Here is a 55,493-nt window from a genome sequence, read left to right as displayed (position 1 = left end):
TACATGCCGCCCAGTTCCGCCATCCGCAGCGGGAGTTCGCGGTAACTGCGGGCCCGGGAGCGGAAGATCACCGCATGGTGCGGGCAGAGGCTGGGCCGTAGCACCACCTCGTCGCCGCCCAGTTCCATGGGCGGGAACATGTCCTCGCGGTAGTGCGCCCAGTGGCCCGAGATCTCGTACAGCTCACGCTTGCCGAGCACCGGCGAGTAGACGTGCCGGTAGCCCGCCCGGCGCTCGAGCTCGCGCACGTACTCCTCCAGCGCGTGCCGCACGGCGGCCCCCGCGGGCAGCCAGTAGGGCAGGCCGGCGCCGATCAGCGGGTCGGTGTCGAACAGTTCCAGCTCGCGGCCGAGCTTGCGGTGGTCGGGGCGGTCGCGGTCACAGACGTCTTGGCGCTGCTGGTCGTTCATGGTGGGCACTCCTCGCGATGGTGGAGCGAGTGCCGGTACGACGAAGCCCCGGGGCACTCGCCCCGGGGCTGGTCGGACAGAAGCAGCTGTCAGCGCGCCGGGACTTGGTCCGGCGTCGTCGTCTCTGCGGCATGCTTCAGGAAGCTCATGTTCACCAGCGTAGCAGCGCGCCCCGACACTCGGCGGCCCATTCGCAGCTGAGCTGTCAGTGCCGAACGGTAGCCTCACCCGCACTACGAGAGCACGAGAACGAGACCACGACAGCGCGACGGCAGACCAGCGAAAGGCGGTGCGGAGCCGATGAGCGGCTGGCTCGCCCACGGGCTGCGCTGGGACGGCGCCCGAGCAGCCCTGACGGCCACCTGCGGCACCCGCGAGCACGTCCGCGAACTCACCGCCGGGACTCGGGTCAGCTGGCGCCTGCTCGGTCCGCGGCGGTGTGTCGGCGCCTGGCTCGGCAGCGAGGTCGGGCAGCGGCCCTGCCCGCACGGCGCCACCGTCGAGCCCGCAGCAGCCAGTGCCCAGTGCCCGGCCTGCCAGAGCGCGGACCACGGCCTGCGGCTGGCCCGCGATCAGGTGCTGGACGACGGGCGGGACTACCGCCTCTACCTGGCGTGGTTCGGCACCGGCCTGCTCAAGGTCGGCCTCACCGGCGCCCATCGCGGCACCAGCCGGCTCGCCGAACAGGCGGCGATCGCGTTCACCATCCTCGCCGGCGGCCCGCTGCCGGCCGTCCGCCGCGCCGAACTGACCGTCTCCGGCGCCCGGATCGCCCGTGAGCGCTTCCCGGTGCGCACGAAGGTCGAGCACTGGTGGCGCCTTCCGGAGCAGCGCAGCGCGCACCAGGAGCTGACTGCCGGCCGCGCCCGGGCCCTGGAGCTGCTGGCCGGCCATGCCCTGGACCGCTACCCCGAGCACCCGGTGGTCGATCAGCGCCCGCTCTTCGGCCTGACGGCGGGCGCCCCGGCCGCCTACCGCGCCATCACCGCCCTCAGCGACGGCGCGACGCTCAGCGGCGAGCTGCGCGCCCCGATCGGCCGGCACCTCTTCCTCGACACCCCCGCCGACCCGCAGCCACTCCTGCTGGACACCCGCCGGCTGGCCGGTTGGACCCTCACTGCCGGCCAGGACGCCCCGTGCGCCGGCCTGCTGTTGGCCGACCGCCGCCGCCCGGCGCCGACGGGCGCGCAGCAGGCACTCTTCTGAGACACCCAACGGGCGGCGGTGCCGGTCAGCCGCCGGACGCCAGCTGCCCCGCCACGCCCACCACCAGCGCCGCCCGGGTCAGCAGTGCCCGCACCGCCGGGCTCCCCGCGTGCGGCCGCAGCCGGGCGTGCATGGTGGTGACGGCGGTGCGCAGCCGGGCGGAGGCGAGCAGGGGGTAGTCGTCCAGCACGGCGTGCCAGGTGGCGCAGGCGCGGTCGAGCAGGCCGCGGTCGAGCAGGAGTTGGGCGAGGCGCGCGTTGGTGGTGGCACGGGCCCGGCGTTCGCCGGGTGGGCGTTCGCGCAGCGAACGGATCAGCGACCGGACCGCGCCCGCGGTGTCGCCCAGGGCGGCGAGCACCTCGGCCTCCTGGTGTGCGTAGGCGGCCCAGTGGTAGCCGGCCAGATCCAGCGACGCGGGTTCCGCGCGCTCCAAGGAGCGCTGAGCCCGCGCGAGTTGGGCGAAGGCAGTGGCCCGGTCACCGCAGCCGGCCGCGCCCAGCGCCTGCTGACCCAGCACGAAAGCCTTCTGACGGTGCGTCAGCAGTGCCAGATGGGCGCCGGCAGCGTCCGCCAGCTCGCGGGCCCGGCGGCGACGGCCGAGGTAGTGGGCCTGCACGCTGAGGCCGCGCAGCGCGATGGCGTGCAGCCGGGGGTCGGCCGCCTCGGCGGCCAGCTGCCCGGCCAGCCGGTAGTACGCCTGGGCCGCGCCCTGGCGCTGGCCGTCGAAGCAGCCGAACCCGGCCAGGTAGGACAGCCGGCTGGTGACGAGCAGCAGTTCACGCCGCACGGCGGGCGCGGCCGGGGCCCGCAGCCAGTCGGACAGCACCGTGGCGAGCAGGCCGGTCAGCACCGGGCGGCAGCGGTCGGCGCCCAGCGCCTCGTCGGCGACCAGCAGGAGCGCCGTCAGGTCGCGGGCCAGGCGCAGGTGGGCGCCGCCGACCCGGGTGGCCGCCGAGGACGCGGGCGCGGCCGGCGGCAGCAGGCGGACCCCGGCAGGGGCCGGGTAGGCGGGAACCAGGCGACGGGCCAGCGAGTAGACCGGACCGGCGACGCCGGGCGGGTCGGCGGCGGCCTCGGCCAGGCGGGCCAGCAACGCGCCGATCGGTTCGGCGGTCCCCTGCTCCGGCGTCCCGGCCGCCGCCGCGGTGCGGCCGGACGGGCGGGCCAGCCGGGTGTCGGCCACCTCGACCGTGCGGCCGAGCGTCCGGGAGAGCACCTCGGCGACCAGCGCCGGGACGGGGGCGGCGGGGCGCGAGCCGCTGAGCCAGTGCGCGACGGCGGTGCGGTCGTAGCGGAACCGGTAGCCGTCGGCCGCCCCGGCCCGGTTGACGGCTCTGGCCAACTCCTCGCCGCTCCAGCCGGCTTCGGCCAGCAGGGCGCGCAGGTGCTGGTTGGGGACACGGGTAGCGGTCATCGCTGCTGTCCTTGTGGGAGGCGACCGAGCGCCCTGCGCTCTCACACCCCAGGGTGGTACCGCGCACGATCACGGCGCGAGTGGCGCGTGGAGAGACCGGCAGGCGTGCGGCGCCGCCGGGCCGACACCGGCGATCCGCCCGTGCGCCGGAGCGAACCCATCTGACGCACCATCAGCCGGGTCGGTCGCGCAACGTCCGTCCGCGCTCAACACCTTGGCCCCGCCGGCCGGCCCCGGCGGCCGACGGCGGTGCTGTTGGCTGGGCAGCACCGGCCGACACCATCGCCCGGCGCCACCGAGCCGGCCTCACCACCTGCCCTCACCCACCGGCCAGACCCAGCACCCGAAGGAGCGACCGCCATGCCCCGTCCCGGTGACCGCGCGGTCCGGCGGCCGATCGTCCACGCCTTCCCCGGCCAGGGCGACTTCCCGCTCTCCCCGCTGGCTCGCGCGCTGGCGGCTCTCCCGCAGCTGCGAACGGCGGTGGCCGAGGTCTTCGGCGTCGCTGACCCGGTCGGCGCGGAGTTCGACGTCCGGCCGCTCGGGCCCCGGCTGCTCGACTCCACCCCGCCGAGCGGTGCCACACTGGCCGCCGAGGCGCCGGGCACGGCCCAACTCGCCCTGTTCGGCGTCTGCCTGGCCGTCCACCGGCTCCTGAGCGGGCGCGGGCTGCCGGCCGACCGGCTGTTCGCGGTCAGCTTCGGCGAGATCCCGGCGCTGACCGCCGCCGGTGCGCTGCGGGTCGCGGACGGTGCCCGACTCTCCTGCCGGCTGGGCCAGTTGCTGCACAGCGCGGACGGCGGACTGACCGTGCTGCACGCCTCGGCCCCTCGCGTGCGCGCGCTGCTGGCCCGGTGCGGAGCCCGCGAGGTGGTCGTCGCCTGCGTCAACGACCCTGGCGAGACGGTGGTTTCAGGACCGCCGGCGGCCCTGCTGGACGCCGAGCGGGCGGCTCGGACCGCGGGGATCGAGACGACCCGGCTGCGGCTGCCGTTTCGCGCGCACCACCCGGGACTGCACCGGCAGGCCGCCGAGTTCGAGGCCTACGCCCGCTCGCTGCCGTTCGCACCGGTGCGGCTGCCGGTCCACTCCGCGGTGGCCGGCCGGGCCTACGCCCCGACCAGCGACCTGCCGCGCGCGCTGGCCAATTGCCTGGTCCGCCCCGCCGAGCTGCCACCGGTCCTGCGCCGGGCGGTCGGCCCGGGGACGCTCGTGCTGGAGACCGGCACCGGGCAGGCGCTGAGCGGGAGCATCCGGCGCGTCGTGCCGGCCGCCGAGGCCCGCGCACCGCTGGCCGAGCTGAACTTCCCCACCAGCCGCAACCGGATCAGCCCCAGCACCGCGATCGGCGGCGATGCCGCCGCCACGCAGACCGACCCCGCCCGAAGGGCAGCGCCATGAAACCGATGACACCGATCAGCGGCCGGCCGAACCCGATCGACGACCCCGAGCCCACCGAACAACTCACCGAACAACTCGCCGACCGGCTCGCCGGCCTGCTGAAGAGCCGCCGGCTCGCCACCGAGCCGGACCCGCTGGCCGACGACCTCAACTCCCATCTGATGCTCCGCCAACTCGCCGCGACGCTACCGCCGGCCGCCGAGGTGCTCGCCGACCCCGCCCTGCTGGCCGCGCTCAGCGCGGCCACCGCGCTGGCCGACCCGCCGCTCTACCAGACCTTCCTCTCCCACTACATCCTGTGCGCCGGATCGGTGGCGCTGCTCGGCTCGCCCGACGCCGACCCCGGCGGGGACCTCGCGCACGCCCGCGCCAAGGGGTCGTTCCTGGTGACCGAGCTGGGCGACGCGAGCAGCCACCTGGGCATCCGGACCACGGCCCGATTCGACCCGGCGGCACGCGAGTTCACGCTGCACACGCCCGACCCGCGAGCCGCGAAGTTCTCCAGCGTCGCCGCCCGGGGCCTGCCGCAGAAGGCCGCGGTCTGCGCCCGGCTGATCTGCGCCGGCCAGGACGCGGGGGTGTTCTCCTTCCTGGTGGACCTCACCGACGAGCGGGGCCGGCCGGTCCCCGGGGTGTCGATCTCCAGCCCCATCACGCTCGACGCGCTGCCGCTGCCCTACGCCGCCGTCCGCTTCCAGCAGCTCCGGCTGCCGTACCGGAGTTGGCTGCGGGACGGCGCCGTCCTGACCCCCGACGGGACGCTCCACGACGCGGTCGGCGGGGCCCAGGCGCGGCTGCGGCGGACGTTGAGCGTCGGCCAGGCGCTCTGGGCCACCCTGCCGTCCGCGATGGCCGCGCTGGCCGCACGCAGCGCCGTCCTCGCCTGGCGCTTCAGCGTGAGCCGGCGCTCGCACGGCGGCCTGGCACCCGGCGCGCCTGTGCTCGCCTACCGGACCCAACAGCACGCCGTGCTCGGTGCGTTGGCCGAGGCCCTGGCGCTGCGCCGGGCGGCGGCGCAGGCGCTGGCCGGCTGGTCGGCGGGAGCGCCGAGCACCGGCGCCTCGCATGCCATGACCTTCTCGCCCTGGGCGGCGGTCGACCCGTCGCTGGCCCTGCACAAGGCGCTGGCCACCCGCAGCACCGCGCGGCTGGTCGGCGAGTGCCAGCACCGCTGCGGGGTGTCCGGCTTCTTCGCGATCAACCGGCTGTCCGGCTACCTGGGTCTGGCCCGGGCGTTCGAGAACGCGGGCGGCGACAACACGCTGATCCTGCTGGACGCGGGCCGCGCACTGGCGGAGCGACCGCCGGACCAGGCGCCGCCACCACCCCCGACCGACCTCACCGACCCCGCCTGGTGGCCGCGCGCGGCGGCGGTGCTGCGGCACCGGCTGGCCGCCGAGCTCCACGCCGACCTGCGACGCCACGAGGCGCAGGGCGCCCGCGACCTGACGCTGTGGAACCCGCTGCTGGACCAGGCGCTGCGGCTCGGCGAGGTCGCCGCGCAGGGCCTGGCCGCCGACGCGGTCGCCGCGGCGCCGGCCTCGGCCACCGAGCCCGCCACCGCCGGCCCCCGGGACCCGCTGACCACCCTGGCCGCCCTGTACGGCCTGGTCCAGGCCCGCCGCCTGTCCGGCCCGCTGCTCGCCGCCGAGTTGCTCACGCCCGGCGCGGCCCGACGGCTGCCGGCCGCCATGGACGAGCTCTGCGACGAGCTGACCCCACAACTGCCCGCGATCGCCGAAGCCCTGGACCCCGGCGCCGCCGGAGCCGACGTCCCGCTCGGCGCGCCCGACTACGCCGCCGCACTCGGTGCGGCGCTCGACTGGCCACGAGGTGCCCGGTGAACCGCACGCCCATCGGCATCCTCGGCATGGGCAGCTACCTGCCCGCCGAGGTGCGCGGCAACGAGGCGGTGGCCGCCGCGGCCGGGGTCAGCGCGGCCTGGATCACCGAGCGGACCGGGGTGCGCCGACGCCACGTCGCCGCACCCGGCGAGGCCGCCTCCGACCTGGCCGCCCAGGCCGTGCGGGCCGCCTGTCTGGCCGCCGGGATCGGCCCGGCGGACCTCGGGCTGCTGATCGTCGCCACCTCCACACCGGACGAGCTGGGCCCGGCCACCGCCTGCCGGGTGCAGGCCCTGACGGGGGCCGAGCGCGCGACCGCACTGGACGTGAGCGCCGCCTGCTCCGGCTGGCTCTTCGCCACCAAGGTCGCCCACGACTGGCTGGGCGCCGACCCCGGGACCCGGTACGCCGCCGTGGTCGGCGTCGAGGCCTACTCCAAGTTCATCGACCCGGCCGACCGGGGCACCGCCGTGCTCTTCGCCGACGGCGCGGCGGCAGCCGTGCTCGGCCAAGTGCCGCCGGGCACCGGCTTCCACGGCTTCCGGCTCGGCTCGGACGGCCGGGGCGCCCACCACGTGCTGATCCCGGCGGGCGGCAGCCGCCGACCCGCCGGGCCGGCCAGCCTGGCCGACGGCGGCCACCGGATCCACATGGACGGCCGGGCCGTGCGCGACTTCATCACCGTGGTCTTCCCCCGGCTGGTCGCCGAGTGCCTTCAGGAGCACGGGCTGAAGCTCGACGCGATCGACGCGGTCATCGCCCATCAGCCCAACCCGGTGCTGCTGCGCCGGCTCGGTGCCGAGATCGGCGTCCCGGCCGAACGGTTGATCGTCACCGGGGACCGGACCGGCAACATCGGCGCCGCCTCGGCCCCGTTCGCGCTCGCCTCGGCCGCCGCCACACGGGCGCTGCCCGCCGGGGCCAAGGTCCTGATCTGCGTCTTCGGCGCCGGCCTGACCTGGGGCCGCACCCTGCTGACCTGGACCGGCGCCCCGGCCATCGCCCTGCCGGAACCACCAGCGCCAGCAGCCCCACCAGCACCACGGTCACCACTCTCACCACTCTCACCACCGAGGAGCCCCGCATGAGCACGCTCGACAGCTTCCGCCTCGACAACACCCGTGCGCTGATCACCGGCGCCTCGCGCGGGATCGGCCGCGCGGTGGCCGTCGCCTTCGCCCAGGCCGGCGCCCGGCTGGCGCTGAGCGCCCGCAGCGCGCAGGCGCTGAAGGCGACCGCCGAGCAGGTCGCGGCGCTCGGCACCCCGGCGGTCCTGGTGCCCGGGGACCTGGCGATACCCGAGGAGCCCGGCTGGGTGGTCGACGAGGCGGCCCGGCTGCTCGGCGGTCTGGACCTGGTGGTGCACAACGCCGGGATCCTGCCCTCGCAACCGGACGGCGCACCGCTGCTGACGCCGCTTCAGCAGCTGCCGCAACAGGCCTGGGACGAGGTGGTGGCGATCAACCTGAACGCCACCGCCGCGCTCTGCCGCCACGCGCACCCGCACCTGGCGGCGAGCGACGCGGGCAACCTGGTGCTGATGTCCTCGGTGGCCGGGGTGATCGGCACGCCCATGATGGAGGCGTACGCGGTCTCCAAGGCGGCCCAGGTCTCGCTGGCCCGCAGCCTGGCGGTCGGCTGGGCCCGCCAGGGCATCCGGGTGAACGCCCTGTGCCCGGGCTGGACCCGCACCGACATGACGGCCTTCGCGCACACCAACGGCCCGCTCAGCGACTGGCTGCTGGCCCACGTCCCGCTCGGCCGCTGGGCCGAGCCGGCCGAGGTGGCCGCCGCCGCCCTCTTCCTCGCCTCCCCCGCCGCGGGCTACCTGACCGGCCACGCCCTGCTGCTGGACGGCGGCGTCTCGGTCCCCGACGGCGGCCTGGCCGGCATCCCCAAGCCGCCCAGCCCGTTCACCCCGGCCTGACCGCCACGTCCCGCTGCTCGGCCGTCAACCGGCTGAGCAGCGCGCGCGGTCCGGCTTCCGCGAACTCGGCGACGCCGGCCGCCCGCAGCAGAGCCACGCAACGACGGAACGGGACCGGGTGCACCAGATGGTGGGTCACCCCGTCACGGAACTCCGCGGCCGACCGGTACGGCCGGCCGGACAGCGGGTCGTGCACCGGCACCCGGGGCGCCCGGAACGCCACCGTCTCGGCCAGCGCCCGGACCCGGCGCGCGACCGGTGCCAGCTCAGGGCTGTGGAAGAGCGTGCGGGTGGGCAGCAGGGTGCAGGTGACGGCGTCGGCCCTGGCCAGCGCCGCGAGCGCCTCGACGGCCGGCCGCGGTCCGCCGACCACGCTCTGCTCGGGGCCGTTGTCGCAGGCCAGCACCAGCCCCGGCAGCTCGGCCCGGGCCAGCAGCAGCCCGGCCGAGGCGGCCGGCAGCCGCAGCACCAGCAACCCGCCTGCCGGCGCCCCCAGCTCTGCCCGCAGGCGCAGGCAGGCCAGCAGCAGCCGCGCACCGTCCTCGAACGTCAGCACACCGGCGGCCGCGAAGGCGGCGAGCTCGCCCAGGCTGTGCCCGAGCAGCACCGTCCGGACCGCCCGCTCCGGCCGCACTGCCCGCACCGGCCACGTCCCGGCCATCGCGCAGAACGCGACCGCCTGCGCGTAGCCGGCCAGTTGGGCGCACACCTCGTCCGGCGGCGGCGCGGCCCGGTCGACCGCGCCCGTGAGCAGCGCGACAGCCGCCGCCCCCGGCGGCATTGCCGCCAGCCGGGCCAGCAGCTCGCGCACCGGCGGCCGATCAGCGTGTGGCGCGAGGCTGCCGGGCACCAGCGATCCGATCCCCGGCACCAGCAGCACCTTCGGCCGGGTACTCATCAGCGTCCTCATCCGTGTGTTCATCCGTGGGGTCATCCGTGGGGTCGTCCGTGCGTTCGTCCGTGGGGTCGTCCGGGCGCTCAGGCCGCCGCGAAGGCCAGGACCGCGTTCTGCCCGCCGAAGCCGGCCGAGTCGCTCAGCGCGAGCTCGATCCGAGCCGGCCGCGGCGCGTCGCGCACCACGTCCAGCTCGATCTCGGGGTCCTGCTTCACCAGGTTGGCGGTCGGCGGGATCAGCCCCTCGGCCACCGTCAGCACGGTCAGCACGGCCTCGATCGCGCCGGCCGCGCCCAGGGTGTGGCCGAGCGCGCCCTTGGTGGCGGTGACCGGCGTGGCGCCGAACAGCCGGTGCAGGGTCCGCGCCTCGGCCAGGTCACCGAGCGGCGTCCCGGTCGCGTGCGCGTTGACATGGTCGACCTCGTCCGGTCGGGCGCCCGCGTCCGCCAGCGCGCGGCGCAGCGCGAGTTCCAGACCGAGCCCGGCCGGGTGCGGGGTCGTCGGGTGGTAGGCGTCGGCGGCGGCACCGTAGCCGACCAGCCGGGCGAGCACCCGCGCCCCGCGCGCCCGAGCGTCGGCGAGCCGCTCCAGGACCAGCATCGCCGCGCCCTCGGCCAGCACGAAGCCGCGCCGCTCGGCGTCGAACGGGCGGGACGCGCCCGCCGGGTCCTGGTGCCCCGGCGCGAGCGCGTCCAGGCGGGCGAAGGCGGCGGCCGTCAGCCGGTCGACGGCCGCCTCGGTGCCGCCGGCCAGCGCCACGTCGCAGGCTCCGGCCCGCAGCAGATCGCGGGCCACCCCGAGCGCCGTGGCACCGGAGGCGCAGGCGGTCGCGACGGCCAGACTGGGCCCGCGCGCGCCGAACGCGGCGGACAGCTGCCCGGCGCTCATGTTGGCCATCACCAGCGGCACGGTGAGCGGCGAGACCCGCCCGGCGCCACGCTCGGCCAGCACCCCGGCCTGCCGGACCAGCGTGCCCACCCCGCCGAAGGCGGAGCCGGTCACCACGGCGACCCTCGTGCCGTCCCAGCCCGCCGGATCCCAGCCCGCCGGGTCGTGGCCGGCCTGCGTGACGGCCTCCCGGGCGGCGAGCAGCGCGAACTGGGTGAACCGGTCGGTCCGCCTGGCCAGGCCGGCGCCGAGCCGCGCGGCGGCGTCGAACTCGGGCACCCGGCAGGAGAAGTCCGGTCGCAGTCCCCGCAGTTCGGGGTCGACGGCAGCATTGGGCGCGCCCAGGCAGACCTGCCGCCAGCACGCCTGGGCCCCGATCCCGGCGGGGCTGACCGCGCCGACCCCGGTGACGGCGATCTCCGCGCTCACGGCAGCTGCGCCGTGGCATCACGGTCGGCACCGGACAGCTCACCGAGCAGCTCGCCGATCCGGCCCAGCGACGCCGCCGCGGCCAGCTCGCCGTCGACGATCGCGACGCCGAGCTCCTCGGCGAGGATGTCGCTGAGCTCGACGACGGCCAGCGAGTCGAGGCCCAGCTCCTCCAGCGTCGCGGTCGGCAGCAGCGCGTCGTCGGACAGTTGGAAGGCGGAGACGAGGACCCGCGCGAGCACGGGGTTCACCAGGCTGGACATGACGTTCCTTCAGGAGACTGGACCCTGGGGGGCCGGAGAGCGGAGAGTCACGACCGACCACCGGAGTGTGCCGAGGTCGTACCGCCATTAGCCCCCGCCACGGCCCCCTGCCGGAACGACCTCCGGTGTCGGGTGTGTTGCACGGCGCCGACCGTTGCGCGCTCACAGCGCCCGCGCGCTTCGGCGCGCCACCCGGGCGCGGGCGCGTGACGATGGAACGGCCGGCCCGATCGGTCCGCTCGGTCCCGGCCGCACGCGATGAGGAGGGTCACACGGTGTTCGAGCCAGAGGACATCAGGGAGTGGCGAGGCCACGACGTGGTCGACCCTGAAGGCCGCAAGATCGGCCCGCTGGAGGCGATCTACGTCGACACCCGCACCGATCTGCCGGCCTTCGCCACCGTCACCGTCGGCCTGCTGACCCGGCACCGCCTGGCGTTCGTCCCGCTCGCCGGTGCCACCGTCGGGCCCGGCTACCTGAAGGTCCAGTACCCCCGCAACCAGGTCAAGAACGCCCCGTCGATCGGCACCGACGCCGTGCTGCCGGCCGAGGACGAGCCGGCCGTCTTCGCCCACTACGAGCTGCCCTACGAGATCGGCGCCGCCGGCGAACGCCGCCTGGCCCGGCCCTGACCGGGACACCGGCCGGATCGGCGAAGGGCGGGTGCGGGCCTGTGCGCCCGCACCCGCCCGGACATCAGGCCACGGAGGTGTCGCCGCCACCGCCCTTGCCACGCCGGCCGAGCAGCACCCCGGCCACCGCGCCGAGCACGCCGAGCACGATGCCGGCGATGCCGAGCGCCCGGGCGGTGGAGTCGCTGCCGCTCTTCGGCGCCGCCACGGTGGTGGCAGCGGCGGTGGCATCGGTCAGCTTCAGCACCGGCGCCGGGTGCGCGGGCTCCGGCTGGCCGGGCTTCTGCAGGTCGATCCAGCGCACGATGTTGCCGTCGCTGTACGTCTGCAGCGCCTTGAAGACCACCTGGTCGGTGCCGTCCGGCAGGGCGCCGAAGTCGACCGTGAAGTCCTGGTAGTGGTTCGGCGTGATCTGGCCGCCGGTCCAGACGATCTGCGAGACGACGTCGGTGATGTCGCCGTCGTCGGTGTGGATCGGGGTGGCGAGCTTGGTGGTCTGGATCTGGTCGGTCCAGCCGGGCACGGGCGCGACCAGCGCCGAGGGAATCGGGTGGTCGGTCGGGAAGTCGACCTCGACCTTCACCGTGTTGGCGCTGTCCTCCTCGTTGGGGACGCGGAACGCGAACGTCTGGTCGGTGGCGCCCTTCGCGACGCTCGGCGGCTGGACGGTGACGTGCGCCGAGGCGGGTCCGGCGACCAGCAACACGGCGGCGCCGGCGAGCGCGGCGACGGCGGCGGCGCGACGGGCGCGGGAACGGGAACGGGACTTTGGAGACCTGCGCATGAGGATGTGTTCTCCGTACTGGGGCATGGCACGCTCACGCCCACCCGAGTGGGCGGCGGTGCGTGCGGCGGTGATCAGGACTGGCGGAGGGGTCGCAAGCCGACCGGTCCGCCAGGCGGTCCCCGTCTGATCACACAGTGCCGCAGCAGCGCCGCGGACGGCAGTCGCCGCGCCTCGGCGCGAGACGGGACCGGCCGGGCGGCACGCCGCCACCGCGCCCCGAGTCCCTCGCGCAGCGCGGCGTGGAGCGCGAGTACCCAGCGCGGCGCCACCGCCCAGACCTCAGCGGTGGCAACGGCGAGCCGGACCAACCGCCAGAGCGCCGCCTCGCCCTGCCGCAGCCACCAGCCCGCCAGCACGGTGGCCGCCAGGTGGCCGGCCAGCATGGCAGGAGTGAGGCCGAGCAGCAGCGCGTGGCCCCAACCGACAGCATGCGGCGCCACGGGAGCGCCGGCTGCCGGCAGGTCAGGCACCTTGGTCATGCCACTCATGCCACTCATGCCACTCATGCCGGGCATGCCAGCCATGCCACTCATCCCGGTCATCCCCGGCCCGCCCGCCCCGCGCGCCGTCTGGGCGAGGTGGAAGAGCAGGTGCAGCCCCAGCTGAGCCGCCCCCAGCGCGCCGGTGATCGCGGGCAACGAGCGCTCGCGCCGCCCCCCGCAGACCGCCACCGCGCCCGTCAGCCCCCACCCGAGCAGCACCGTGCCCAGCGGCACCCCCGCACCGGAGGCCAGCGCGTGCCCGGCCACGGCCAGCACGACGCTGACCGTCGCGAAGGGCAGGGCCCGCAGGACGCGAAGGTCGAGCGCGGCGGCCCGGCCCGGTGCGGGCCCGGCCGCGATCACGGGGGTGGCAGTCATGGCCGGGACATCATGCCATCGTCACACCGCACGGCGAGCGGACTCCCGGAGATCGGGTCCGCCCCGCAACCGACCGGTCCGCAGCCGCGCGGTGCGACGATCCGCCGCCCGTCGGTCCACTGCGGCAGGTCAGCCGCCGTAGCGGCGCTGACGGGCGGCGAAGCTGCGCACCGCGCGCAGGAAGTCGACCTCACGGAAAGCCGGCCAGTAGGCCTCACAGAAGTACAACTCGGCGTAGGCACTCTGCCAGAGCAGGAAGTTGGACAGCCGCTGCTCCCCGCTGGTGCGGATCACCAGGTCGGGATCGGGACGCCCGGCCGTGTAGAGGTGCCCCGAAAGGTCCTCGGCGGTCAGACTCGCCGCCAGGTCGGTCAGCGACTCCCCGGCCTCGGCCCGCTCCGTCATCAGCTCGCGCATGGCGTCGATCACCTCCTGGCGGCCGCCGTAGCCGATGGCAAGGGTGACGTGCGCGCCGGTGGCGCAGTCGCGCGTCGCGTCCACGGCGTGCTTGAGGACGTGTGCCGTGGAGTCGGGCAGCACGTCCAGCGTGCCGGCGATGTGCACCCGCCAGCGGGCGTCGGGCCCGGCCAGCTTGTTCGCCACCACCTGCTCGATCAGCCGCATCAGAAAGGCGACCTCGGCATCGCCGCGACGCCGCAGGTTCTCGGTGGAGCAGACGAAGACGGTGACGTGCCTGATCTCCAACGCCTCGCACCAGGAGAGCACCTCTTCGACGTGCTCGGCGCCGTACTTGTGGCCGAGGCTGGGGCTGGCCATGCCCATCTGCTTGGCCCAGCGGCGGTTGCCGTCCATGATCAGACCGATGTGCTCGGGCAGCCGGCCGCCACGCTGCCGGTCCCTGAGCTGCCGGCGCAGTCGGCGCGCGTAGAGCGCGTAGAGCGGGTCGGTCATCCGCATGGTTCAAGTCCTTTCGGCAGGGCCGGCTGAGATGTCGTCACGGCACCTGGTGCCAAAGGCGGTTCGACGGTCTCGTCATCGGCCATGGCCCGAATAGTACACACCGCGTACTACGCGGCAAGTACTACCCAGCGCGTAGTATCGTGAGCGCGCAGGCCGAGAGGGGAAGGGAGCGCCGCGCGATGCAGGCGAACGACGCCCAGACGCTGGTGCTGTGCGTGCTGGCGGACGGGCCGCTGCATGGCTACGCCATCAACAGCGCGATCGAGGAGCTGGTCGGCGAACGGCTCGGGCCCGGCAGCCTCTACGGAGCGCTCACCCGACTGGAGGCCAAGGAGCTGATCACGCCCGCCGAGGGGCAGGGGCGCCAGCGGCCGGTGCGGCTGACCCCCAAAGGCCGGCAGGTGCTGGAGCAGGAGCTGCGCGCCATGGCCAAGGTTGCCAGGGCCGGCCTGAAAAGCCTTGGGGTGAGCACGAATTGAGGCCTCATCAGCTCCTGGTCAGGCTCTACCCGGGCGCGTTTCGCGAACGCTGGGGCGAGGCGCTGGAGGCCGAGACCAGGGCGGCCGGCTGGCGGTCCTGGCCGGGGCTGATCCTCACCATGGCGGACCTGTGGCTGCATCCGCTGCTCTGGCCGGCCGACTCCCGCCTGCAGCGCGGGCAGCGGGCGGCGACCCTGGGCGTGGCCGCCGTGCTGGCCAGTGCCGGGCTCGGCCGGCTGGCCGCCGAGCAGGGCGTGCCGCTGACCGTGCGGCCCAGCGGCCACTGGCCGGCCACCGCCTGCCTGACCCTGCTGATGCTCGGCCTCGCGCTGGTGGCCCCGCTGCCCAGGCTGACCGGCAGCACGGCCCTGCTGCTGGCCGAGGTGGTGGTCCGCCGCCTCGGCGGCCCGGCGCTGCTCGGCGCCGGCGCGCTGGCCGCGGCCCACCTGGCGCCGGGTTCACTCGCCGCCACCCCCTGGCGCTACGCCGTGCCGACCGCCTGGTGGGGCGCGATCGCGATCGGCGCCGTCCAGTGCTGCCGGGTCCTCGCCTCACTCACCGCGCCGGTCCTGCTCGCACCGGGCTCCGGCCGGCTGCGCCTGGGCCTGGGCACGCTCGCCGCCGCGACCACCCTGGCCGGCGCCCTGGTGCTCGGCAGCGCGACGACGCACCCGCACCCCGGGGCGCTCGCCATCGCGGCGGGGGCGGCGCTGCTGATCCCGGCCTGGACGCTCGCCCGCACGGTGCGCGACCTGCGCTCCGTGCCGATCGACTGACAGCCGTTGCCAATCGCCCGCGCCGACCGCCGATGCGGGCCGTCCGCGCGACGGCGGTCCCCCGGACGGGCCAAGCAGGCGGGTCAGCTGTTGCCGCCGGGGTGCCGGGCTGCGTTCACTGATCGATGATCAGGTCCCGCGCGAAGGTGGTCCAGGTGCTCTCAGCCCGCAGTCTGTTCCAGGAGATCCACGACAACGACCAGGCCTTCCAGCTGTTCTGCTCCATCGCCGCCAAGGGCGAGGACCAGGGCGGCTGGGAGAACGGGCGGATCGCCCAGTTGGTCGAGGACCAAGAGCTCGCCCCGAAGATCGCCCGGCACGGCGCCGACGAGGAGAAGCACGGCCGGATCTTCAACGCCCTGCTGCACAAGCGCGGCCTACCGCCGGTCCCGGTACCCGACGACACCGACTACACGATGATCCTGGAGCACCAGGGCATCGGCCTGGCCCACACCAGGCTGCGCCGCGACGAGCCGCTGACCGAGCGGGACGTGATCGTCTACCTGGCGCACAGCCGGGTCACCGAGCAGCGGGCGGCCGAGCAGATGCAGCTGCTGCGCAAGGTCTTCGACGGTCACCCGGAGGTGGGGCGCGCGGTTCGGATGATCTCCGCCGACGAGGACAACCACCTCGCCTACTGTCACGAGGAGTTGCTGCGGCTGGCGGCGACCGGGCACGGGCGGTTGATCCTGACCATCCTTCAGGAGACCTCGCAGGCCGAGATCCGCACCTATCGGGACGTCAGCCTCGCGGTGCTGGCGCACCTGGGAGACATCCTGCGCTGGCCGCGCGCGAAGGCCGCGGTGCTCGCCGCCGGTGTGCACGGGGTCTACGCCTACGAGCGGTTCGGCGGCGGGCGCCGGCGGATGATGACCTTGACGATGCCGCACAAGCGCAACGCCCTCGGCGGACCGCCCACGAGCGAGTCCGTCGCCTGAGGCCGGCTGGGTGCCGCCCGCGCCGGGAAGGATCCCGAACGGGCGGCGCTCGCGTGTCAAGGCTCGCTCCGCCGCCGCGGACCGGTTCTGATGGACGCACCGGACCTGGGACACGCCCTGGCGCACCGAGCGCCACCCGATCGCGAGCAAGGAGCGAGCATGGACGACGCCGCCACGGCCCACGTCATCGTCGGAGCGGGCCTGGCCGGAGCCCAGGCGGCCCGGACCCTGCGGGAGGAGGGGTACCAGGGCCCGCTGGTGCTGATCGGCGAGGAGGAGGAACTCCCCTACGAGCGGCCGCCGCTGTCGAAGGGCTACCTGCTCGGCAAGGACCCCCGCGAGAAGATCTTCGTGCACCCCGCCGAGTGGTACCAGGAGCAGCGGATCGACCTGCGCCTGGGCACCGCCGTGACCGACCTGGACCCGGCCGCCCACCGGCTCACGCTGGCCGACGGCAGCACCCTCGACTACGCCAGGCTGCTGCTCACCACCGGGGCCGCACCGCGCCACCTGCCGGTACCGGGGGCCCGGCTTGCGGGCGTGCACCACCTGCGCCGAGTGGCGGAGAGCGACGAGCTGCGGGCGCTGTTCCGGTCCGCCAGCCGGATCGCGGTGATCGGCGCGGGCTGGATCGGCCTGGAGGTGACCGCCGCCGCCCGGGCCGCCGGGGTCGAGGTCACCGTGCTGGAGTGGCTCGAACTGCCGCTGCTGCGGGTGCTCGGCCGCGAGGTCGCCGAGGTCTTCGCCGAGCTGCACCGGGAGCACGGCGTGGAGTTCCGGTTCAACGTCCAGGTGACCGAGATCCTGGGCGCGGACGGCGCGGTGACGGGGGTCCAACTGGCCGACGGCACGGTGGTGCCGGCCGAGGCGGTGCTGGTCGGCGTCGGCATCCGCCCGAGCACGGCGCTGGCCGAGCAGGCGGGCCTGGCGGTGTCGGACGGCATCAGCACCGACGCGAGCCTGCGCACCTCGGACCCGGACATCTTCGCCGCGGGCGACGTGGCCAGGGCCCAGCACCCGCTGTACGACCGCCCGATCCGCGTGGAGCACTGGGCCAACGCCGTCCACCAGCCCCGCACCGCCGCCCGCGCGATGCTCGACCAGCAGGTCGCCTACGACCGGGTGCCGTACTTCTACACCGACCAGTACGACCTGGGCATGGAGTACACCGGCTACGTCGAACCCGGCGGCTACGACCAGGTGGTCTTCCGCGGCGACGTCCCTGGGCGCGAGTTCATCGCGTTCTGGCTCAAGGACGGCCGGGTCCTCGCGGGCATGAACGTCAACATCTGGGACGTCACCGACCCGATCCGCGAGCTGGTCCGCTCCGGGCGCACCGTCGACCCGCAGCAACTGGCCGACCCGGAAGTCCCGCTCACCGACCTGTGACGTGGTCGGCGCAATCAGCGGCGCCCACCTGTCTCCGGTCTCAACTGCCCACCGTCACCGGCTCGGTGAGCCGCCGCGCGGCCTCCTCCAGGCCCGCGGTGTGCGACCCCTTCAGCAGCACCAGGTCTCCGCGGCGCAGCTCGCCGAGCAGTAGCTCGAGGGCCGCCTCCCGGTCCGCCACCAGCGTGCTCGCCACCCCGCCGGCCACGGCCTCACCGTGCGTCAGGGCAGCCTCGCCGCCGCCCACCGCGATCAGCCGGGCGACGCCCGAGGCCGCCACCCGCCGCCCCAGCTCGGCGTGTTCGCTCATCGAGGCCGCGCCCAGCTCGCGCATCTCCCCCAGCACCGCGACCACCCGCCGGCGCCCGCCGGCCATCGCCGCCACCGCGCGCAGCGCCACCGCCATCGAGTCGGGGTTGGCGTTGAAGGCGTCGTTGACCACGGTGACGCCGTCCGGGCGCTCGCTGACCTCCATCCGACCTGACGTCAGTTGCCGTGCCGCGCAGAGCAGTTCGGCGACCTGGGCGAGCTGGGCGCCCAGTCCCAGGGCGACCGCCGCGGCCGCCGTGGCGTTGGCCACGTGGTGCTCGCCGTACATCCCGAGCCGGACCCGGGCCCGCGCGCCCCGGTAGGTCAGGGTGAACGACGGGCGCCCGGCCTGGTCCAGCTCGATCCGCTCCGCCCGGACCTCCCCGGCCGCCCAGCCGAAGGTCAGCACCGGGGCGGTCGTCCGAGCCGCCATCGACATCACGTACGGGTCATCGGCGTTCAGCACCGCGAGCCCGTCGCTCGGCAGCGCCGCCACCAACTCGCTCTTGGCGGCGGCGATCGCCTCCTTGCTGCCGCCGAACTCCCCGAGGTGGGCGGTGCCGACGTTGGTCACCAGACCCACCCTGGGCGGCACGATCCCGGTCAGGTGGGCGATGTGCCCGGCCCGGCTGGCCCCCATCTCCAGCACCAGGTAGCGGGTGCCGGCCTCGGCGCTGAGCACGGTGAGCGGCAGGCCGATCTCGTTGTTGAAGGAGCGGGCGGTGGCCACCGTGCTGTCCAGCGCGCCGAGCAGTTGGGCGAGCAGGTCCTTGGTGCTGGTCTTCCCCGCCGACCCGGTGAGCGCCACCACCTGGACGCCGGTCGCCCCGGGACCGGTCAGCCGGGCGGCGACCGTGCGGGCCAGCTCGGTGAGAGCGGTCAGCACGTCGGGCACCACCACGGCCGGCACGCCCACCGGCCGGGCCGCCAGCACCGCGATCGCCCCGGCGGCCACGGCCGGGCCGGCGAAGAGGTGGCCGTCGGTGTGCTCTCCGGGCAGCGCGACGAAGAGCGAGCCGGGCTCGGCGAGCCGGGAGTCGATCACCGCCGGACGGTCGACCGTCGCCTCGGGATCGGGTGCGTCGTACAGCACGCCGCCCACGGCGTCGGCGATCTGTTGCAGCGTCATGGGGACCACGGCCGGCTCCGCTCCGTCGACAGGCGCACCCCGGGCGGGGCGGCAAGGCTCCCGACGCTAACCGTCATGGGGGCGCGAGCGGCGCCGACGCGCGCCGGGCGCGTGCTCGCGTCCGCCGGATGGCTTGCGCCGCGCGCGCCACGCCTGGTGCCTCCCCGGCTCGGGCCACCGGCCGTCCGAGCATGGCCGGGAGACCTCAGGAGGTGCGGAATGCCGGAACAGCCGGCCCCCGTCAGCGTGGTGATCGCCGCGTACAACGCCGAGCACAGCCTGGGCCCCGCGCTCGCCTCGGCGCTGCGTCAAGCCCCGGCGCCCGCCCAGGTGATCGTCGTCGACGACGGCTCAAAAGACGCGACGGCGGCGGTCGCCGCCTCGTTCCCCGACGTGCTGGTGATCCGGCAGGAGAACCAGGGCCCCTCGGCGGCCCGGAACACCGGTATCCAGGCGGCGAATCAGCCCTGGGTGGCGTTCCTGGACGCCGACGACCTCTGGCTGCCGGGCAAGCTGGCCCGCCAACTGGCCGCCGCCCACCGGCACCCGGGGGCGGTGCTGCTGGCCGGCGACTGGGTGCGGAGCGAAGCGGAGTACCAGGTTCCGCAGGGTCCGGAGCTGGAGAGCCTGCTGAGCTACCGCGATGTGCTGGTGCTCAACCGCTTCCAGACCTCCACCGTGCTGGTCCGCACCGAGGTGCTGGCCGACTGCGGCGGCTTCGACCCCTCGCTGGACGGCGCCGAGGACTGGGACCTCTGGCTGCGCTGCGCCAAGCGGGGGATGTCGGTCAAGCTCGACCTGCCGCTGGTGGTCTACCGCGACGAGCCGGCCGGCTACAGCAAGGACCTGCCGCGGCTGTACGGGCGGATGCTCCGGATGCTGGACCGGGAGCGCTCCGGCACCGCGCTGACCGCCGCCGCCTTCGCCCGGGTGCTGACCTGGCATCACCTGCGCTTCGCGCTGGCCTTCCTGCTGGCCGGCAAGCCCGCGCTCTGCCGCGGGGTGCTGCGCGAGGTCCGGCTCACCGGGCTGGTCCGGCACGTGCCCGGCGCGGCGGTCGGCTACCTGTTGCCCTTCCTCGGCGGCCGGGTGGCGCGCCGCCTGCGCCGCGGCTGAGTCGACCGCACCCGGCCGGCCGACGTGCCCGGCCCGGTCGCGGGCAGCGACCCTGGCCCGGGCAACGGCTCGGGCGCGGCCGTCAGCTCGGGCGAGCCCGCCGGGGCGGCGGCCCGCCGCCCCCAGCCCAGGAGCCGGGTCGGCCCCGCGCTCGCCAGGCTCAGGCAGAGCGGCAGCGCGGCGGCCGCAACCGTCAGGCCCGCGAGCAGCGGCAGCATCGCGCCCACGCCGAGCCCGGGCTCCATCGAGCGCACCTTGAGCCAGGCCAGCGCCCCGGCCGGCAGGCTGGTCGCCACCGCCCGGGTCAGCGCCCCCAGCACCGCCGGCTCCGCCGGCACCGCTCCGATCCGCCGCCGCAGCACGGCCGCCGCGGCGAGCGCGGCGGCGGTGTAGGCGACCGAGACGGCGGCGGCCACCCCCTGCACCCCGAACGGGCGGTAGAGGGCGAGCGCCAGCAGCACCATCAGCCCGTTGTTCAGCACGTAGAGCCCGAACGCCGAGCGCAGGTCACGCAACGCCTGGAAGACCCGGACGTAGTAGAGGTACGCCGAGAAGCCCGGCAGCCCCATCGCCAGCACGGCCAGCACCTGCCCGGTCAAGGTTGCGCCGGTCGCGCCGGTCGCGCCGTGGCCCAGCAACAGCCGGACGATCGGGTCCGCCAGCGCGGCCAGCACCGCGGCGATCGGCACCATCAGCAGGACCAGCAGTCGCAGCCCGCCGGCCACCTCGGTGCGCAGCTCCCGGATCCGCCCGGCGGCCCAGTCGGCCGCCCAGGCCGGTTGGCGGGCGCCGGTGATGGAGACCGCGACCACGCCGAACGGCACCTGGAAGAAGGTGTACGCGTAGGTGTAGGCGCTCACCCCGCCGGGGCGGCTGTTGGCGAGCAGCAGGACCGCGAAGAGCGCCGCCTGGTTGGCCGCGACCATCGCGAAGGTCCACCCGGACAGGCCCGCCACCTGCCGCACCGCGGCGTCACGCGGCGCCCAGCGCCAGCGCAGCCGGGCGCCGGAACGGCTCACCCCGGCGGCCAGCACCAGCGCCTGGGCGGCTACCCCGGCGGTGGTGCCGAGGCCGAGCAGCAGGAGCAGCCGCGGCTCGGTGGGAGAGCCGGCGGCCTGCGCGGCGCGGTGCAGCGGTCCGGAGAGCCCGAGCAGCAGGGCGATCAGCGCCAGGTTGTTGGCGATCGGGGCGAAGGTGGCCAGCGCGAAGCGGCGGATGCTGTTGAGGACGGCGGTGACCAGCGCGATGACGCCGTAGAGCAGCACCTGGGGGGCGAACAGGCGCAGCAGCCGGACCGCGGTGGCGTTCTCGACCCCGGCCGTGCCGCGCGGCGCGGCCAGCGTGTAGCCGTGCATCAGCGGTCCGGCGGCGGCCACCACCAGGACGGTGATCACCAGCAGCACGGCCAGACAGACCGTCAGCACGGCGGACACCCCGGCCCAGCCGTCGTCCTGCTGGTCCTGGTCCCCGCTTCGCTCGCCCCCCTTGCCCCGATCGCCCCGATCGCTCTGGAGCTTGGCGACGAAGACCGGGACCAGGGTGGCGGAGAGCACCCCGCCGAGCACCAGGTCGTAGATCATGTTGGGCGTGGTGTTGGCCAGGTTGTAGGCGTCGGCCAGCGGGCTGATGCCGAGCGCGTAGGAGAGCGCGAAGACCCGGCCCAGGCCGGTCAGCCGGGACAGCGCGGTGCCGGCCGCCATCGCCAGTTCCGGGCGGATCCGCCCGGCGAGCGGCACGAGGTGCGACCTCACAGCCGCGGCACCGGGTGTGCGGACGCCTCGTCGGCCGGATCGGTGAACCCGATCCGGGCCTGCTCGGCCATGCCGTGCGTCAGGTCGCAGGACGTCACCCCGAGGCCCGGTCGCCTCGTTCCGGCCCGCGCCCGTGCCCGGGCGTTCACCCGCGCCCTGCTCCGCCCGGCCGCCTCCCGCACCTCGTCGCCGACCCGACCCCCGCCGGTCCAGCCACGGGCGGCCAGGGCGACGCGGGCGTGCTCGCGGTCGTCGAACGGGATGTCCTGGCCCGCCACGTGCTGGGTGGTCTCGTGCCCACGGCCGACCACCAGCACCACGTCACCGGGGTCGGCGGTGGCGACGGCCAGGCTGATCGCGGCGGCCCGGTCGGGCTCCACCACGATCCGACAGCCGTGCCGCTCCAGGCAGCCGGCCAGCATCTGCTCGACGATCGCCCGCGGATCCTCGTCCCCCGGGCTGTCGCTGGTCAGGATCGCGGTGTCGGCGCTCAGCGCGACCTGCCCGGTCTCGGGACGCTTGTAGCGGTCGCGGCCGCCGCGGCAGCCGACCACCAGGTGCACCCGGCCGCCGGGGCCGAGCAGCTCACGGCAGGTGGCCAGCTGGCCCGCCAGCGCGCCGGGGGTGTGCGCGTAGTCGACCACGACCAGGAACGGCTGACCGGCCACCACCTGCTCGGAGCGCCCAGGGATCGCCGCGCAGTTCGCGATCCCGGCCACCGCCGACCGCATGGGCACCCCCATCGCGCGGGCCGCCAGGTAGGCGGCCGCCAGGTTGGTGGTGTTGCAGGCGCCCAGCACCGGAGCCGACAGCTCCACCGGCCCGTCCGCGCAGTCCAGCCGGATCCGGGTGCCGAGCCGGTCGCACCGGACCTCGGTGATCCGGGCCTCGGCCCGCTCGCTGTGCCCGAAGGTGAGCACCGGCACCATGGCCTGGGCGGCCAGTCGGACACCCCACTCGTCGTCGACGCAGATCAGCGCCTGGCGGCAGCGGTCCGGGGCGAACAGCAGCGACTTCGTGTAGTAGTACTGCTCCATCGTGCCGTGGTAGTCCAGGTGCTCGGCCGCCAGGTTGGTGAAGATGCCGACATCGAAGGTGACACCGCCCACCCGGTGCTGGTCCAGGGCGTGCGAGGAGACCTCCATCGCCGCTGCCCGGACCTCCTCGGCGCGCATCCGGGCGAAGACCCGCTGCAGCTCGGGCGCTTCCAGCGTGGTGAGCGCCGAGGCCCAGCGGTGCCGGCCGATCCGGGTCTCCACCGTGCCGAGCTGCCCCGCCTGCCAGCCGGCCGCGACGAACGCGGAGTGCAGCAGGTAGCTGGTGGTGGTCTTGCCGTTGGTGCCGGTCACCCCGGCGATCGACAGGCCGTCGGCGGGCCGCCCGTGCAGCAGGGCGGCCACCGGTCCGATCGCCCAGCGCACATTGGGCACCCGAAGCTGCGGCACGTCCAGGTCCAGGAAGCGCTGCACCAGCAGGGCCCGGGCGCCGGCCCGGACGGCGGCGGCCGCGTACCCGTGGCCGTCCGCCTGGGCACCGGGCATCGCGCAGAACAGCCAGCCAGGCCGGACCTGGCGGCTGTCGTGCGTGCAGTCGACCACGGCGACGTCCTCGCCCCGCAGCTCGGCCCCGGGCCAGGTGGCCGCCAGTTCCGACAGCGGCACCAGCCGGCGCCGGCGGCGCCAGGCGCCCGGCGGTCCCGGCGGCCGCACCGGGCGCGGGCCCAGCGCTCTGCGGTAGCCAGTCATCTCTCGATCGTCTCCATCGCACTCGCACGCGGGGATTCTGATCAAGACGCTAGGCGAGGCACCGGCTACCTGCAGCACGGAGGCGGCTACCTTGCGTAGCGCAGCTGCGAGATGATCAGCTGCTCGGCGGGAAATCGGTACTGAGCGCGCATCACCTGACGGTAGGTTCGACGCCGCATCATCGGCACCGGACCAGGAGCACCACCATGACCAGCGACAACCGGATCGGCCCACCGCACTTCGGCACCGAGCGCGAGATGCTCCGAGCCTTCCTGGACTACCACCGCGACACGCTGGCGATGAAATGCGCGGGGCTGACCGACGAGCAGCTGCGGCAGCAGTCGATGCCGCCCTCGACGCTCTCCCTGCTCGGGCTGGTCCGGCACCTGGCGGAGGTCGAACGCGCCTGGTTCCGCCGGGTGTTCGAGGACCGGGACGCGCCGATGGTCTGGTCCGACCGGATCGACTTCCAGGCGGCGTACGACGCGAGCAGCTCGACCAGGGCCGAGGCGTTCGGCGCCTGGGAGGCCGAGGTGGCGAACTCGCGCCGGATCGAGCGGGCCGCCGACTCCCTGGACCTGGCCGGCTACCAGCCGCGCTGGGAGGAGCAGGTGTCGCTGCGGATGGTGATGACGCACGTCCTGCTGGAGTACGGCCGCCACAACGGGCACGCCGACCTGCTGCGCGAGGGCATCGACGGGACGGTCGGCGCGTAGGCCCTCGCGAGCCGTTCGCATATCTGTTCGATTTACGCGTTACCCTGGTCGCATGTCCTTCCACTTGCAGAGCACCCTCTTCGGCAGCGCCGACGAGATCGGCCTGCGCCCGCTGGACGGCACCGCCCGCACCGAGCTCGGCCTGGGCGCCTGGATCGACCTGCTGCCCGGCTGGCTCACCGGGGCCGACGCCTTGTTCGAACGGCTGGTCGCCGAGGTGCCCTGGCGGGCCGAACGGCGCCCGATGTACGAGCGGGTGGTCGACGTCCCCCGACTGCTGGCCCACTACGGCCAGGACGACGTGCTGCCGCACCCCGTCCTGGCCCGCGCCCGCGAAGCGCTCGGCGCGCACTACGCGAACGAACTCGGCGAGCCCTTCAGCACCGCCGGCCTCTGCTACTACCGCGACGGGCGGGACAGCGTCGCCTGGCACGGCGACCGGGGCGGCCGGGCGAGCACCCGGGACACCATGATCGCGATCCTCTCGGTCGGCGAGCCGCGCAGCCTGCTGCTGCGCCCGGCGGGCGGTGCCGGGCCCACCGCCCGGCACGCGCTGGGGCACGGCGACCTGCTCGTGATGGGCGGCTCCTGCCAGCGGACCTTCGAGCACGCCGTGCCGAAGACCACCCGCCCCACCGGACCCCGGATCAGCGTCCAGTTCCGGCCGCACCGGGTCTGGTGAGGCGCCGGGAGCCGTCAGTTGACCACCGGTTCACAACCGGACCGTCTCCCCCGGCTTCGGCAGCCGCAGCCGGTCGGCGAGCCCGCCGGCGGCGAAAGCCGCCGTCAGGGTGGCGCCGTCCTCGGTGAAGTGGCCCCAGTGCTCGAAATGCAGCGGCACCACCTGACGGGCGTCCAGGATGGCGGCGGCCTCGGCGGCCTGCGCGCTGGTCAGGGTCAACGGAGCGTCAGGAACCAGCGGCGTGCGAGCCGCCCCGGCGAAGAGCACCGCCACCTCCACCGGACCGAAGCGCTCGGCGACCGCCCGCACCAGGTCCAGCGAGGCGTTGTCACCACTGAGGTAGACGCTGGGCAGCCCGGCACCGGTCAGCACGAAGCCGGTGACCTCGCCCACCAGCGGCTCGGAGCCGGCCGGCCCGTGCAGTGCCGGCACGGCGGTGATCCGCAGCAACCCGCCGTCCGGGCGCGGCAGTTCGAGGTGCTCCCAGGTGGACAGCGCGCGCACCACGGCGCCCAGGCGCTGGTGCGCGGCGGCGGTGGAGAGCACCAGCGGCGCCGTCTCGAGGTAGCCGCGCCCGGCGGCGTCCAGGTTGTCCGGGTGCTGGTCGTGCGAGAGCAGCACGGCGTCCACCGGGCCCAGTTCGGAGAGTGGCACCGCCGGCCCGGCGGTCTTGACCAGGGTTCGCGAACCGATCGGGTACTCGCCGGGCCCGTCGAAGGTCGGGTCGGTGAGCAGTCGCAGCCCGCCGATCTCGATGAGCGCGGTGGGTCCGCCGATGTAACGGATCGTCAGCCTGTCGGCCATGGTGGTTCCTCCCGTTGCCGGACTTGATCATCCTGCCTGGTCCAAGCCGGTCGCACCGCGCGATATTCCGCCTGACCCCGCCGTGACCACGCCCCGCCGCCGTCCCTGCTGTCGCCGGGGTCGCGCGATTCCTATGGTGGTGCGATGCGAACCATCCTGCTCCGCGCCGCCGACCGCCTCTTCCCCGCCCACCAGGGCAAGTACGGCGCCCTGCCGCCACTGCTGCTGGCGCTGACCTTCGTCACCGGAGTGGTCGACGCCGTCAGCTATCTCGGTCTGCGGCACGTCTTCGTCGCCAACATGACCGGGAACGTGGTCTTCGTCGGCTTCTCGCTGGCCGGGGCGGCGAACCTGTCGCTCTGGGCCTCGACGCTCGCCATCGCGGCCTTCGTGGCCGGGGCCTGGTCGGCGGGCCGGGTCGCCCGCCGGATCGCCGAGGGCGAGCGGCTGCTGCGGGTGATCGTCACCGTCCAGACCGTGCTGGTGGCAGGCGCCGTGGTGGTGGCGGGCACCGCCGGGCACCAGGCGGCCGGCGCGCAAGCCGGGCTGATCATCCTGCTGGGCTGCGGGATGGGCCTGCAGAACGCGGCGGTCCGCAAGCTCGCACTGCCCGACCTGACCACCACCGTGCTCACGCTCACCGTCACCGGCCTGGTCGCGGACGCGGCGGGGCCCGCGACCGTGCGGCGGTTGCTGTCGATCGCGGCGATGCTCGGCGGCGCGGCCTGCGGCGCGGCCCTGCTCCTGCACGTCAGCGCGGGGGCGGCGCTGGGGCTGGCGCTGGCGGTGCTGGTCGCGGTCCGCGTCGCGCTAGGGGGTGTCTCATAATTCGCGGCGCCCGGCGGGAGTTTGAAGACGCACCCCAGGGCCTCGGGCACTCAGCAGCAGGCCGTCCTCGGCTTCGCTCACTTGGGGGTTCTCTCCTTGATCGTGGGCAACCGCTGTTCGATTGGGTGGAGTTCACCGAATCGGCCACCCCGGACAGCCCCGACATGAGTCGCGCATGCCAAGGAAGCGCCGGGCTGTCCGCCCGTGCCGACGCCAGAGGCCGGTCAGGCCTGGGACGCTCCGAAGAAGCGCAGAACGGCGAGCACGCGGCGGTGGTCCGTGTCGATCACCGGCAGGTCGAGCTTGGCGAAGATGTTGTTGATGTGCTTGGCCACCGCGCTCTCGCTGACCGTCAGCGCCTCGGCGATGCCGGCGTTGGAGCGCCCCTCGGCCATGAGGCCCAGTACGTCCCGTTCACGAGGGGTCAGCCGGTCCAGCGGGTCGCTGTCCCGTCGCAGCAGCAGCTGGGCGACGACCTGCGGATCCAGCGCCGTGCCCCCGTCCGCGACCCGCTGCACCGCCTCCACGAACTCCCCCACATCGGCGACGCGTTGCTTGAGCAGGTAGCCCACGCCGCTGGTGTTGGTCGCCAGCAGGTCGGCCGCGTACCGCTCCTCCACGTACTGCGAGAGCAGCACCACCGCCGTCCGCGGCCACCGCCGACGGATCACCATCGCGGCGCGCACCCCCTCGTCGGTGAAGCCGGGCGGCATCCGGACGTCCACCAGGGCGAGTTCGGGCCGGTGCTCCTCCACTGCCGCCAACAGCGCTTCCCCGTCGCCGACTTCCGCGGCGATCTGGAAACCACCCATCTCCAGCACCTTGACCAGACCGATCCGCAACAGCACCGAGTCCTCGGCGATCACCGCTCGCACGGCAACTCCGCCGCGATGGTCGTCGGTCCCCCGACGGGGCTGCTGACGCGGAAGGTCCCGTCGACGGAGCCGACCCGCTTGGCCAGCCCACTCAGCCCCGTACCGGCGGAGACGTCGGCACCACCCAGTCCGTCGTCGGTGACATTCAGCCGCAACACCTTCCCGACCCGCCTGACGGTCACCTCGGCACGTGTCGCGCGAGCGTGCTTGGTCACGTTGGCCAGCGCCTCGGAGATCACGAAGTACGCGACCGACTCCACAGCGGGCACCGCCCGCTCCTCAAGATCGACCCGCAGGCGCACCGGCAATGGTGCCCGGGCGGCCAACCCGGACAACGCCGCGTCCAGCCCTCGGTCTTCGAGAACGGCTGGGTGCAACCCGCGTACCAGATCGTTGAGTTCGGCGATCGCCTCCTTCGCCTCGAGGTGCGCCTCCGCGATCACCTCGCGGGCCTCACCCGGCAGGTCAGGGCGCGTGGCCATGGCCAGGCCCAGGTTGACCGCGAGGGAGACCAGCCGCTGCTGGGTGCCGTCGTGCAGGTCACGCTCGATCCGGCGGCGCTCGGCGTCGACTGCCTCGATCAGGTCGGTGCGACTCCCGGCCAGGTACTCGACCCGCTCCTGGAGCCGCTGGGCCCGGCTGGGCCCGAGCAGCGCCGACGCGAATCGCGACTCCGTCCGGGCCACCGCCCCTGCCATCCAGGGCACGGCACACAGGAGGGCGATGCCGGCCACCGTGTAGCACGGCACCTGCGTCGCGTAACCGAACCAGTCCTGGCGGACCCCCACCGGCAGCGCCCACACCCAGCCGAAGGTGATGGCGCCCACCAGGCCCGCGGCCGCCACCGCGAGCACCGACAGCTCCAACGCGGCCACCAGCGGGCCCAGGAGAAGGTGGTATCCGAGCTGGCGCCAGCTACGCGTCAAGGAAAGCCGTCGGGCGACTGCCGCCCACGACCACCGCTCCGGCGTGGGCGTCGGCCGAGGGATGTCCACTCCGAGGAGTGCCCGGTGGCGGTACCGCTGAACGGCCGTCAGCACCGGGACACCGAGCAGGATCAGGGCGACCGGCGCGATGAGCACCAAAGCCCAGTTCCCCGTCTCGGCGGCGGCCGTCGCGCCCCAGGACCACACGGGCACCAGGGCCAGGTGCGGCGGGACACCGGCGGCCAGGAAGCCGGTGTCCCGCCGCACCCGAAGCGCCGAGCGCCTCAGCACGGGTGGAATCATCATGATCCGACACTAGGACACCTCGACGGGGGTCTGCCATGAGCCTGGCACCCGACTCCATGGTGGCACCAGTGCCACCATTGCTGATTCTGTAGTCGGACAAGAGAGGCGCTGGCGCCTGACGGTGACTCAGGCCGCGCCCTGAGCCGATCGGGTGGGTCTCGGCGCGGGCTCGGCCGGCTGCGAGGTCGGCGCGGCTTACCGTACCCCCGGTTGCTGTCCGTGCCTAAAAAGGGTGGTCCGGTATGACAACGGCTTTCGCCTACCAGGGCAGCCTCGCCCGGCTGGGCCGCTTCTGCTACCGCAGGCGCCGGTTCGTCCTGCTGCTCTGGGTGGTCGGCACCGCGCTGCTGCTCTTCGTCGGATTCGCCTTCGCGGCACCCGCCGACAACGACTTCACCGGCGGCAAGTCGCAGTCCGCGCAGGCGCAGAACCTGATCAAGCAGCACTTCCCCGAGCGCAAGGGCAGTTCGCTGACCCTGGCGATCCAGGCGCAGGCCGGCGTCGAGTCACCGGCGGTGCGCGACCGGGTCGACGCGCTCACCGCGCGGCTGGGCAGTTCCGCGCACATCTCGTCCGTCCAGTCGCCGTACACCACGCCCGGCCAGATCTCCGCCGACGGCCGGACCGCCTTCGCCACCCTGCAGTCCCCCAGCAACCCGCTGCCGACCTCCGAGGTCAAGCATCTGATCTCGCAGGTCAAGGCGGCGAGCGGGGACGGCGTGGTGTTCGCGCTGGCCGGCGCGGACGTGGTGACGGCCGAGACGCCGTACGGCGGTGCCTCGGACGCCATCGGGGCGCTGGCGGCGATGCTGGTGATCCTGATCGCCTTCGGCTCGCTGCTCGCGACCGGCCTGACCATGCTCGGCGCGCTGTTCGGCATCGGCAGCGGGCTGGCCCTGATCTTCCTGCTCGGATACGTCTTCCCGGCGCCGTCGTTCAGTCCGATCATCGCCACCCTGCTCGGGCTCGGCGTCGGGATCGACTACGCCCTGTTCATCGTCACCCGCTACCGCGAGGGCCTGGCGCAGGGTCTGGATCCCGAGGACGCGGTGGTGGTCGCGATCGCCCGGGCCGGGCGCTCGGTGCTGTTCGCGGGCGCCACGGTGGTGATCGCGATGCTCGGGCTCTTCGTGGTCCAGCAGCGGCTGCTGAACGCCACGGCGGTGGCGGCCTCGGTGACCGTGCTGATGACGATGATCGCCGCGATCACCCTGCTGCCGGCGATGCTGGGCTACACCGGGCGCAACATCGACCGCTTCAAGCTCCCCTACCTCGGCCGCACCGGCTCGCGCAGCCCGATGGCCGAGCGCTGGGCCCGGGTGATCCAACGCCGGCCGGTCATTGGGCTGGTGGCGGGCGCGACCCTGATGATCGTGCTGACCATCCCCGCCTTCTCGATGCGGCTGAGCTTCGAGGACAACAGCACCGAACCGCACGACACCACCGGCTACACCGCCTTCCGGATCCTCAGCGAGGGGTTCGGGCCCGGGTTCGACGCGCCGTTCGTCATCGTCGCCTCGCTGCCGCCGGGTGGCGCCGACCTCGCGCCGCTGGTGAGCGCGGTCCAGCACACCCCCGGCGTCGCTGCGGTCACCCCGCCGCAGATCAGCCAGGACGGCCAGGCCGCGCTCTTCATCGCCTACCCGACCACCGCCCACCAGGACGCCGCGACACCGAAGTTGCTCACCCGGCTGCGCGGCCAGGTGGTCCCCGGCGCCGTTCAGGGTACCGGCCTGGTGGTGCACATCGGCGGCCCGACCGCGGGTGACACCGATTTCGCCGCCGAGGTCACCGCCCGGCTGCCGCTGCTGATCGGGTCGGTGATCGCGGTGGCGCTGGTGCTGCTGCTGTTCCTGGTGCGCTCGGTGGCGATCGCGCTGAAGGCGGCGGTGATGACGCTGCTCTCGGTGGGCGCGGCGTTCGGCGTGCTGACGGTGATCGTGCAGTGGGGCTGGCTGAACGGCCCGCTCGGCTTCCCGACCACCGCGCCGATCACGGCCTGGGTGCCGCTCTTCATCTTCCCGATCCTGTTCGGCCTCTCGACCGACTACGAGGTCTTCCTGGTCTCCCGGATCCGCGAGGAGTACGACGCGGGCGCCGACACCTCGGAGGCGGTCGCCCTGGGCCTGGGCCGCACCGCGCGGGTGATCACCGCGGCGGCGGCGATCATGGTGACGGTCTTCCTCTCGGTGCTGGCCACCCCCGACATCGCGGTGAAGGAGTTCGGCCTCGGGCTGGCGGTGGCGGTCTTCCTGGACGCGACGGTGGTCCGGATGGTCCTGGTGCCGGCCATCATGGAACTGCTCGGCAACCTGAACTGGTGGCTGCCGGCACCGCTCGCCCGCCTGCTGCCGCAGCCCGCCTGACGCACCGTCACTCGTCGTCGATCTCGGATCCCACGTCAACCGTCGGAATCGGCGTCTGGTTGAACGCGTAGTAGACCGCCAGCAAGCCGTGGACGGCCAGCGCGAGCGGCGCCGAGACGAAGGCGAGGGCCACGGTGATCGGATAGACCACCAGGCCCAGGCTGAAACGGCCGCGGGTCGCCCGGGCGGCCCGCAGGTCGACCCGCTCGTCGAAGCAGTGGCCGATCCTGGTGACGTAGAACCAGAAGAGCGCGAAGGTGAGCGCGTGGGCCACCATGGTCACGCCGTAGACGGCCGCGGCCACGTGCGCGGCGCCCGGGTGGTGCAGGTTCTGCGCGAGCAGCGCGGTGGGGAACGGGAGCGCGGCGACCACCAGCAGGAGCAGCAGGTTGAGGAAGACCAGGGTGCGGTCGACCCGGGCGATGTAGCTGAAGACGGTGTGGTGGTTGACCCACATCACCCCGATCACCAGGAAGCTGACCAGATAGGCGCAGTACGACGGCCATTCGCCGGCCAGCGCGTGCCACAACTCCCGCCCGGTGTCGGCCTCGGGCACCTTGATGTTCAGCACGAGCAGGGTGATCGCGATCGCGAAGACCCCGTCGCTGAAGGCCTCCACGCGGGCCGAGTCGGTGGTGCGGGTCATCGTCTGGTCGTTGCTCACGCGGCGAGGATTCCAGCCCGTGTGACTCCCGGGCAACCTGGGGCCGGCCGGTCCTCGCGGCACTCGACCGGACCGAACTGGGCATGAATCCCGTGCACGGCACTCCTGCTGACGGATCGGAGCACCCGATGGACCTGCCCGACACCCTCCCCGCCCGGCTCTACCTGCTGGCCTTCCGGCCCGGGACCAGGCAGTTCTCCTACCACCGGCACCTGGGTCTGATCATGCGCGCGGCGGCGCTCACCGAGTTGCTGCAGCGCGGCCTGCTGATCGACGACCGCGGCCGCCCGCGGCTCGGCCGGCCCGCCCCGGCCGGGCTCGACCCGGTGCTCGCCGCCGTCCTGGCCGAGATCGCCGAGCAGCGGCCGCGCCGGGTCCTGCGTCCGCGCTCGTGGCGGCGCTGGATCGCCGCGAACCCCGGCCTCACCGAACGCGCGGTGCGGGACCGGCTGCGGGACGACGGGCTGGTGATCGTCAGCGACCACCGGGCGCGCGGGCTGTTCCCCAACCGGACCCGGATCCGCTGCGATCCGGCCGCGCACCGGCAGTTGGTGGCCGTGGTCGAGGCCACGCTGAGCGGACCGGTCGAAGCGGTCGAGCCCTGGCAGGCCGCCCTGGTCGCGCTGGCCGCCGCGGCCGAACTGGGCGCGGTGCTGGACGGCCGCACCCGGTGGGCCAACCGCCACCGGATCCGCGAGCTGAAGGCGCTCACCGGCCCCACCCCGGACGCCCTGCACCGGGCGATCGTGGCCAAACGGTCGGCCTACTGAGCCGGGCTCAGGCGGCCCGTCACGGCTGAGCGAGGGACCCGCCAGGGCGAGTGATGATCGTCAGACTATTGACGCGGATTCTCACAAGTCCATGACTCGCGGGTAACTTCCGCTTATCCTCTCGCCATGGACCTCGTACACGAGCGGCGGGGCGACGGCCCGCCCCTGCTTCTGCTGCACGGCATCGGACACCGCTGGCAGGGCTGGAAGCCCGTGCTCGACCTGCTCGCCGCCGAGCGCGAAGTGATCGCCGTCGACCTGCCCGGCTTCGGCGCCTCACCGAGCCTGCCACCCGGCCTGCCCTACACCGTCGACTCCGCGCTCACCGTGCTCGCCGACTTCCTCGCCACGCACGGCATCGAACGCCCGCACGTGGCGGGCAACTCGCTCGGCGGACTCTTCGCGCTGCGCGCCGCCCAGCGCGGCCTGGTCTCCTCGGCCACCGCGCTCTCGCCGGCCGGCTTCTACCGCCTGCCGGGCTTCCTCTACGCCGCCGGCCTGCTCAGCCTGCACCGTGCGGCCGCCCGCGCCCCGGAGTCGCTCCGGGCCACGCTGGCCCGCTCCCCGCAGGCCCGCAAGCTCATGTTCGGCGTGATCTACGGACACCCCGAGCGCCTGGACCCGGGCGAGCTCACGCTCGACACCCGCGCCCTGCTCGACGCCCCCGGCTTCCGCCAGACGCTGCGGGCCGGGCGCGCCGAGCAGGCACGCCACTTCCCGACCGCGATCCCCGCCGACGTCCCGCTCACCATCGCCTGGGGCACCCGCGACCGCCTGCTGCTGCACGCCCAGGGCCGCCGCGCCCGCCAACTCCTCCCAGGCGCCCGCTTCATCCCGCTGCCCGACTGCGGCCACGTCCCGATGGGCGACAACCCCGCCCTGGTGGCCCGGGTCCTCCTGGAGGGCAGCAGCTCACCGCTGCTCAGCCCGGTCTGACGGAGCCTCACAGAGCGGTATCGGCCCGCCCCGGGCGGGCCGATACCGGCGCGGCTCAGCAGATCCTGGGCAGTTGCTCCCCCAGCGGCAGGTCGACCACCCGGGTGCCGCCCAGCGCGGTCCGGGCCACCACCATCCCGGGGTGCTCGGCCACGCACTCGCCGATCACCGCCGCCCCCGCGCCCAGCGGGTGGGCCCGCATCGCGGCCAGCACGGCCTCGGCGTGCTCGCGCGGCACGAAGGCCACCAGCTTGCCCTCGTTGGCCACGTACATCGGATCGAGGCCGAGGATCGCACAGGCGTTGGCCACCTCGGGCGGCACCGGCACCGCCCGCTCCCGCACCGCGACCCCGACCCCGGCGGCCACCGCGATCTCGTTCAGCGCGGCGGCCAGACCGCCCCGGGTGGGGTCGCGCAGCACGTGCAGGTCGGGCGTGACGGCCAGCATCGCGTCCACCAGCCCGCCGAGCGCCGCACAGTCGCTGACCACCTCGACGCCGAACTCCAGGCCCTCCCGCACGCTCATGATCGCCACGCCGTGCACGCCGATCGCACCGCTGACGATCACCACGTCGCCGGGCACGGCCCGCTGCGGACGGATGTCGACACCTGCCGGGATCAGGCCGATGCCCGCGGTGTTGAGGTAGATGCCGTCCCCGTGGCCGGCCTCCACCACCTTGGTGTCGCCGGTCACCACCTCCACCCCGGCCGCCTCGGCGGCCGCACCCATGGCCTGGGCGACCCGCCCGACCACGGACATCTCGACCCCCTCCTCCAGAATGAAGCCGCAGGAGAGGTAGGCGGCCCGGGCCCCGCTCATCGCCAGGTCGTTGACCGTCCCGTTGACCGCCAGGTCGCCGATGCAACCGCCCGGGAAGAAGAGCGGCCGCACCACGAAGGAGTCGGTGGAGAAGGCGAGTCGGGCACCGCCCAGGGTGAGCACCGCCGAGTCGCCGAGCGCGGCGAGGGTGCTGCCGCCGAAGGCCGGGGCGAAGATGTTCGTCACCAGCTCGGCCGACATCACGCCACCCCCGCCGTGGCCCATCACCACCCGGGGATGGTCGCGCAGCGGCATCGGGCAGGCCCAGCCGGAGAAGTCGGGCGCGGTCAGGGTCTCAGCCAACGGGGGCCACCTCCAGGGAGACCGGCGTACCGAGCCGCCGGTACAGGTAGTAGGCGGCGCAGGCGCCCTCGGTGGAGACCATGGTGGCGCCCAGCGGGTTGCGCGGGGTGCAGGTGGTGCCGAAGGCCTCGCACTCGTGGGGCTTGATCAGGCCCTGCAACACCTCGCCGCTGCGGCAGAGTTCGGACTCCCGGGTGGTGATGCCGCTGACGTCGAAGCGGTGCTCGGCGTCGTGCTCGCGGTAGCGCTCGGCCAGCCGCCACCCGCTCTGCGGGATCACCCCGATGCCGCGCCAGGCCCGGTCGGTGACCTCGAAGACGTCCTCCAGCATGGCCCGGGCGGCCGGGTTGCCCTCCGGCCGCACCGCACGTTCGTAGGCGTTCTCGACGGTGTGCTCGCCGCGCTCCAACTGCCGTACGGTGCGCCGGATTCCCTCGAGAATGTCGAGCGGCTCGAAGCCGGTCACCACGATCGGCACCCGGTGCCGAGCGGCCAGTTCCGGATACTCCTCGGTGCCCATCACGCTGCACACGTGCCCGGCGGCCAGGAATCCCTGGACCCGGCAGTCGGGCGAGTTCATGATCGCGTCGATCGCGGGCGGCACCCGCACGTGCGAGACCAGCAGGCTGAAGTTGTCGATCCGGTGCTTGCGTGCCTGATACACCGTCATCGCGTTGGGCGGGGCGGTGGTCTCGAAGCCGATGCCGAAGAAGACCACCTCGCGGTGCGGGTTCTCCCGGGCGATCTTCAGCGCGTCCAGCGGAGAGTAGACCACCCGGACGTCGCCGCCCTCACCGCGCACCCGGAACAGGTCGCGGTCGGTGCCCGGCACCCGCAGCATGTCACCGAAGGAGCAGAAGATCACCCCCGGTCGGCTCGCGATCTCCAGCGCCTTGTCGATCACCTCCAGCGGCGTCACGCACACCGGGCAGCCCGGGCCGTGGATCAACTCGACACCCTCCGGCAGGAGTTGGTCGATGCCATGGCGGATGATGGTGTGCGTCTGGCCGCCGCAGACCTCCATCAGCGCCCACGGCCTGGTCACCGCCGCCTTGATGTCCTCCAGCAGGCCGCGAGCCAGTTCCGGATTCTGGAACTCCTCCAGGTACTTCACCGCTGCAACTCCTCACCGGCGCCGCTCGCCGCGGCCGCCTCCCACGGGTCACCGAACTCCTCCATCAGCAGGCCGAGTTCGGCGAACAGATCGAGGGTGCGGCGGGCCGACTCCTCGTCCAGGCGCTGCAGCGCGAACCCGACGTGCACGATGGCGTACTCGCCGACCGCGAGGTCGGGCAGGTACTCCAGGCACACGTCCTTGACCACGCCGCCGAAATCCATCACGGCCATCCGGGCGCCGTCGCGCTCCTCGATCTCCACCACTCTGCCGGGCACCGCCAAGCACATGGGCTACTCCTCTCCACGGGCGGCTCGCGCCGCCACCATCAACTGGCCGAGTGCCAGGCCCCCGTCGTTCGGGGGGACCCGCCGGTGCCGCAGCACGGTGAAGCCGTCCGCCCGCAGCCGCCGCGCGCAGGCGGCCGACAGCACGGCGTTGGCGAACACCCCGCCGGTCAGCGCCACCGCCGTCAGGCCGTGCCGCTCCCTGGCCGATACGCAGAGCCGGCCCACCAGTTCGGCGACCCCGGCGTGGAACCGCGCGGCGATCAGACCCTGCGAAGCACCGGCCCGCAGCTCGGCCCGCACCGCGGCAAGGACCGGGCCGGGCTGGGCGATCAGCGGCCCGTCGCCCGACGGCTCGTCGATGCCGAACACGTAGCCGTCGGCCGGGCCGTACGCGACCGCCGCCGCCTCCAGCTCGATCGCGGCCTGCGCCTCGTAGCCGGCGCGCTGGCAGACGCCCGCCAGCGCGGAGACGGCGTCGAACAGCCGCCCCATGCTGGAGGTCGGCACGCAGTTCAGGCCTCTGGACAACTGCCGCTCCAGAAGCGGAAGTTCACTGGCCGGGCAGGCCCGGACGCAGGGCAGCTCAGGGGCCCAGTCCAAGCCGGCCGCCCAGAGGTGGGCCAGCGCCATCCGGTAGGGGCGGACCACCGCTGCGTCGCCGCCCGGCAGCGGCACGTAGCCGAGGTGCGCGAAGCGCCGGAACCCGTCGTAGTCCGCCAGCAGCACCTCGCCGCCCCAGACCGCGCCGTCCTCACCGTAGCCGGTGCCGTCGAAGGCGATCCCGATCACCGGCGCACTGCCGTCCAGCCCGTGCTCGGCCATGGCGGCCGCGACGTGCGCGTGATGGTGCTGCACCCGGGCCACCGGCCGTCCCCGAGCGGCACGTTCGGCCTGCCGGAGCGAGCGGTAGCCCGGATGCCGGTCGGCGACCAGCAGTTCGGGTGTCACACCGGTGACCGCGCCCAGGTGCTCGACGGCGGTGTCGAAGGCCCGCAGGGTGGCCAGGTCGTCCATGTCGCCGATGTGCCCGGAGAGGAAGGCGTAGCCGTCCCGGGCCAGCGCGAAGGTGTTCTTCAGATCCCCGCCGACCGCGAGCACCGGGCGGACCGGCACCGGCAGCGGGACCGGCAACGGGGCCCAGCCGCGCGAGCGGCGCACCGGCAACTGCTCCCCGTCGACCACCCGCACCACCGAGTCGTCGCACGGCACGTGGATCGGCCGGTCGTGCGTCAACCAGCCGTCCACCAGCGGCGCGAGGCGCTCCAACGCCTCGGCGTCGTCGGTGACGATCGGCTCGCCGGCCAGGTTGCCGCTGGTCAGCACCAGCAGCCGGGGCCCGGGCGGATCCCCCGGCAGGCCGAGCAGCAGGTGGTGCAGCGGTGCGTACGGCAGCATGACGCCGAGGTCCGGGCAGCGCGGCGCGACCGCCTCCGCGACCCCGCCGCTCCCCGGCCGGCGCCGCAGCAGCACGATCGGCCGGACCATTCCGGCGAGCAACTCCCGCTCCACTACGTCGAGATGGACCAGCGGTTCGAGCTCGGCGAGCGAGGCGGCAAGGACCCCGAAGGGCTTGTCGCCGCGATTCTTGCGCTGCCGCAGCAGCGCGACCGCAGCGGCGTCGGTGGCATCGCAGGCGAGGTGGTAGCCGCCGATCCCCTTGACCGCCAGGATCGCCCCCGATCCGAGCAACTCCCGGGCCCGCCGCATCGCTTCGTCGCCACCGAGCGGCGGTCGCCCGGGCCGGACCAGCGCCAGCCGGGGCCCGCAGGCATGGCAGGAGACGGGCTGGGCGTGGAACCGGCGGTCGGCCGGGTCGGCGTACTCGCGCGCGCAGTCCCGACACATCGGGAAGCCGGCCATGGTGGTGGCGGCCCGGTCATACGGCAGCCCCGTCACGATGGTGAACCGAGGACCGCAGTTGGTGCAGGTGATGAACGGGTGCCGGTAGCGGCGGTCACCAGGGTCGGCGAGCTCGGCCAGGCAGTCGGCGCAGGTCGCGGTGTCAGGGGGGATCAGGGTCCGCACCGGCCCGCCGGCCCGCGAGGAGACGATGGCGAAGCCGGTCCCGCCGGTGGCCGCCACGCTCTCCTGTTCCACCGCCGCCACCTGGGCCAGCGGCGGCGCGTCGGCCCCGATCCGCCGGCAGAAGGCGGCCAGCGCCGCCGGCGGCCCCTCCACTTCGGCGAGCACGCCGTCACCGGTGTTGGTGACGTGTCCGGCCAGGCCGAGTTCGGTGGCCAGGGTGAAGACGAAGGGTCGGAAGCCGACCCCCTGCACGATCCCCCGGACGAAGACCCGTCGTCTCTGACAGATCGTCAACTGCGGTCCACCAGCTCATGGCTGTGCGCGTTGGCGTGGTCGCCCGGGTGGCTGTGGCGGTGGCCGGCCCGCCGCCCCATCACCGGCTGGTGCACCTCCTCGCCGTCCAGCACCGCCAGCGCCCGGTCCAGCAGCGTGCCCACCCCGTGCCCACCGCGGGCCGAGCTCAGCACCACCTCGACACCGGGGTTGACCCGGGCGACATTGGCCCGGAAGGCCGCTTCGTCGAACTCCACGGCCTCGGCGAGGTCGGTCTTGGTGACCACCACCAGATTGGCCAGCCCGAACGCGGTGGGGTACTTGAGCGGCTTGTCCTCGCCCTCGGTGACCGAGGCGAGCACCACCCGCAGCCCCTCACCGAGATCGTAGGAGGCCGGGCAGACCAGGTTGCCGACGTTCTCCACGAAGAGCAGCCGGGTCGCCGCCGGCAACCAGCCGTCCAGGTGGCCGGCCAGCATCACCGCCTCCAGGTGGCACAGCCCGTCGGTGAGCACCTGCTTGACCGGCACCCCCGAACGCGCCAGCCGGGTCGCGTCGTTCTCGGTCGCCAGGTCGGCGGTGAGCGCCGCGACCGGCACCCCGCGCTCCCTGGCCAGGCCCAGTTCGAGCTCCAGCAGCGCGGTCTTGCCGCTGCCGGGGCTGGAGAGCAGGTTGACGGCGAGGGTGCCCCGGGCGGCCAGCGCCGCGCGCAACTCCCGTGCGCTGTCGTCGTTGCGGGCGAGCACCGCCTGCTGGAGATCAAGCGTGCGACACATCGGCTTCAGCCTTCCTGGTCGGCTCGGGCGAACGCGGACTCGGCGGCCCAGCGCACGTCCAGGATCTGCAACTCACGCCCCGACAGCAGCTCCCCGGCCACGCCCGGGCAGCTCGGGCAGCCGAGGTCCGGCGGCATCCCGACCGCCCACTCCCGCGCGCACCGGGCACAGCTCGCCCGGGCCGGCACCGCCTCGACGCCGAGCGTGCCACCCGCCAGCACCGTGCCGGCGCAGGCGAGTTCGAAGCAGAACTCGAGCGCCTGCGGCACCACGCCGGCCAGTTCGCCGACCTGCAGCCGGATCGCCTCGACACCCGTCGCGCCGTGCTCGCGGGCCGCCCGCTCCACCTGCTCCACGACGGCCACCGCGATCGACATCTCGTGCATCGGCCCCTCTGCTTCCCGGAGTGTGCACGGCTCAGGCAGTGCACGGCGGGCACCATTACAGGACACGGTGGCGGCAGCGGCTCGCAGCCGCGCCGCCACCGTGTCCGGGGCGTACTCCATTCGCCGTAGTCCCGCGTGCGGACCACGGTCACATGCGCATGATCCGCAGGTAGCGCTTCAGGTCCGGCAGGTTCTGCCAGACCAGCACGCCGACGCCCGCCAGGAGCGCGCTGCGAAACAGGAACTTCAGCATGGTGCCGCCTTTCTCTCGACCGGTTCCACGGCCGGTCTCTCGGTTTCGTCCAGCAGGCGCCGGATCACCGCGACCGCCTCGTCGACGGCCGCCGCCACAGGTGCGCTCAGCCCGATGCCCTCCTCCAGGCACTGCGGCTCGCAGCCGACCACCACCACCCGCTCGGGCGGCGAACCGCCGGTCCCGGCGCTGAGCGTGCCCAGCAGCGCGAGCACCGCGTCCGGACCCATCCGGTGTCCGTCCAGCACCGCCGCGCCGACCGGCTCGACCTGCTCGACGGGGCCGTCCGAGGCCTCGATCAGGTAGACCGTGCCGGGGCGGCCGCCCCGCGCGGTGGCGTCGACCAGCACCAGCAGCCGGTAGCCGTCGAGCAGTTGGTAGGCGAGATGGACGCCGCGCACGCCGAAGTCGACCACCTCCACCTGCGCGGACAGTGGTTGCTCGCCGAGCCGGCGCACGGTCTCGACACCGAAGCCGTCGTCGCCGAGGAAGATGTTGCCCACCCCGGCCACCAGGATCTGCCGCGTCGTCACTCGTCCTCCAGCGGTGTGACCTCGTCCGGCTGGAAGTAGCGGAACCGACCCTGGGCCCGCCACAGGTCGGCGCCCGGGTCGGCCTCGATGGTCACCGCCAGGTGCACCGAACCGTCCACGTCGTGCAGCACCGCCTCCACCAGGGCGCTCTGCCCGGCCAGGAAGAGGTCCTGCGCGTCGGTACGCCGGCGGCCCGGCTTCAGCAGCACCCGGCTGCCCGCGCCGACCGAGCGGCCGTCCACCAGCACCCGGTCCCGCTCGGGGTCCACCTGCGGATCGTTGCCCGGATCCCACCAGGGCTGGTCGGCCGCCGGCTCGGTGGGCGCGGTCACCTCGCGCAGCGCGCGCACCGCGCCGTGCAGGCGCTCCAGCACCTCGGCGGGCAGCGAGTCGGCGAGGTCGATCACCGCACCGGCCCGCTCGTCGGTGCCCCGGGCCTCGCGCTTCTCCCGGTCGGTGAGCGCGGCCGTGCGCAGCGCGAGGATCTCGTCGATCTCGGTCGCGTCGTAGAGCACGCCGGGGCTCTCGGGGGCCACCTGCGGGTGGTCCTCCAAGATGATCGGCGAGGAGAGCAGGACCGAGTCGTCGCCCGGCGGACCGACCAGCACCGGCCAGGTGTGCTCGCTGCGGCAGTCGGCGACCGCCGGTTTGGCCCACTCGGGCGGGTCGGTGGCGGAGATGAAGGCGCCCTGGTCCAGGCCGAGCAGCAGGTGCGCGGAGACCAGCGAGCGCGGCAGTGCCGCCTCCCGCTGGTCTCCCGAACCGGGTTGCCAGTCCGAGGTGTTGACCACCTCGGCGGTCAACCGCACGGCCCGGTAGGGACCGGGCAGCTCCTGGGTGCGCAACCGCAGTACCCCGTCGAGCTGTTCGCACCGCCGGAGCAGCCGGCCGACCGGCTCGCCGCCGTCGAGGAGCTCCTCCTGCTCCTCGACGGCGGCCGAGCGGAACGGGTGCTCGATCCCGTCGCCCGTCAACCGGTCGACCGGCAGCACCAGTTCGATCCGCTCCTCGACCCCCTCGTCCCACGGGAGCAGGACCCGGTCGGCCAGCTCCAGCTCGGCGACGGTCTCGAAGTCCCCGCCGCCGAGCGCCCGCTGCACGGTGCGCCGCCGGGCCCGCAGGAAGCGCAGCTGCACCGCGAGCGAGGCGCCACGACGCGGCTCCATCACGCATTCGGTGCGCTGGCCGGAGTGTTCGGCGCTCTGCGTGCCGTAGCCCGGTGGGACCAGCACGCCGAACTGCCAGCGCAGCCGGTTCTTGGCGGCCGAGGCCCGGTACGGATAGAGCACATAGCCCTCGAAGAGCACCGCGTCGGCGATCTGCCGAGCCACCGCGAAACGGGTCTCCAACTGGGCCGGGACCGCCGTCATCGCACCGCCTCCTCGATCGGGACCCGTCCCAGCAGCTCACGGACCGTCGCCTCCCAGGAGGGCAGCGCGTGCCGTGAGCGGTAGGCGAGCAGCTCGTCCATCAGGTCGCCGGGCAGCCGCAGCCAGCCGCAGCCGGGGAAGTGCTGGTCCATCGCGTCCCGCCAGACGGTGGCCGGCATCCGCACCACCGCCTCCTTGTCCCAGGGCACCGGGGTGACCTGGAAGCCGTTGGGGCCGGAGAAGGCGGTGCCGGAGAAGAGCAGCAGCAGCGGCACCTCGCCGCCCTCCAGCGCCCGCAGGTAGCGGCCTGCTGCGACCTCCAGGTCGTAGGTGCAGGGCACCACCATGTCCACCTCGGTCTCCCCCTCGAAGCCGGGGACCATCAGCGAGACCTGGGCGAACTGGATCGGGTTGAGCGTGCTGCCCCAGCGCGAGCGCTCGCCGAACAGGTCGGCCAGCCGCTCGCCCTCGGCCTCGCCGTAGGGGCGGCGGGCCGGTTCGATCCGCATCTGGCAGCGCAGCGCGAGGGCGTGCACCCGGGCACCACCGCCGGCCGTGATCCGCAGCCGGAAGATCAGGGTGGGTCCGGCCGCGTACGGGTCGGAGCGCACCCCGGCGCAGGCGAAGGAGAGTTCGGTCACGGCCGCACCTGCGCCTTCGGGGTCCTGGCCCGCTCGGACAGCCGGCCGAAGAAGCCGTCCAGCTCGGCGCGGGCCTCAGCGCCGCCGTCGAAGCCGTGCCAGCAGAGCCGCAGCCGGCCGACCAGTTCGTAGCAGACGTCGATCGGCACCAGGTAGCAGTCGATCCGCCCCGCCGTCCGGCGCAGCAGCAACGCCTCGGTGTCCGGCTCCAGTTCGGCGGCGAGCCGGCTGCCGTCCAGCACCGTCTGCCAGGCCGCCTCGTCGAGCTCGGCCTCCGCGGCCCCGGCCGGACTCGGGTAGAGGGTCACCAGCCGGTCCAGCGCGGTGTCCCGGAACAGGAACGCGGTGCTGACCGGGATCCGCAACGCCTGCCAGGCCGGCTCGTCCAACTGGTGCTCCGGGTCCACCAGATAGCGCCCGGACAGCCCTCGGTAGCGGCCGCCGGCCGCGCCCGGCTGATGGAACAGCAGGGCGCAGGCCGGGCAGACGCAGACCAGCGCACGCTCGTCGCGGTCCGCCAGGTGCCGGTGCTCGCCCGGCAGGTGGACGTCGCAGAACTCGCAACGCTCCGGCTGCGGCGGCGCCGGCTCGCGCAGCCGGCGGAGCAGCGCGGTGCCGGGGCCGGTGAGCTGACGCACGCTCACCGGACCTCCGCCACGGGGCGGGTGCCGATCTGCAACAGCGTGGGCTGCTTGGCCAGTTCGACCGCCGTGAGCTCGGGGGCGAAGCAGGCCAGCAGCTGTTCGACCCGCTCCCCGTCCTGCGCGGATCCGCAGCCGCAGCCGCCGCCCTCATCGGTCTGACGGAGCGTCAGTTCACCGCGCTCGACGTCCAACCGCTGCACCGCCCAGCCGGGCACCGCCGCCAGCGCGTGCCCGATCCGGGTCCCCAGGTCCTGCGGGTGCAGGTCGTGCAACACCAGCAGTCCGGCGACCAGTTCGTCGCCGAGTGCCTCGGCGGGCAACAGCTCGGCCGCCCGGGCCAGGCCCGCGCCGTAGAAGTCCATCAGGGTGCGGACCAGTTCCTCGGCGGCCTCGCGCTGCCCGGCATCGTCGAGCTGGTCGAGCACCTGCTGGACCCGCACGCCCAGCTCCTCCGCCGTCATGCCGTGAGTCCGCTCAGGCCGGTGGGCACGTGCATGGTCTGTACGGTCCTGCCGTTGCCCACGTACATGTGCACGCCGCAGGGCAGGCAGGGGTCGAAGCTGCGCACGGCGCGCATGATGTCGATGCCCTTGAAGTTCTCCGGGGAGTTCTCCTCGAAGATCGGGGTGTTCTGCACCGCGTCCTCGTAGGGCCCGGGCGTCCCGTAGCTGTCCCGGACGCTGGCGTTCCACGGGGTGGGCGGGTACGGGTGGTAGTTGGCGATCTTGCCGTCCCGGATCACCATGTGGTGCGAGAGCACGCCGCGCACCGCCTCGGTGAAGCCGCAGCCGATGCCCTCGTCCGGCACCTCGAACTTCTCCCAGGTCTGGGTCTTGCCGGCCCGCACCTCACCCAGCGCCTTCTCGGCGAAGTGCAGGGCGGCGGCGGCCGCGTAGGCCTGGAAGTAGGTGCGGGCCCGGTTGCGCTCGATCGCGTTGCTCCACTGCGGGATCTTCCACTCGAAGGTGGTCTCCGGCTTGGTCATCGACTTCGGCAGGTTGATCACCACGCTGTGGCCGGTCGCCTTGATGTAGCCGATGTCGACCAGGCCGGACAGCGCGGTGGACCAGAGCCGGGCGATCGGGCCGCCGCCGGTGTCCAGCGCCAGGTAGTCCTTGCCGTCGAACCAGCGCGGGGACATCACCCAGCTGTACTTGTCCTCGAAGTTGCGCTTCTGCGGCTGCGGGATGGTGTGCTGGTTCCACGGGTGCCGCGGGTCGACCGGGTTGCCCAGCGGGTCGTGGGTGACGAACTGCTCCTGGCCCTGCCAGTCCTGGTAGTAGGAGCTGCCGAGCAGGATCCGGATGCCGAGGTTGATCTCGGTGAGGTCGTTGGTGACCAGCTTGCCGTCGACGATCACGCCCGGGGTGACGAACATCTTGCGACCCCAGTCCGTCATGTTCCGGTAGGTGAAGTCGCAGTGGTCCGGGTCGTTGAGGCTGCCCCAGCAGCCGAGCAGGATCCGGCGGCGGCCGACCTCCTCGTAGCCGGGCAGCGCCTGGTAGAAGAAGTCGAAGAGGTCGTCGTGCAGCGGCACGACCTTCTTCATGAACTCCACGTAGCGCATCAGCCGGCTCAGGTAGTCGGTGAAGAGCTGGACCGTGGCCACCGTGCCGACGCCGCCCGGGTAGAGCGTGGAGGGGTGCACGTGGCGACCCTCCATCAGGCAGAACATCTCCCGGGTGTAGCGGCTGACCTGGAGCGCCTCGCGGTAGAACTCGCCCTCGATCGGGTTGAGCGAGCGCATGATGTCGGCGATCGTCTTGTACCCGTGGTCGCCCGCGTGCGGGGCCTCGGTGCGCTCGGCCAGCTCCAGCACCCCGGGGTTGGTCTCGCGGACCATCTTCTCGCAGTAGTCGACCCCGACCAGGTTCTCCTGGAAGATGTTGTGGTCGAACATGTACTCGGCCGCCTCGCCGAGGTTGATGATCCACTCGCCGAGGTGCGGCGGCTTCACGCCGTAGGCCATGTTCTGCGCGTAGACGGAACAGGTGGCGTGGTTGTCACCGCAGATGCCGCAGATCCGGCTGGTGATGAAGTGCGCGTCCCGCGGGTCCTTGCCGCGCATGAAGACGCTGTAGCCGCGAAAGACCGACGACGTGCTGTAGCACTCGGCGACCTTCTTCTGCTTGAAGTCGATCTTCGTGTGGATGCCCAGGCTGCCCACGATCCGGGTGATCGGGTCCCAGGACATCTCCACCAGGCCACTGCCGTCGCCGGCCGGCTTCGTCGTCGGTGCCATCGTCTCTGTCGTGCCCTTCTGCTCTGCGCGCGCGACCGCCCGGAAGGCGGCCCGCGGGTCCTGCTCACGGAGTGGGGGGTATGCAGCGGCGGGCCGCACGCACGGGGCGTGCGGCCCGCCGTGGTTCAGCGGGTCACCACGGTGGGCGGTAACCGGTGGTCAGCCGACTGCCGGTGCGCCGCCACTTGGGCTCCTTGTCCACCGTGCGCGTGGTGATCTCACGCAGCCGGCGGATCACCTTGCCGTACGCCGCACTGGCGTTGGAGGAGACGTGCGAGCCGGGCGGCGGGTCCATGAACGGCATGAACTTGTCCGGGAAGCCCGGCATGGTGCAGGCGATGCAGATGCCGCCCACGTTGGGGCAGCCGCCGACGCCGTTGATCCACCCGCGCTTGGTGACGTTGCACTTCACCACCGGACCCCAGCAGCCGAGCCGCACCAGGCACTCGGGCCGGCCGTACTCGGTGGCGAACTGGCCCTGCTCGTAGTAGCCGCCGCGGTCACAGCCCTCGTGCACGGTCGCGCCGAACAGCCAGGTGGGACGGAGCTTGTCGTCCAGCGGGATCATCGGCGCCGAGCCGGCCAGCTGGTAGAGCAGGTAGGTCAGGGTCTCGGCGAAGTTGTCGGGCTGGATCGGGCAACCCGGCACGCAGACGATCGGCAGCCCGGCCTTCGACTTCCAGTCCCAGCCGAGGTAGTCGGGCACACCCATCGCGCCCGTCGGGTTGCCGGCCATCGCGTGGATGCCGCCGTAGGTGGCGCAGGTACCGATCGCGACCACGGCCGTGGCCTTGGACGCGAGGCGGTCCAACCACTCACTGGTGGTGATGGGCTGACCGGTCTTCGGATCGTCGCCGAAGCCGCACCAGTACCCCTCCTTCTTGATCGACTCGTTCGGGATGGAGCCCTCGACCACCAGCACGAAGGGTTCGAGTTCACCCCGGTCGGCCTTGAAGAACCACTCGATGAAGTTGTCGGCGCCCTGCACGGGCCCGCACTCGAAGTCGATCAGCGGCCAGTGCACCGCGATCTTCGGCAGCCCGGGGAGCGCGCCGGTGACGATCTCCTCGATGCTCGGCTGCATGGCGGCGGTCAGCGAGACGGAGTCACCGTCGCAGCTGAGGCCGGCGTTGATCCAGAGAATGTGTACCAGCGGCTCGTCGCCGCCCTGGGACGCGCCGCGACCTTCCTCGGTCGCGGCCGTTGCTGTAGCACCCATGAGGATGCCTCCTCAGAAAAGGGATGAGACCGACAGAACGGGCTCAGGATTCTTCATAGCAGCCCGGCGCGCTCCCCGGTCGGACGAAGGGCCGCGGCGGTACCCCGAACAGCGGCGCGTCCGTACCGCCGATCGGACGACGGTCAGGAGCTGGCGGCCCCGACCTGGATGTGGGTGTCCATGCCGAGCGCCTTGTGGCCGTCGATCGGACACCAGAGCTCGTAGCTGCCCGGCTGCAGGGTGACGGTGAGCTGCGCCTGCTGCCCCGGCTGGATCGGGTTGGTCTGGGTGGCGGTCACGCCCGGTCCGGCGATGGCCAGCGCGTGCTCGACGGTTCCGGCATTCTGCGCGACGAAGGTGTACGTACCGGGTGTGAGCGGGGTCTGGGTCAGGCTGAGCGAGTACTCCTTCTCAGTGACGGTGACGCTCGTGCCGGTGCTCGCGGAGGCGCTGGTGGACGTGCTCGCGGACGTGCTCGCGGAGGCGGACGCGGTAGCGGTGGCCGTCGCGGCACTGCCCGTCGACCCGCCGACGGGGGCGCTGGCGGTCGGCTTGGCGGTCGAGCTGCTCGAACTGCTCGAACAGCCGCTGACGGCGGCGACGGCGACCAGCGCGGCGAGCAGCAGCGCGGGGGCCGGGCGGCGGCCGCTCGTTCGGGGGCCGGGCGGGATCATCATGGTCCTGGTCTCCTCTGTTCCTTGCGGACGAGGGTCGCGTGCCCGACCGGCGACGGTGGCGCCGACACCCGAGACCCCTGGACCCGTCCACCCGCTCGGGCTACCGGAGGCCCCGCGGGTCTCGGGCCGGACCGTACCGGACCCGAGCGGGCGGAACGGGTCGAGGTGCTCGCTCAGGGGGCCTGCCTGGCCCGCGAGGACCTGACCCCGGCTACCCGGCGCGGCCTGGCGGACCAGCTGGACGGCCGCCGGCCCCGTGCACTGGAGGAGAAGTGACGGTACGTCAGGCCTGCTGGCCGGACCGTCAGGGCAGGTAGGCGGCGGGCGGCGGGGTGGTGGCCGAACCGAGGTAGGGCGCCAGCCACTTGGCGTAGGCGGCCTGCCAGGGGCCAGGCTGGAAAATCACAACCGACCACCGCCGGGTCATGGCAGGCTCTCCCGCATGTCACTCAGCACCCCCCGGCTCGACCTGCGCCGCTTCCGCCCCGAGGACTCCGCCGCGCTCGCCGCCTACCGCTCCGACCCGGCCGTCGCCCGCTACCAAGGCTGGAGCGCACCGGTCTCGCCGGCCCAGGCCGCCGAGCTGGTCCGGGACTTCGCCGCGGGAGACCCGCGGCGGCCCGGCTGGTTCCAGTACGCGATCGAGCTGCGGACGGACGGCCGGCTGATCGGCGACCTCGGTGTCCACCTGCACGAGAACCTGCGCCAGGCCGAGTTGGGCTTCACCCTCGCCCCGGAGCACCAGGGGCACGGGTACGCCACCGAGGCGGTGCGGGCGGTGCTGCGGGAGCTGTTCGAGCGGCGCGGCCTGCACCGGGTCTCGGCGGTGTGCGACGCGCGCAACCGGAGTTCCGCCGGGTTGTTGGAGCGGGTGGGCTTCCAACTGGAGGGGCGGCGCCCTGAGTACACCTGGTGCAAAGGCGAGTGGACCGACGACCTGCTGTTCGGCCTGCTCGCCGACCACTGGGCCAGGGCCCGTGCGCCTCAACCGGCCGCCGGACGGGCGGCGGCCGTGCCGGAGGTCAACCGCCAGAGTCCGGCCACCTCGTAGTAGACGCCGTTCACCAGTTGCAACAGCAGCAGCGTGACCGGCCAGAGCAGCGCACCGAGGCCGGGCACCAGGTCCACCGGCAGGGTGTAGGCCATCACGACCCGCACGGCGGCGTCGAGCAGCATCGCCACGCCCCAGATCGCGGTCGAGACCCGCCAGATCCGCCGGAAGGCCGGCTCACGCTCCCACAGCACGTCCCAGGAGGTGCCGTCGGAGCGGAACCGCCCCTCCAGCAGCGGGCGGCCGCCGTGGAAGAGCAGCGGGCGATGGGCCCTGATCGAGATCAGGAACCAGAGCCCGGCGACGCCGGTCAGCCAACCGTCCTTGGCCAGCAGGAACCGCGGGCTGCCGCTGACCAGCGCGGCCGCGACGCCGAGCAGCATGGTCCCGGCGATGAATCCCGCCATCCCCTCCAGGCTGCGGGTGCGGACCCACTGCACCGCCGTGGTGAGCGCCGGCAGGACGGCGCCGGCCAGCAGCGCGACGAAGACGCCGACGCCGGCGGCGCGCAGGCCGTAGTACACCGCGATCGGGACGGCGATGTCCCAGACGACACCGAGCAGCAGGCGTCGGCGGCTCGGCCGGGGCGGCGCTTCAGGGGTCGTCGCCGATGCGTCATGCGTGGTCATGGCGTGCTCCGGGTGGCGAGCAGGGCCAGGGTGGTGATCTCGCGGACGCAGTCGTCCACGCTCAGGCGCGGGGGCTGCGTCATCCGGACGATGGCGGCGTCGATCGCGGACTTCAACGTGAGCGCCATCAGCGTGGTGTCGAACTCCCGGAACTCCCCGCTCTGCTGGCCGGCCCGCAGAATCGGTGCCAGCTCGGCCACGTTCGCCTCGGCCGACGCCTGCGTGCCGTAGCGCAGGGCGCCGTCCTCGTCCCTGGCGTTCATGCAGATCTCGTACATCGCCCGGACGGCGGCGGGATTGCGCGCGATCCAGGCCAGTTCCGCCTCGATCCGGGCGGTGAGCCGCTCGGTGGCGGTGGGCGCGCCGTCCGTGCGGCGGGCGATGGCGGCCTGGGCCTCCAGCGCGATGTCGATCAGCACCGCCTCCATCAGCTCGTCCCGGGTGCCGAAGTGGTACGAGATCAGCCGGGTGCTGGAGATCCCGGCCCGCTGCCGGATCCGCTCGAAGGTGGCCCGTCCGTACCCGCTCTCGGCCAGCACCTGGACGGCGGCCGCGATGATCTGGCCGCGCCGCGCGGTCGCGCTCGGCGAACGCTGCCCGTCCTGCTCGTCACGTGTTACCTGCACAGGTAACTTCTTCCTCGCCCAGGTAACGGCTAAACCGGTGATCCAGGGACCTGCCGATCGCCTATCGTCGTGGGGCGCGAGGCAGTGGTCGAAGCGAGCCGAGGGGGCTGGACGGGATGACGACAGCAGGGGCGGCGGGCACGCCGGATTCCTTCTACCGCGATCTGGGCGAGGGCCGGTACGAGAGCACCGGGCACACCGTGGGGCCGTGGAGCCCGAAGGCGCAGCACGCCGGGCCGCCGTCCGCGCTGCTGGGGCGGGCCATGGAGCGGCACCAGGTGCGCGAGGGGTTCCGGATCGCCCGGGTGACGCTGGACATCCCGCGGCCGGTGCCGGTGGACGAGCTGACCGTCGAGGTGCGCACGGTCCGCGCGGGCGCGCGCAGCGAGCTGCTGGAGGGCGAGATCACCGCGGGCGGCCAGGTCGTGATGCTGGCCCGGGCCTGGCGGATGACGGCCAGCCCGCAGGACACGCCCGCGCTGCGCCCGGAGCCGACCCCGCCGCCGCTGCCCGCACCGCAGCCGCCGCACCGGCTGCCCGGCACCGACCACGGCGGCTACGTGTCCGCGATGGAGTGGCGCTGGGCGGACGGCGGCGGCTTCGACCGGCCGGGGCCCGGGACGGCCTGGGTCCGGCAGCGGGTGCCACTGGTGGCGGGCGAGCCGGACACCCCGCTGACCCGGGCGCTGACGCTGGCCGACAGCAACTGGGCGGTGGCCTTCGAGCTCGACCACGTCCGCCGGCAGGTGGTCAACACCGATGTCACGCTGGCGCTGCACCGCGATCCGGTCGGCGAGTGGCTCTGCCTGAGTGCGGCCACCACCGCCAGCCCGGCCGGATCGGGCCTGGCGCTCGGGCGGTTGGACGACGAACTGGGCGACTGCGGCCGGGTGCTGCAGACGCTCTTCGTCGGGGAGCGCTGACGGTCCGTCAACTCTCTGACAGAAGTTGACGGACCGTCACAGCACTGCCGGGTCAGTGCAGGTGTGCGATTGCCTGGACCAGCTTGGCGGCGTCCACGGTGCCGACACCGGTCGTCTGGTCGTAACCAGGGCCCGCGGTGTAGCCGTTGGGACCGGTGCTGCCGGTGGTGACGTCCACCAGCCCGGACGAGTGCCGGGTGTAGAGGTGGTACAGGTCCTGGTCGATCACGCCGAGGCGGTGGCCGGCGGCCTGGTCGGCCAGCGCGACGACGCCGGCGAAGAGCGGGGAGGACTCGCTGGTGCCCGCACCGTCCGCCGTCCAGCCGGTGTTGGCCGGGTCGAAGCTGGAGTACAGCCAGAGCGCGCCGTTGGGCGAGCCCGCCATGCTGATGTCCGGGGTGCCGCGGTGGTCGCCGACCACCGAGCGGACCGGGTCCTGGTAGCCCGGGCGGGCGAAGACCTTGGAGAGCTCGCCGCCGCTGCCCGACCAGGCGGCGTCGGGGGCGGTCCTGGCGCCCTGGTCGTCCAGGTGGAGCTCGGTGCCGCCGACCGCCGTGACCAGCGGGTCACCGGCCGGCCAGGCGGCGTCCAGCTTGGTCGAGTCGCCGCCGCCGTCGCCGGAGCTGGCGGTCAGCGTGACGCCGTGCTTCGAGGCGTTGGTGAAGGCGTAGCGCAGCGTGGTCAGGCTGGTGTAATCGCCCTGGTCGAAGCCCGGGAACATCCCCTCGCTGGTCGCCCAGCTCATCGACACCACGTCCGCCTGGCCGTTGTTCACCAGGTGGTTGATGCCGCTCATCATCTCGGGCACGCCGACCGCGCCCTCGGTCTCCGAGACGCCGGTCTCCAGCAGCACGATCCTCGCGCCGGGCGCGACGGCGTGTGCGGCCTCCACGTCCAGGGTGCTCTCGCTCGCCCAGCCGTCCATGTCGGCGTTCTTCGGGTCGAAGGCCGGGACCTGCCCCCACTGCACCACGTCCACCTGGCTGCTGGCGATGCCCCACTGCGCCGACCAGACGTCCAGGTCGTGCTGGATGGTCGGCGAGCCGAACGAGTCGACGATCACGATGGTCCGCCCCTGGCCGGTGATCCCGTGCTGGTAGAGCGGGTCGAGGTCGTAGGCGGTGCGGTACTGGAGCGGCGAGTAGCAGGCACGGTGCAGTTGGGTCAGGCAGTCGCTGGTGGGCAGCGGTGCGGCGAGCACCGGGTCGTCGGCCGGGCTCGCGTGCCGCAGCGGGTGCACGGCGAGCCGGGCGGACCACGGGGCCGCGGCGGCCTGGTCGGCAGTGGCGGTGGACTGGCTGACCGTCGGCAGCAGGGCGAGCGCGAAGGCCCCTGCGGTGGCGGCAACGAGTCGCAGGCGGGCGGACACGGGCACGGCGGTTCCCCTCCCAGATGACACAGCGGAGCAGTTGAGGTGTTCAGGCCACAGCATCCACCTCCTGTTGTCAATGACCTCTCAGCCGCGGTGCGGGGCCGTGGGGTTGGCGGCCAGCCGCAGGTCGACGTAGCGGATGCTGTCGCCCGGCAGCAGATAGCGCTCGAGCTCGACGAACCCGTGGTGTTCGGCGAACCGCAGTCCGTCCGCGTTCGACTCCAGGACGACCGTCTCGATGACGGCGGCGCCGAGCGTTCGCGCCTGCGCCAGCCCGTGGTTGTAGAGCTGCTCGCCGATGCCGTGGCGCCGGTGGGCGGGGAGCACCCGGGCGATGACGGTGGCCGTGGCGGCCTCGCCGGCGGGCGTCTCGCCGGCGGCCGCTTCGCCGGTGGGCGGCCGGACCGTGGAGCAGCCCACCAGGAGCTCGCCGAGATACGCGACCGCCAGGTGATTGCGCCCGCTGCGCTCGCGCACGGCGTCGAGGGAGAGCGGGTCGGTGGGGATGATCAGGTTGTGGACGTAGCGCCAGTCTTCGAGCATGGCGTCGCCGTCCGCCCGCTCGATGCGGAGCTCGATGGTCTGCGAGTCGTGAGAGTTGTGAGAGTTGTGAGAGGTGGGCATCGCAGCAGGAAAGCGGTGGCCGGTAGGGGGCGTCAACCGGGTTTGCGGCCGGCTCACCGCTTGGGGATGATCTCCACGACGGCGAGCGAGGTGCCACCGACCGCGGCCAGTCCGATCGCGGTGGCGATGGCGAACTCCCGCCAGCCGCTCTTGCGGGTCGCTTCGGGCTCGGGTGCGGTGCGCAGGACGACGGTCTCCGGGCGCGGCGCCGGCTGGACCGCGGTGGCCTGGGCCGTCACAGGTGGCGGTGTCGCGGACGGCGGTGTCGCGGACGGTGCCGCGAGGGCCCGGGCGTGCAGCGCTTCCAGCTGCGCCGCCGCCTGCTGGGCCGTGGGGCGGCGTTCGGGGTCCTTGTGAAGCAGCGACTCCAGCAACGGCCCGAGCGGCCCCGCGTGCTGCGCCGGCGGGAGCGGCTGCTGGGTGATGGCGAGCCAGATCGACGGCAGGGACGGGCCGTTGAACGGCGGCTCCCCTTCGAGCGCGGTGTAGAGGGTGGCCCCCAGCGACCACAGGTCGCCGGCGGTCCCCACCGGCGTGCCCTCCAACTGCTCGGGCGGCATGTACTGCGGCGTGCCGATCATCATCCCGCTCTGGGTGAGCTGGGTGCTCGCGTCCAGCACCCGGGCGATGCCGAAGTCGGTGACGACGGTGCGCCGTTGGGCGAGGAAGACGTTGTCCGGCTTCATGTCGCGGTGCACGATGCCGGCCTGGTGGGCATGCGCGAGCGCGTCGGCCAGGTCGGCGCCGAGCGCCGCGACCCGCTGCCAGGGCAGCCGGCCCTGCTCCTTGAGGACGGCGGCGAGCGAGTTGCCGGCGAGCAGCTCCATCACGATCCACGGCGCGCCGTCCTGCTCGACCACGTCGTGCACGGTCACGATCCCGGGGTGGTTGAGCGCCGCCGCGGCCCGCGCCTCGCGCACCGCCCGTCCGGTCAACTCCCGGTGCTCCTCGGGACTCAGGTGCACGGGGAGGAAGACCTCCTTGACCGCCACCGCCCGCCCGAGCGTCTCGTCCCGCGCGCGCCAGACCCGGCCCATGCCGCCCTGGCCGATGGCCTCCGCCAGCCGGTACCGGCCGCCCACCACGTTCCCCGTTGTCCCCGCCACGAGGGATCAATATAGCGGGGCCGGTCGACCGGTACCGAACGTCACCCGGCGCACCGCCCGCGGACAGGGAGTCCGGTGCCACGGTGCTCCTCGGATCGGACCGACTCATCGCGCCCGCCGCCGATGTGGCCCGGCCCGAGCGCGATTCGAGCAGCAGCCGACACCCTCGGAAGTCCTCCCGCGCGTGCGTTCGGTGACCACCGGGCACCAGGAGGGCCCGTCACACCGATGAGGACCGGGCAGGCACCATCCGCGACCGACCGAAGGGTTCACCATGCTGACCAAGGACGACTTCATCCGGATCGTGCGGGACGATCTCGCCCTCCCGATGAACGGCATCGACCTGACCACCGCGCTGGACTCCGACCGCAAGGTCAGCTGGGACTCGCTCCACATGCTGCGCCTGGTCGCGGCCGTGGAGCGCGAGACGGGCACCCGGGTCCCGGTCGGCCGCCTGCTGGAGGACCGCAGCCTCACGGCGATCTACCGCAGGATCTCCGAGGCCTGAGCCCTGCCCGGCCCAGCAGGACGAACCGGACTGGATGAGGAGAGACCATGACCGCTGACCGGACTCGCAGACCCGCGCCCGACGCGTCCGAGCCACTGACCACCGCCCCGCCGTCCCCCACCGCGCTGCCTGCCGACCCGCCGGCCGCCAACTCGCCGGCCGGCACCGTGCATCCGCTGATCCACGAGGCGGTGGCCCGCCAGGCCGAGCAGCACCCCGGGTCCACCGCGATCGTCTTCCGCGCGGATCGCATCAGCTACGCCACCCTGAACGCGGCGGCCGATCACTACGCCGAGCAGCTGGCCGCGCTGGGCGTCGGGGCCGGCGCGATCGTCCCGGTCCAACTGCCGCGCACCCCGCAGTTGGCCGCCACCCTGCTCGCCGTCCTCAAGTGCGGTGCGGCGTACGCGGCGTTCGACCACCGCTGGCCCACCGAGCGGGTGGACGGCCTGCTCGACCAGCTGCACTCCCCGGTGTTCGTCACCGGCAACCGGCCCGCCGGCGTCCAGGCCGAAGCCACGGGTGCGGGCGGCGGGCGACCGCTCACCGTCTGGCAGCCGCCGGCCGAGCCGCTGGAGGTCTCGGCCGGCGCGGGCGGTACGGTTCCGCCCTCCGACATCGGGCCCGATGACGCGGCCTGCGTGTTCTTCACCTCCGGAACCACGGGCAGCCCCAAGGGAGTCGTCTCACCGCACCAGGCGACCACCCGACTGTTCGGCCCCGACGGCCTGCGCGGCTACCGCGCGGGCGGCGTCTCCCCGCAGTCGGCGCCGTGCGCCTGGGACGCCTTCAGCCTCGAGCTGTGGGGCATGCTCGTCACCGGCGGGACCACGGTGATCGTCGAGGACGACTACCTCCTGCCCGGCGCGCTGCGAGACATCGTGAAGTCGGCAGGCGTCGACACGGCGTTCTTCACGTCCTCGCTGTTCAACCTGTTCGTCGACATGGACATCGACTGCTTCGCGGGGATGGGGCAGATCTACACCGGCGGTGAGCGGCTCTCCCCCGCCCACGTGCGCCGCTTCCTGGCGCAGTACCCCGGCATCGCACTGTTCAACGCCTATGGGCCGGTGGAGAGTTGTGTGTTCGCCACGATCCACGAGCTGGGTCCGGAGGACTGCGAGACCTTCGGCGGCATCCCGATCGGCCGCCCGGTCGCCGACACCGAGCTCTACGTCGTCGACGGCGGTCGGCTCTGCGAGCCGGGCACCGAGGGCGAGATCTGCATCGGCGGGGCCGGCCTGGCGATCGGCTACCTGGAGCAACCCGAGCTCACGGCCGAGAAGTTCGCGCCGATCACGGTGAACGGAACGCCGGTGCGGGTCTACCGCACGGGCGATCTCGGCTTCCTGGACGCCGATCAGGTCCTGCACTTCCGCGGGCGGGCCGACCGGCAGGTGAAGGTCCGCGGCTACCGCATCGAGCCGGGCGAGATCGAGAACGCCGCGATGAAGGTCGAGGGCGTCCGCAGCTGCACGGTGGTGCCGGTGCCCGGCCGGACGGCGGCCTGGGAACGGCTCGCCCTGTTCTACACCGCCACCGCCGACACCGCCGCCACCGCACCGGCCGAGGGCGAGTCCGACGACCCGATCGGGCTGGCCCGCACGCTCGGCAAGCGCCTGCCGCCCTACCTGGTCCCGGACACCGTCATGATGGTGGAGAAGTTCCCGGTGACCGTGAACGGCAAGATCGACAACCAGGCACTGC

At 73.7% G+C, this 55,493-nt stretch carries 55 protein-coding genes (2 of these 55 running past the window's edge); 21 read left to right on the top strand and 34 right to left on the bottom strand.

All coding sequences use genetic code 11. The features are described from left to right. Positions 1-410: the start of a threonine--tRNA ligase gene (gene thrS, locus P3T41_RS29930; RefSeq protein WP_280693684.1), read on the bottom strand. It extends 889 nt beyond the left edge of the window; the window shows 410 of its 1,299 coding nt (coding positions 1-410); the start codon lies at positions 408-410; its stop codon lies beyond the left edge, outside the window. A 300-nt stretch (positions 411-710) separates the two neighbouring features. Between thrS and P3T41_RS29925 the strand changes: the two genes are divergently transcribed. Beyond that, positions 711-1,616, top strand: coding sequence for a DUF2797 domain-containing protein (locus P3T41_RS29925; protein WP_280693683.1), 906 nt, complete (start codon positions 711-713; stop codon positions 1,614-1,616). A 25-nt stretch (positions 1,617-1,641) separates the two neighbouring features. Here P3T41_RS29925 and P3T41_RS29920 read toward each other — a convergent pair whose 3' ends face one another. Next, on the bottom strand, positions 1,642-3,030 hold the full coding sequence (locus P3T41_RS29920; RefSeq protein WP_280693682.1) for a hypothetical protein: 1,389 nt from the start codon (positions 3,028-3,030) through the stop codon (positions 1,642-1,644). A gap of 360 nt (positions 3,031-3,390) precedes the next feature. Between P3T41_RS29920 and P3T41_RS29915 the strand changes: the two genes are divergently transcribed. Genes P3T41_RS29915 through P3T41_RS29900 form a run of 4 tightly spaced genes read left to right on the top strand, consistent with a single transcriptional unit; the run spans position 3,391 to position 8,202 of the window. Further along, positions 3,391-4,431 carry an acyltransferase domain-containing protein gene (locus tag P3T41_RS29915; protein WP_280693681.1) on the top strand — a complete coding sequence of 347 codons (1,041 nt, stop codon included), beginning with the start codon at positions 3,391-3,393 and terminating at the stop codon, positions 4,429-4,431. A 5-nt stretch (positions 4,432-4,436) separates the two neighbouring features. Continuing rightward, entirely contained in the window at positions 4,437-6,275 is a 1,839-nt protein-coding gene (locus P3T41_RS29910; protein ID WP_280693680.1) for an acyl-CoA dehydrogenase, read from the top strand. Continuing rightward, positions 6,272-7,363: a ketoacyl-ACP synthase III gene (locus P3T41_RS29905; RefSeq protein WP_280693679.1), complete on the top strand. Its 1,092-nt coding sequence runs from the start codon at positions 6,272-6,274 to the stop codon at positions 7,361-7,363. The genes P3T41_RS29910 and P3T41_RS29905 overlap by 4 nt, the downstream gene beginning before the upstream one ends. After that, positions 7,360-8,202: an SDR family oxidoreductase gene (locus P3T41_RS29900; RefSeq protein WP_280693678.1), complete on the top strand. Its 843-nt coding sequence runs from the start codon at positions 7,360-7,362 to the stop codon at positions 8,200-8,202. The genes P3T41_RS29905 and P3T41_RS29900 overlap by 4 nt, the downstream gene beginning before the upstream one ends. Here P3T41_RS29900 and P3T41_RS29895 read toward each other — a convergent pair. The 3 genes from P3T41_RS29895 to P3T41_RS29885 form a co-directional block, all read right to left on the bottom strand. Next, positions 8,189-9,100 (bottom strand): acyltransferase domain-containing protein, encoded by a 912-nt coding sequence (locus tag P3T41_RS29895; protein WP_280693677.1) that lies wholly within the window; start codon positions 9,098-9,100, stop codon positions 8,189-8,191. The two genes, P3T41_RS29900 and P3T41_RS29895, sit on opposite strands and share 14 nt — an antisense overlap. Before the next feature lie 80 nt (positions 9,101-9,180). After that, positions 9,181-10,413 carry a beta-ketoacyl-[acyl-carrier-protein] synthase family protein gene (locus tag P3T41_RS29890; protein WP_280693676.1) on the bottom strand — a complete coding sequence of 411 codons (1,233 nt, stop codon included), beginning with the start codon at positions 10,411-10,413 and terminating at the stop codon, positions 9,181-9,183. Continuing rightward, positions 10,410-10,676, bottom strand: a complete 267-nt coding sequence (locus P3T41_RS29885; RefSeq protein ID WP_280693675.1) for an acyl carrier protein — start codon at positions 10,674-10,676, stop codon at positions 10,410-10,412. The genes P3T41_RS29890 and P3T41_RS29885 overlap by 4 nt, the downstream gene beginning before the upstream one ends. A gap of 275 nt (positions 10,677-10,951) precedes the next feature. Between P3T41_RS29885 and P3T41_RS29880 the strand changes: the two genes are divergently transcribed. After that, the gene (locus P3T41_RS29880; protein WP_280693674.1) at positions 10,952-11,308 is read left to right on the top strand and encodes a PRC-barrel domain-containing protein; all 357 of its coding nucleotides are present in this window, start codon (positions 10,952-10,954) and stop codon (positions 11,306-11,308) included. A 64-nt stretch (positions 11,309-11,372) separates the two neighbouring features. On the opposite strand, the gene P3T41_RS29875 is transcribed toward P3T41_RS29880, so the two are convergent. The 3 genes from P3T41_RS29875 to uppS all read right to left on the bottom strand — a co-directional run bounded on the left by P3T41_RS29875 (position 11,373) and on the right by uppS (position 13,873). Further along, a complete protein-coding gene (locus P3T41_RS29875; RefSeq protein WP_280693673.1) occupies positions 11,373-12,092 on the bottom strand; it encodes a YcnI family protein in 720 nt (239 codons plus the stop codon). Positions 12,093-12,166: 74 nt separating this feature from the next. Continuing rightward, positions 12,167-12,955, bottom strand: a complete 789-nt coding sequence (locus tag P3T41_RS29870; RefSeq protein WP_280693672.1) for a hypothetical protein — start codon at positions 12,953-12,955, stop codon at positions 12,167-12,169. 129 nt (positions 12,956-13,084) lie between these two features. Beyond that, positions 13,085-13,873, bottom strand: a complete 789-nt coding sequence (uppS, locus tag P3T41_RS29865; RefSeq protein WP_280693671.1) for a polyprenyl diphosphate synthase — start codon at positions 13,871-13,873, stop codon at positions 13,085-13,087. Positions 13,874-14,055: 182 nt separating this feature from the next. Here uppS and P3T41_RS29860 point away from each other — a divergent pair, with 182 nt between their 5' ends. The 4 genes from P3T41_RS29860 (at position 14,056) to P3T41_RS29845 (ending at position 17,458) form a co-directional block, all read left to right on the top strand. Continuing rightward, on the top strand, positions 14,056-14,355 hold the full coding sequence (locus P3T41_RS29860) for a helix-turn-helix transcriptional regulator (protein ID WP_280693670.1): 300 nt from the start codon (positions 14,056-14,058) through the stop codon (positions 14,353-14,355). After that, positions 14,352-15,131 carry a hypothetical protein gene (locus P3T41_RS29855; protein WP_280693669.1) on the top strand — a complete coding sequence of 260 codons (780 nt, stop codon included), beginning with the start codon at positions 14,352-14,354 and terminating at the stop codon, positions 15,129-15,131. Before P3T41_RS29860 ends, P3T41_RS29855 begins: the two co-directional genes overlap by 4 nt. 155 nt (positions 15,132-15,286) lie before the next feature. Further along, entirely contained in the window at positions 15,287-16,069 is a 783-nt protein-coding gene (locus P3T41_RS29850; RefSeq protein WP_280693668.1) for a ferritin-like domain-containing protein, read from the top strand. Between the two features lie 159 nt (positions 16,070-16,228). Next, on the top strand, positions 16,229-17,458 hold the full coding sequence (locus P3T41_RS29845; protein ID WP_280693667.1) for an FAD-dependent oxidoreductase: 1,230 nt from the start codon (positions 16,229-16,231) through the stop codon (positions 17,456-17,458). Positions 17,459-17,498: 40 nt separating this feature from the next. Here P3T41_RS29845 and murF read toward each other — a convergent pair whose 3' ends face one another. Next, positions 17,499-18,905: a UDP-N-acetylmuramoyl-tripeptide--D-alanyl-D-alanine ligase gene (gene murF / locus P3T41_RS29840; protein ID WP_280693666.1), complete on the bottom strand. Its 1,407-nt coding sequence runs from the start codon at positions 18,903-18,905 to the stop codon at positions 17,499-17,501. 210 nt (positions 18,906-19,115) lie between these two features. On the opposite strand from murF, the gene P3T41_RS29835 reads away from it, so the two are divergent. After that, positions 19,116-20,012 (top strand): glycosyltransferase family A protein, encoded by an 897-nt coding sequence (locus P3T41_RS29835; protein WP_280693665.1) that lies wholly within the window; start codon positions 19,116-19,118, stop codon positions 20,010-20,012. Here P3T41_RS29835 and murJ read toward each other — a convergent pair. Next, positions 19,958-21,763 carry a murein biosynthesis integral membrane protein MurJ gene (gene murJ, locus P3T41_RS29830; RefSeq protein ID WP_280693664.1) on the bottom strand — a complete coding sequence of 602 codons (1,806 nt, stop codon included), beginning with the start codon at positions 21,761-21,763 and terminating at the stop codon, positions 19,958-19,960. The two genes, P3T41_RS29835 and murJ, sit on opposite strands and share 55 nt — an antisense overlap. Continuing rightward, complete coding sequence (locus tag P3T41_RS29825) at positions 21,760-23,508, bottom strand: UDP-N-acetylmuramoyl-L-alanyl-D-glutamate--2,6-diaminopimelate ligase (RefSeq protein WP_280693663.1); 1,749 nt, start codon at positions 23,506-23,508, stop codon at positions 21,760-21,762. Before P3T41_RS29825 ends, murJ begins: the two co-directional genes overlap by 4 nt. Before the next feature lie 206 nt (positions 23,509-23,714). On the opposite strand from P3T41_RS29825, the gene P3T41_RS29820 reads away from it, so the two are divergent. Continuing rightward, positions 23,715-24,224, top strand: coding sequence for a DinB family protein (locus P3T41_RS29820; protein ID WP_280693662.1), 510 nt, complete (start codon positions 23,715-23,717; stop codon positions 24,222-24,224). A gap of 52 nt (positions 24,225-24,276) precedes the next feature. Further along, positions 24,277-24,906 (top strand): alpha-ketoglutarate-dependent dioxygenase AlkB, encoded by a 630-nt coding sequence (locus tag P3T41_RS29815; protein ID WP_280693661.1) that lies wholly within the window; start codon positions 24,277-24,279, stop codon positions 24,904-24,906. Between the two features lie 30 nt (positions 24,907-24,936). Here P3T41_RS29815 and P3T41_RS29810 read toward each other — a convergent pair whose 3' ends face one another. Further along, positions 24,937-25,710, bottom strand: a complete 774-nt coding sequence (locus P3T41_RS29810) for an MBL fold metallo-hydrolase (protein WP_280693660.1) — start codon at positions 25,708-25,710, stop codon at positions 24,937-24,939. A gap of 144 nt (positions 25,711-25,854) precedes the next feature. Here P3T41_RS29810 and P3T41_RS29805 point away from each other — a divergent pair, with 144 nt between their 5' ends. Beyond that, a complete protein-coding gene (locus P3T41_RS29805) occupies positions 25,855-26,538 on the top strand; it encodes a YoaK family protein (protein ID WP_280693659.1) in 684 nt (227 codons plus the stop codon). A gap of 224 nt (positions 26,539-26,762) precedes the next feature. Here the strand turns inward: P3T41_RS29805 and P3T41_RS29800 are convergent, their stop codons facing one another. Further along, positions 26,763-27,413: a response regulator transcription factor gene (locus P3T41_RS29800; RefSeq protein ID WP_280693658.1), complete on the bottom strand. Its 651-nt coding sequence runs from the start codon at positions 27,411-27,413 to the stop codon at positions 26,763-26,765. Next, positions 27,401-28,645 (bottom strand): histidine kinase, encoded by a 1,245-nt coding sequence (locus tag P3T41_RS29795; protein ID WP_280693657.1) that lies wholly within the window; start codon positions 28,643-28,645, stop codon positions 27,401-27,403. Before P3T41_RS29795 ends, P3T41_RS29800 begins: the two co-directional genes overlap by 13 nt. A gap of 242 nt (positions 28,646-28,887) precedes the next feature. On the opposite strand from P3T41_RS29795, the gene P3T41_RS29790 reads away from it, so the two are divergent. Next, entirely contained in the window at positions 28,888-31,011 is a 2,124-nt protein-coding gene (locus P3T41_RS29790) for an MMPL family transporter (RefSeq protein WP_280693656.1), read from the top strand. A gap of 7 nt (positions 31,012-31,018) precedes the next feature. Here the strand turns inward: P3T41_RS29790 and P3T41_RS29785 are convergent, their stop codons facing one another. Then, positions 31,019-31,675: a TMEM175 family protein gene (locus tag P3T41_RS29785; protein ID WP_280693655.1), complete on the bottom strand. Its 657-nt coding sequence runs from the start codon at positions 31,673-31,675 to the stop codon at positions 31,019-31,021. 128 nt (positions 31,676-31,803) lie between these two features. Between P3T41_RS29785 and P3T41_RS29780 the strand changes: the two genes are divergently transcribed. Next, positions 31,804-32,445 (top strand): GPP34 family phosphoprotein, encoded by a 642-nt coding sequence (locus P3T41_RS29780; RefSeq protein ID WP_280693654.1) that lies wholly within the window; start codon positions 31,804-31,806, stop codon positions 32,443-32,445. Positions 32,446-32,571: 126 nt separating this feature from the next. Then, positions 32,572-33,381: an alpha/beta fold hydrolase gene (locus tag P3T41_RS29775; RefSeq protein ID WP_280693653.1), complete on the top strand. Its 810-nt coding sequence runs from the start codon at positions 32,572-32,574 to the stop codon at positions 33,379-33,381. 55 nt (positions 33,382-33,436) lie between these two features. On the opposite strand, the gene hypE is transcribed toward P3T41_RS29775, so the two are convergent. The 14 genes from hypE to P3T41_RS29705 all read right to left on the bottom strand — a co-directional run bounded on the left by hypE (position 33,437) and on the right by P3T41_RS29705 (position 46,947). Continuing rightward, complete coding sequence (gene hypE / locus P3T41_RS29770; protein ID WP_280693693.1) at positions 33,437-34,456, bottom strand: hydrogenase expression/formation protein HypE; 1,020 nt, start codon at positions 34,454-34,456, stop codon at positions 33,437-33,439. Between the two features lie 40 nt (positions 34,457-34,496). Continuing rightward, entirely contained in the window at positions 34,497-35,618 is a 1,122-nt protein-coding gene (hypD, locus tag P3T41_RS29765) for a hydrogenase formation protein HypD (RefSeq protein WP_280693652.1), read from the bottom strand. Continuing rightward, positions 35,615-35,908: a HypC/HybG/HupF family hydrogenase formation chaperone gene (locus tag P3T41_RS29760; protein ID WP_280693651.1), complete on the bottom strand. Its 294-nt coding sequence runs from the start codon at positions 35,906-35,908 to the stop codon at positions 35,615-35,617. Before P3T41_RS29760 ends, hypD begins: the two co-directional genes overlap by 4 nt. 3 nt (positions 35,909-35,911) lie before the next feature. After that, entirely contained in the window at positions 35,912-38,221 is a 2,310-nt protein-coding gene (hypF, locus tag P3T41_RS29755; protein ID WP_280693692.1) for a carbamoyltransferase HypF, read from the bottom strand. Positions 38,222-38,223: 2 nt separating this feature from the next. Further along, positions 38,224-38,982, bottom strand: coding sequence for a hydrogenase nickel incorporation protein HypB (hypB, locus tag P3T41_RS29750; RefSeq protein ID WP_280693650.1), 759 nt, complete (start codon positions 38,980-38,982; stop codon positions 38,224-38,226). Between the two features lie 5 nt (positions 38,983-38,987). Further along, positions 38,988-39,368, bottom strand: coding sequence for a hydrogenase maturation nickel metallochaperone HypA (hypA, locus tag P3T41_RS29745; protein WP_280693649.1), 381 nt, complete (start codon positions 39,366-39,368; stop codon positions 38,988-38,990). A gap of 246 nt (positions 39,369-39,614) precedes the next feature. Beyond that, on the bottom strand, positions 39,615-40,154 hold the full coding sequence (locus P3T41_RS29740) for a hydrogenase maturation protease (RefSeq protein ID WP_280693648.1): 540 nt from the start codon (positions 40,152-40,154) through the stop codon (positions 39,615-39,617). Continuing rightward, a complete protein-coding gene (locus P3T41_RS29735) occupies positions 40,151-41,524 on the bottom strand; it encodes a hypothetical protein (RefSeq protein WP_280693647.1) in 1,374 nt (457 codons plus the stop codon). The genes P3T41_RS29740 and P3T41_RS29735 overlap by 4 nt, the downstream gene beginning before the upstream one ends. After that, entirely contained in the window at positions 41,521-42,165 is a 645-nt protein-coding gene (locus P3T41_RS29730) for a DUF6084 family protein (RefSeq protein WP_280693646.1), read from the bottom strand. The genes P3T41_RS29735 and P3T41_RS29730 overlap by 4 nt, the downstream gene beginning before the upstream one ends. Then, positions 42,162-42,803: a DUF5947 family protein gene (locus P3T41_RS29725; RefSeq protein WP_280693691.1), complete on the bottom strand. Its 642-nt coding sequence runs from the start codon at positions 42,801-42,803 to the stop codon at positions 42,162-42,164. The genes P3T41_RS29730 and P3T41_RS29725 overlap by 4 nt, the downstream gene beginning before the upstream one ends. Positions 42,804-42,805: 2 nt before the next feature. Further along, positions 42,806-43,270 (bottom strand): thioredoxin, encoded by a 465-nt coding sequence (locus P3T41_RS29720; RefSeq protein WP_280693645.1) that lies wholly within the window; start codon positions 43,268-43,270, stop codon positions 42,806-42,808. Next, entirely contained in the window at positions 43,267-45,051 is a 1,785-nt protein-coding gene (locus P3T41_RS29715; protein WP_280693644.1) for a nickel-dependent hydrogenase large subunit, read from the bottom strand. Before P3T41_RS29715 ends, P3T41_RS29720 begins: the two co-directional genes overlap by 4 nt. 133 nt (positions 45,052-45,184) lie before the next feature. Continuing rightward, positions 45,185-46,270 carry a hydrogenase expression protein HypE gene (locus P3T41_RS29710; RefSeq protein ID WP_280693643.1) on the bottom strand — a complete coding sequence of 362 codons (1,086 nt, stop codon included), beginning with the start codon at positions 46,268-46,270 and terminating at the stop codon, positions 45,185-45,187. 143 nt (positions 46,271-46,413) lie between these two features. After that, on the bottom strand, positions 46,414-46,947 hold the full coding sequence (locus P3T41_RS29705) for a hypothetical protein (protein WP_280693642.1): 534 nt from the start codon (positions 46,945-46,947) through the stop codon (positions 46,414-46,416). A gap of 442 nt (positions 46,948-47,389) precedes the next feature. On the opposite strand from P3T41_RS29705, the gene P3T41_RS29700 reads away from it, so the two are divergent. Further along, positions 47,390-47,998, top strand: coding sequence for a GNAT family protein (locus P3T41_RS29700; RefSeq protein ID WP_280693641.1), 609 nt, complete (start codon positions 47,390-47,392; stop codon positions 47,996-47,998). Here the strand turns inward: P3T41_RS29700 and P3T41_RS29695 are convergent. Continuing rightward, on the bottom strand, positions 47,932-48,627 hold the full coding sequence (locus tag P3T41_RS29695) for a VC0807 family protein (RefSeq protein ID WP_280693640.1): 696 nt from the start codon (positions 48,625-48,627) through the stop codon (positions 47,932-47,934). The two genes, P3T41_RS29700 and P3T41_RS29695, sit on opposite strands and share 67 nt — an antisense overlap. Further along, positions 48,624-49,253 (bottom strand): TetR family transcriptional regulator, encoded by a 630-nt coding sequence (locus P3T41_RS29690; RefSeq protein WP_280693639.1) that lies wholly within the window; start codon positions 49,251-49,253, stop codon positions 48,624-48,626. The genes P3T41_RS29695 and P3T41_RS29690 overlap by 4 nt, the downstream gene beginning before the upstream one ends. A gap of 116 nt (positions 49,254-49,369) precedes the next feature. On the opposite strand from P3T41_RS29690, the gene P3T41_RS29685 reads away from it, so the two are divergent. Further along, entirely contained in the window at positions 49,370-50,176 is an 807-nt protein-coding gene (locus P3T41_RS29685; RefSeq protein ID WP_280693638.1) for a thioesterase family protein, read from the top strand. Positions 50,177-50,228: 52 nt separating this feature from the next. Here P3T41_RS29685 and P3T41_RS29680 read toward each other — a convergent pair whose 3' ends face one another. The 3 genes from P3T41_RS29680 to P3T41_RS29670 all read right to left on the bottom strand — a co-directional run bounded on the left by P3T41_RS29680 (position 50,229) and on the right by P3T41_RS29670 (position 53,278). Then, positions 50,229-51,551 carry a S53 family peptidase gene (locus P3T41_RS29680; RefSeq protein ID WP_280693637.1) on the bottom strand — a complete coding sequence of 441 codons (1,323 nt, stop codon included), beginning with the start codon at positions 51,549-51,551 and terminating at the stop codon, positions 50,229-50,231. A gap of 81 nt (positions 51,552-51,632) precedes the next feature. Next, positions 51,633-52,172: a GNAT family N-acetyltransferase gene (locus tag P3T41_RS29675; RefSeq protein ID WP_280693636.1), complete on the bottom strand. Its 540-nt coding sequence runs from the start codon at positions 52,170-52,172 to the stop codon at positions 51,633-51,635. Between the two features lie 53 nt (positions 52,173-52,225). Beyond that, positions 52,226-53,278: a serine/threonine-protein kinase gene (locus tag P3T41_RS29670; RefSeq protein WP_280693635.1), complete on the bottom strand. Its 1,053-nt coding sequence runs from the start codon at positions 53,276-53,278 to the stop codon at positions 52,226-52,228. Between the two features lie 274 nt (positions 53,279-53,552). On the opposite strand from P3T41_RS29670, the gene P3T41_RS29665 reads away from it, so the two are divergent. Both P3T41_RS29665 and P3T41_RS29660 read left to right on the top strand, forming a co-directional pair. Then, the gene (locus P3T41_RS29665) at positions 53,553-53,786 is read left to right on the top strand and encodes a phosphopantetheine-binding protein (protein WP_280693634.1); all 234 of its coding nucleotides are present in this window, start codon (positions 53,553-53,555) and stop codon (positions 53,784-53,786) included. A gap of 47 nt (positions 53,787-53,833) precedes the next feature. Further along, positions 53,834-55,493, top strand: the 5' portion of a protein-coding gene (locus P3T41_RS29660; RefSeq protein WP_280693633.1) for an amino acid adenylation domain-containing protein. It continues 20 nt past the right edge of the window; 1,660 of the gene's 1,680 nt are visible here — the first part of the coding sequence; its start codon is at positions 53,834-53,836; the stop codon falls past the right edge of the window.

The sequence above is a fragment of the Kitasatospora sp. GAS204B genome (assembly GCF_029892155.1).
Lineage (GTDB): Bacteria > Actinomycetota > Actinomycetes > Streptomycetales > Streptomycetaceae > Kitasatospora.
The sequence above is the reverse complement of the archived record's forward strand: the minus strand, read 5'-3'. Positions and strand labels throughout refer to the sequence as shown.

Coding starts and splice junctions, on each gene's coding strand:
- P3T41_RS29860 (WP_280693670.1), top strand. CDS start 14,056: ATGCAGGCGAACGACGCCCAGACGCTGGTGCTGTGCGTGCTGGCGGAC.
- P3T41_RS29875 (WP_280693673.1), bottom strand. CDS start 12,092: ATGCGCAGGTCTCCAAAGTCCCGTTCCCGTTCCCGCGCCCGTCGCGCC.
- P3T41_RS29870 (WP_280693672.1), bottom strand. CDS start 12,955: ATGACTGCCACCCCCGTGATCGCGGCCGGGCCCGCACCGGGCCGGGCC.
- P3T41_RS29790 (WP_280693656.1), top strand. CDS start 28,888: ATGACAACGGCTTTCGCCTACCAGGGCAGCCTCGCCCGGCTGGGCCGC.
- P3T41_RS29705 (WP_280693642.1), bottom strand. CDS start 46,947: ATGATGATCCCGCCCGGCCCCCGAACGAGCGGCCGCCGCCCGGCCCCC.
- P3T41_RS29685 (WP_280693638.1), top strand. CDS start 49,370: ATGACGACAGCAGGGGCGGCGGGCACGCCGGATTCCTTCTACCGCGAT.
- P3T41_RS29925 (WP_280693683.1), top strand. CDS start 711: ATGAGCGGCTGGCTCGCCCACGGGCTGCGCTGGGACGGCGCCCGAGCA.
- P3T41_RS29885 (WP_280693675.1), bottom strand. CDS start 10,676: ATGTCCAGCCTGGTGAACCCCGTGCTCGCGCGGGTCCTCGTCTCCGCC.
- P3T41_RS29920 (WP_280693682.1), bottom strand. CDS start 3,030: ATGACCGCTACCCGTGTCCCCAACCAGCACCTGCGCGCCCTGCTGGCC.
- P3T41_RS29665 (WP_280693634.1), top strand. CDS start 53,553: ATGCTGACCAAGGACGACTTCATCCGGATCGTGCGGGACGATCTCGCC.
- hypB (WP_280693650.1), bottom strand. CDS start 38,982: ATGTGTCGCACGCTTGATCTCCAGCAGGCGGTGCTCGCCCGCAACGAC.
- P3T41_RS29775 (WP_280693653.1), top strand. CDS start 32,572: ATGGACCTCGTACACGAGCGGCGGGGCGACGGCCCGCCCCTGCTTCTG.
- P3T41_RS29710 (WP_280693643.1), bottom strand. CDS start 46,270: ATGGGTGCTACAGCAACGGCCGCGACCGAGGAAGGTCGCGGCGCGTCC.
- P3T41_RS29735 (WP_280693647.1), bottom strand. CDS start 41,524: ATGACGGCGGTCCCGGCCCAGTTGGAGACCCGTTTCGCGGTGGCTCGG.
- P3T41_RS29900 (WP_280693678.1), top strand. CDS start 7,360: ATGAGCACGCTCGACAGCTTCCGCCTCGACAACACCCGTGCGCTGATC.
- P3T41_RS29805 (WP_280693659.1), top strand. CDS start 25,855: ATGCGAACCATCCTGCTCCGCGCCGCCGACCGCCTCTTCCCCGCCCAC.
- P3T41_RS29795 (WP_280693657.1), bottom strand. CDS start 28,645: ATGATGATTCCACCCGTGCTGAGGCGCTCGGCGCTTCGGGTGCGGCGG.
- P3T41_RS29845 (WP_280693667.1), top strand. CDS start 16,229: ATGGACGACGCCGCCACGGCCCACGTCATCGTCGGAGCGGGCCTGGCC.
- P3T41_RS29910 (WP_280693680.1), top strand. CDS start 4,437: ATGACACCGATCAGCGGCCGGCCGAACCCGATCGACGACCCCGAGCCC.
- P3T41_RS29820 (WP_280693662.1), top strand. CDS start 23,715: ATGACCAGCGACAACCGGATCGGCCCACCGCACTTCGGCACCGAGCGC.
- P3T41_RS29815 (WP_280693661.1), top strand. CDS start 24,277: ATGTCCTTCCACTTGCAGAGCACCCTCTTCGGCAGCGCCGACGAGATC.
- P3T41_RS29700 (WP_280693641.1), top strand. CDS start 47,390: ATGTCACTCAGCACCCCCCGGCTCGACCTGCGCCGCTTCCGCCCCGAG.
- hypE (WP_280693693.1), bottom strand. CDS start 34,456: ATGCCGCTGCGCGACCATCCCCGGGTGGTGATGGGCCACGGCGGGGGT.
- P3T41_RS29715 (WP_280693644.1), bottom strand. CDS start 45,051: ATGGCACCGACGACGAAGCCGGCCGGCGACGGCAGTGGCCTGGTGGAG.
- P3T41_RS29915 (WP_280693681.1), top strand. CDS start 3,391: ATGCCCCGTCCCGGTGACCGCGCGGTCCGGCGGCCGATCGTCCACGCC.
- P3T41_RS29675 (WP_280693636.1), bottom strand. CDS start 52,172: ATGCCCACCTCTCACAACTCTCACAACTCTCACGACTCGCAGACCATC.
- hypA (WP_280693649.1), bottom strand. CDS start 39,368: ATGCACGAGATGTCGATCGCGGTGGCCGTCGTGGAGCAGGTGGAGCGG.
- P3T41_RS29825 (WP_280693663.1), bottom strand. CDS start 23,508: ATGACTGGCTACCGCAGAGCGCTGGGCCCGCGCCCGGTGCGGCCGCCG.
- P3T41_RS29835 (WP_280693665.1), top strand. CDS start 19,116: ATGCCGGAACAGCCGGCCCCCGTCAGCGTGGTGATCGCCGCGTACAAC.
- P3T41_RS29720 (WP_280693645.1), bottom strand. CDS start 43,270: ATGACGGCGGAGGAGCTGGGCGTGCGGGTCCAGCAGGTGCTCGACCAG.
- P3T41_RS29695 (WP_280693640.1), bottom strand. CDS start 48,627: ATGACCACGCATGACGCATCGGCGACGACCCCTGAAGCGCCGCCCCGG.
- P3T41_RS29780 (WP_280693654.1), top strand. CDS start 31,804: ATGGACCTGCCCGACACCCTCCCCGCCCGGCTCTACCTGCTGGCCTTC.
- P3T41_RS29810 (WP_280693660.1), bottom strand. CDS start 25,710: ATGGCCGACAGGCTGACGATCCGTTACATCGGCGGACCCACCGCGCTC.
- P3T41_RS29760 (WP_280693651.1), bottom strand. CDS start 35,908: ATGTGCTTGGCGGTGCCCGGCAGAGTGGTGGAGATCGAGGAGCGCGAC.
- uppS (WP_280693671.1), bottom strand. CDS start 13,873: ATGCGGATGACCGACCCGCTCTACGCGCTCTACGCGCGCCGACTGCGC.
- P3T41_RS29895 (WP_280693677.1), bottom strand. CDS start 9,100: ATGAGTACCCGGCCGAAGGTGCTGCTGGTGCCGGGGATCGGATCGCTG.